Origin of the sequence: Pseudomonas sp. N040, assembly GCF_015637705.1 — a bacterium.
In the GTDB taxonomy this organism is placed as follows: domain Bacteria; phylum Pseudomonadota; class Gammaproteobacteria; order Pseudomonadales; family Pseudomonadaceae; genus Aquipseudomonas.
Map to the genome: position 1 here is coordinate 57,672 of NZ_JADOBE010000003.1, position 57,671 is coordinate 115,342.

Sequence of the window (57,671 nt, forward strand, 5' to 3'; positions counted from 1 at the left end):
CACGCAGGTTCAGTTGCAGCAGGCGCAGCAGCATGCAGGCTTCGGCCAGACCATCGCCCAGATAGAAACGCAGGCTGTCGGCTTTCCATTCCTCGGGTTTGGCAGCGGTAAAGGTGAAATCGAGCAGCAGGCTGCGCTCGGCGCCGGTACCACCCTCCCAGCGCACACCGTCGAGCTTGAGCGGTTCCAGATCGACCGCAAAGGTGCTGCGGAAACTCACGCGCTGGCCATCTACCGGTACCGAAGCCACTTCACAGCCGGCCGCTATGTGCAGCGAATCCTGCAGCGCGGCGCGCGGCTCAAACTGCAACAGGGTCATGCATGGCAGGGGTTGCAGGTAATGCGGGTAGAGCAGCTGGGCGATTTCCTGAATGAACTCGGGAAACTCGTCATCCAGCCGCTGGCGGACCATGCCGGTGAGGAAAGCGACGCCCTCCAGCAGGCGTTCGACATCCGGATCGCTCGCCGAGTCCGCGCCGAGCAGAGGTGCCAGTGCCGGATTGTTGCGGGCAAACTCGTCCGCCAGTCGGCGCAGTTGATTGAGCTCACTTTGATAGTGGTTGTTGAGCATGGGGTTATTGCATCGCCAGGGACACGCGGCCGTCGGAAGAAACCCGGGTCGCCAGGTGGATAGGGATGTCCCGGTCGTCAATGGCCACCAGACCCTCAAGGCTGAAACTCAGCGACAACACTTCCTGAGCGCCTTCGGCGATCTGGATGCGTGGCGATTTCAGCCGCGGCTCGTATCGGGCGATCATGCGGGTCATGTTGTCGATGATTTGCGAAGTCTCGCCGGTAGCAAAGGTACCGGCCAGATTGGTGAAGTCGGGTACACCGAAGTCGGTGTCAATCGGAACGCTGCCCTGACGCGTATTCAGGATGCGCTGCAGATGCTCGATGATCGAATTGGTCAGCACTTCCGCCTGGGTCAGACGCGAGCGACCGACTTCAGCTTGCAAGCCGATGATTCGTTCCAGCAGGCGCTTCTCTTTCAAGGAAAGGACTCACATTCGGAAAAAAAGCGCCGCCCTGCGAGCAGGGCGGCGGTGTTATCAGGCTTTCGGCGCCAACCAGGAATCTTCGGCTTCGATACCGTCGGGCAACCAGGTCCAGACAATCTTCTCGTAGGTCAGACCGAGGTCTTCCATGTGGCCCATTTGCTTGAACTCGGGGTTCAGCACGTTGGGCACCCAGGTCCTTGAAGAAACCAGCACCGCGTTGCTCAGGGTGATGGTGTAGTACTTCTCTTCAGTACCTTTGGGGGAGATCCGGTAGAACTCCAGGGTGACGGTTTTCAGTTGCTCGCCAGAGGTCAGGGCCTGATACAGCTTGGGCGATGACTTGTCGATTTCCTTGGTCAGGGTCATCCCCTGATGGACGCGCTTGCCAGCGGGAAGGCCGGTTTGCGGGTTCTTCGGGATGTCGACCAGGTGATCAACCGCCTGAACCAGGATCATTCCTTCGTGACCGCTGACCGCGCAGGAACCTTCGATTTTCCCTTGATTAACACCTTCAACGCTGAGGTAGCAGGGCATAGGCATGATGTGTATCTCCAGTTGAATTGCTTGAATTGGGTTAGAAGTCTTTCCGCCGGATTCAGGCCTGAACCTGTTTCGTTGCGCGGTGAGGTCATCTTAGGTGGCGGCTCAGGTGCCCACCCTCGGGTGAACACCTGAATCCGTCACTTTTTACGCTTAAGCTTTCGGCGCCAACCAGGAATCTTCGGCTTCGATGCCATCCGGCACCCAGGTCCAGACGATTTTCTCGTAGGTCAGACCAAGGTCTTCCATATGGCCCATTTGCTTGAACTCGGGGTTCAGCACGTTAGGCACCCAGGTCCGCGAAGAAACCAGCACCGCGTTGCTCAGGGTGATGGTGTAGTACTTCTCTTCGGTACCTTTGGGGGAGATCCGGTAGAACTCCAGAGTCACCGTTTTCAGTTGCTCGCCAGAGGTCAGGGCCTGATACAGCTTGGGCGATGACTTGTCGATTTCCTTGGTCAGGGTTATCCCCTGGTGGACACGCTTGCCAGCGGGAAGGCCGGTTTGTGGATTCTTCGGGATGTCGACCAGTGCATCGACCGCCTGAACCAGAATCATTCCTTCGTGACCGGTGACGGCGCAGGAACCTTCGATTTTCCCTTGGTTGACACCTTCAACGCTGAGGTAGCAGGGCATAGGCATGATGTGTATCTCCGTTTGCATAACTTGAGTTTGGTTAAAAGTCTTTCCGCTGGATTCAGGCTTCAGACCTGTTTCGTTGTGCGGTGAGCTCATCTTAGGCCGGTGACCTGGTGTTCACCCTCGGGTGAACACCTGAATCAGCCGTGCTTTATCGATGCATCAACTTTTCTCAAGCTTGCCAACCAGAGACAGGGTGAAGGACGCACCCATGTACTTGAAGTGCGGACGCACTTTCAGGCCTACGCTGTACCAGCCCGGATCGCCTGCCACATCGTTGACGGTGATTTCCGCCTGACGCAACGGACGACGGCTGCGCACGCCGGCGGCCGGGTTATCCATGTCGGCCACATACTGGCGAATCCAGGTGTTGAGTTCGGATTCCAGATCGCCGCGCTCTTTCCAGGTGCCGATGTTCTCGCGCTGGATCACCTTGATGTAATGCGCCAACCGGCTGACCACGAAGATGTAAGGCAGTTGCGTGCCCAGCTTGTAGTTGAGCTCGGCTTCCTTGCCTTCCTTGTCATTGCCGAAGTACTTCGGCTTCTGGCACGAGTTGGCGGAGAAAAAGGCGGCGTTGTCGGTATTCTTGCGCATGGTCAGGGCGATGAAGCCCTGCTCGGCCAGTTCGAATTCGCGACGTTCGGAAATCAGCACTTCGGTCGGAATCTTGGTCTGGGTCTCGCCCATCGCTTCGTAGTTGTAAACCGGCAGATCGCTGACCGTGCCACCGCCCTGCGGGCCGATTACGTTGGCGCACCAGCGGTATTGCGCAAAGCTGTCGGACAAGCGGCTGGCGAAGGCAAATGCAGCATTACCCCAGAGGAAGTCATCGTTGCCGCCGCTGACGTTCTCGTTGTAACGGAAGGTCTTGGCCGGCACGGTGTTTTCGCCGTAGGGGGTGCGCAGCAGGAAGTGCGGCAGAGTCAGGCCGACAAAGCGCGAGTCTTCCGTTTCGCGGAAGGCATTCCACTTGGTGAACTGCGGGCCTTCGAACACGGCTTTCAGGTCTTTCAGGTTGGGCAGCTCGGAAAAGCTGTCGACGCCGAAGAACTGTGGGCCGGCTGAGGCAATGAACGGCGTGTGCGACATGGCGGCTATCGATGCCACCGACTGCAACAGCTTGATGTCCTGTTGTCCCGGATTGAACTCGTAGTTGGCAATGATCGAACCAAAAGGCTGGCCGCCAAACTGCCCGTACTCGGCGGTATACACCGCTTTGTAGAGACCCGAACGGGTGACTTCGGGCGCATCCTCAAAGTCTTCGATCAGTTTTTCCTTGGAGACGTTGAGAATTTCCAGGCGGTTGTTTTCGCGGAAATCCGTGCGGTCGACCAGGAACTTCAATGAGCGCCAGGAGGACTCCAGCTTCTGGAAGCTTTCGTCGTGGATGATCGCGTCGACCTGACGGCAGAGTTTGGCGTCGAGACTGGCGATCATGTCGTCGATCAGGCCGGCGCTGACTTTTTCAGTCTCGCGCGCAGGCTCCAGCAGTTCGGTAACAAAGGCTTCCAGGCCCTGGCGGGTCACCGAGTAGGCTTCGTCGCCGGGTTTGACGCGGGCCGACTCGATCAGCTGGTCGAGCAGTGAAACGCTTTCAGCGGCCGCGGCGGCGCCGGCGACGGCCTGACTTTTTTCTTCACTCATGGAGTTACTCCTCGTCCTTAACGCCCAGTTCGGCCAGCAAGCGCTCGCGGGCCCCCGGGTCATTCATCAGTGCCTGCAGTTGCTTGCGAAACTCCGGCAGGTTGCCCATCGGTCCCTTCAATGCCTTGAGCGAGTCACGCAAGGCGATGAGCTGCTGCAGTTCCGGCACTTGGGCGACGATCGAGTCTGGTTCGAAATCGCGGATTGACTCGAATTTCAGGTTTACCGGGATCTGCTCGTCTTCCGGTGCGTTTTCCGCCAGACGATTGGGTACAGCCAGTTGCAAACTGAGGTTCTGACCCTTGAGCACATCGGTGAAGTTGTCCTTGTCGACCTTGATCGGCTTGACGTCTTCCAGCGGGGTATCGTCCTGGCGCAGGGTGAAGTCGCCAATAACCAGCTGCTTGAGGGGCAGTTCTACCTGCTCCTGGGCATCACCGGTGGCAGGCTTGTAAACGATATTGACGCGTTCTTTTGGGGCAACTGAGCCGTCGTCAGCCATGATGTGTACTCCTGTTTATCAGCGTATCCGCGGGTCGCGGCAATTGGTTTTTGGAAAATATCCGGGGTTTTCTTGCAGCGGTTATACAGTGGTGAATCGGTTATCCAGTGGCCGGTGAGTTCGCCAGGCGCAAGTAGGTTGGCAGGTCCATGGCGGCCAGTTGTTCGGCCCAGAGTGCCCTGGAGCCACCGTCGTCATGCACAACGGCCAGCTCGAGCAGTGGCAGGACCAAGTCCGGCTCCCAGCGCTCCAGCCCTTTTTCGCGGGCCTCGCGGAGCAACACATCCAGGGCAAAGCCCAATTGGGCACGCGGATCAAAGCGGTGCAGCAGTTCTATCTGGGCCCCGCGCAGGCGGAAGCGGTCGCGGGCGCTGTGCGCCTGTTCGGCACTGCCCTGCAGTTGCGCCAGGGCTTCCTTGAGCTTGCCCGCGGCAGCGGACATTCCGGCTTCTTCAATCAGCGTCTGGGTTGCATCACCGGCGCCAGTCACGCTGGCCGGCGGATTCAGGCCGTCCAGCCAGGTGCGGGTGCTGCCGTCGGCGAAGGGCTGCCCATCCGAAAAAGACAATTCGACCAGTGTAGGCAGCCGTTGCAGAAGGTGCCGGGTTTCACTGGCGACGGTTACCGCGGCTGCCGAGCCCGCATTGCCCAGCCGCGTCAGTGCGGCATGACTGGCGCGGTTGAGGTCGAGCCAGAACGGGTAGCTGGCCAGGTTGGCTTCACAAAAGCGCAGGATGTCGACGGGCTCGCCGGCCGTTTGCAGGCGGGCAAAGCTCGTCAGCAGGCTCTCTGCCGGAGGTGGCAGGCGGGTCTGGGTGCCGAGTGCCGGTGGTGCTTGCTCCAGCGTCATCCACGCCAGTTGGCGATTGAGGCGAAACAGCAACGGCAGGGTGGTGCGATGATCGAGGCAGAATCCAATCAGCGGCGTCAGGGTGGAAAACACGCTGGTCACGGTTTTCTCGATGGCGTCATCATTTTCCAGGTTGCCCACGGCAGCGGGCGCAACTGCTGGTGGCGGGGAGTAGTTCGGGGCCGGCACTGCGGCCGCTGCCGGCATGGCCTGGACTTGCGGTGCGACTGTGGGCGCGGGCGCTTCAACCGCTGGCGCGCTGGCCTCGACAGGCAGGTCAGCCAGGCGCCGGCGTAACCGGAAGAAGCTCGGCCCCTCGCTGTCCTGGCTGCTCCAGTAGCTGTCGAGCGCATCCCAGTCTTCCAGCAGGGCGCTGAGCAGATCGCCGGAAACCGCTTGCGGGGGGGTCTTGAGGCGGTCATCCAGCCATTCAAGCAGCCATTCGACCTGATTGCGCCGCGCGCGCAGGCGGGCTGGTGGCGGTGTCAGGTCACTCCAGTAGGTCTCGAGCAAATCACGCAGCACTTTCACGCCATTGGCCAGTCCCGGCACGCCGGAGAGCTCGGTCCAGGCGCAGAGCAGCCAGACAGCCGCATTGAGGTCTTTGCCTTCATCACGCAAAACAGCGGTGCAATGCTGCGCGACTTTGTTCCAGTCGATCGGCGAAGCCGCATGAATGCTGGTCAGCTTGTCCAATTCAGCCTGGGCCGCCAGATAGTTGGAGCCGTCCCGCGGGTTGTTGCCCGCAGGGCTTGCTTCACTGATAGCTACCTTGCCCAGTTCTGTCTCACTGCAACCCATCGAACTATTCCCTGAACGCTTATTATTTTGAACTACGTTGCTCGCTGCCGTTTTCCCGGATTAAAACAGGGCCTGATAGCTGCTGGCGGACAGCGTTTTGCTCTTCGGTCGGTGGCGCGAGGCATGGCCTCACAGCAAGGGAAATCGAACGCTACAAGCATTTGAAGAACCCTGTCAATTTTCGCCAGACGCTGTGGTAAGCCTATGGCAAGGCGGCATGCCTCAACATCAGCAAAACACCTTAGATCTTGTACTTTTGCAGTGGGGGGCTTGGTGGCCTTTTGCCTGGCAGGCTTGAGTCCTGCTCTAATCTGCGCGATTGAGCGTTATCGGCCTGTTTTCGCAGTTGTTTGGCCGGGATCCGCGCCGCCTCGCCGAGATGGTTACCTGTGGAATGGATCTCGTGCCGCTCTCGCGCACCTCGCGGGGCGTTCAGGTGTTCGCTGCAAGCCTGGATGCGGCGATTTATCCGGTGGGTTCAGCGGATAACAAGTTCAGGGAGTACCCTCCCAAGGCGTCAGCCCGAGCCTGCATGTCCGCGCTCCAGCACAAAGCGGCGGATCAGTTGCAGCAAGGCCTCCTCGATCTGCGGATAGGGCAGCTCGGTTTCATCGGCGGAGGCGGAGGCGCGCAGCACGCCGACAAATGACCATGTCAGGACGAAGGCTTCTGCTTTGGACAGGCGCCGGGGCTGGCCATCGTCGCCGGTCACCCCGCTGGAGCTGAGCACCCCGGCAACCAGGCGTGCGGTCTCGTCCATAAACCGGTGGTTGCCTTGTTTCAGCGCATGGTTGATCAGCTCGCGATGCACCTGTGAGCGCCCATCCAGCGCGCCAAAGGTGGTGCGAATGAGGATGCGCGCCTGCTCGTCGGTGGTGCCGGCGGACTGTTCCTGCAGGTTGCTGAGCAGTTTGCCGGTGACGTCGCGCAGCACCTGTTGACCGAGCTTGTCGAGGATCGCCTGCTTGTCGGCGAAGTACTGGTACAGCGTGCCGATGCTGATGCCGGCGGTTTCGGCAATGCGATTGGTGGTCAGCGCATCCAGTCCGTCCTTGTCGATCAGTCGGGTCGCGGCTTCCAATATGAGTTGAACCTTGAAGCGGGCGCGCTCCTGCAGCGGTTTTCTTCTGCTAACAGATTGATTTAAAAAGGTTTCATCCGCCATTTCGAGTGCCATCAAAAGCGAGTATCAAAAGCTGAGTCTAGCTCATATCCTTTCTTCGGCTTTAATCAGTCGGTTGCTGCTGGTGTCAGAAACGCAGCCCCTTCCCGGATACAACTCAAGCGGTGAACAGAGCAGACATGAGCGACTCCTACCTGAATTTTGCCAACTCTTCTTTCGGCGCCAAACTGACCAACCTGATCGGCTTGCCCAAGCCGTTGCTGCTGGCGCGTTACCGTGCCGATCAACCGGTGATCAATGGCAGCGTGCTGCTCGGCGGTTCTGCCGGTTCCGAGTTGCTGCAACCACTGGCCAGGGCCTTTGCGGCAATGGCGGTGCAAAGCGTGGCACACCATGCACTGCCGCAGTGGGTGGCGATTGCCAATCAGCAAGGCCTGATGACCGGACGCTGGGGCGTTGGGGACCAGCCGGGTGCCAAGGTCAAGGCGCTGGTATTTGATGCCAGCGGACTGACTGACAGCAGCCAGTCGGATGCCCTGTATCAATTCTTCCACGACGCGGCTCGCTCGCTGCTGACATGCGGTCGGGTAGTGGTGATCGGTCGGCCGCCAGAGTCGTGCAGCGCGCCGCGCCAGGCTACCGTGCAGCGTGCCCTGGAGGGGCTGACCCGCTCGCTGGGCAAGGAGCTCAAGCGGGCGATCACCAGTAACCTGGTCTATTGCGCCAACGGGGCCGAAGACCAGCTGGAATCTACCATGCGGTTTCTGCTGTCGCCGCGTTCGACCTACGTTTCGGGGCAGGTCATCCGCGTCGGCAAGCCAACCGCAGACGCCGCAGTGATCAACTGGGCGCAACCGCTGGCGGGCAAGAAAGTGCTGGTCACCGGCGCCTCGCGCGGGATCGGTGCGGCGATTGCCGAAGTGATGGCGCGTGAAGGCGCGCAGCTGATCTGTCTGGATGTACCGCAGGCCCAGACAGGGCTGGACGAGATTGCCGCACGTCTGGGCGGGCGTGCGCTGGCCATGGATATTTCCTCCACCGAAGCGCCGGCGCTGCTTACCGCAGCCGCGCTGGCGGATGGTGGCTGGGATGTGCTGGTGCATAACGCCGGGATTACCCGCGACAAGACCATCGCCAACATGAAGGAAGCGCTGTGGCAGTCGGTGGTCAACGTCAACCTGTCGACTCAGGAGCGCATCAACGAGGCGCTGGTCGAGGCCGGGGCGCTCAAGTCCGGTGGGCGGATTGTCTGCGTGTCGTCGATCTCCGGCATCGCCGGCAATCTCGGGCAGACCAACTACGCCTTCTCCAAGGCCGGGGTGATCGGCATGGTGCAAAGCATGGCGCCGGTACTCGCCGAGCGTGGCATCACCATCAACGCGGTAGCACCCGGCTTTATCGAAACGCAGATGACCGCCGCGATTCCCTTCACCATCCGCGAGGCCGGCCGGCGCATGAATTCGATGGGGCAGGGCGGCTTGCCGGTGGATGTGGCAGAAACCATCGCCTGGTTGGCCAGCCCCGCTTCGGCAGGACTCAATGGCAATGTCGTCCGCGTCTGCGGGCAAAGTCTGCTGGGCGCCTGAGGATGAAAACCATCGAGGTGCTGCAGGCGCCGGGCATGGCCGAGATGCTGCGCGGCGTGCTGGCGGGCCGGGCCAAGCGTCCCGGAGTGATCGACGCGCTGCCCGCGGTGACGCTGGTCAGCCCGGCGGTACAGCTGGATGCCGGGCACATTGCCCGTTACACCGCGCTGTGCGGTTTCAGCCCCGCCCAGGGCGTACCGCTGATCTACCCGCAGCTGCTGACCTTTCCCCTGGTGATGACCTATCTGAACTCGCCGGACTGCCCGTGGCCGGCGCTGGGCACCGTGCATCTGGCCAATCGCATTGAGCAGCGGCGCAGCCTGCAGGCCGGCGACCGGGTGCGCGTGGAGATGTCCACTGGCGCCCTGCAGGCCCACGCCAAAGGGCAGGTATTCAACCTCGATCTGCGCATATTGCGCGACGGTGAACTGGTCTGGAGCGCCACGCAAAGCCTGCTCAGACTCGGCGTCACGCCAGCCGCAGGGGCGCCTTTTGCGGCCGGTATCACAGCGGATGCGCCACTGTCCTGTCAGGCGGTGCTGCAGGCGCCGGCCAATATCGGCCGCCGTTATGGCGCTGTTTCCGGTGACCGCAACCCGATCCATCTGAGTGCGCTGTCGGCGCGACTGTTCGGTTTTCGCCGGGCGATTGCCCATGGCATGTGGACCAAGGCGCGTGCGCTGGCCTGCCTGTTGCCAATGCGGCCGTTGGAGCAGGCGCGCGTCGCGGTGGATTTCAAGGCGCCGCTGTTCCTGCCCGCTCAACCGACCTTGTGGACAGCACGTTCAACCGCTTCCGCTCTGTTTGAAGTGCGCGACAGCCAGGGCGTGAAGCCCCATCTGCGCGGCCAGCTGGATTACTGATAACCCCGTTTCCGTCCCTGAGAGGTAACCCCTGTGAGTACTGTTCGTCGCGTCGCCATCCTGGGCGGCAACCGCATTCCCTTCGCCCGTTCCAACACCGTGTATGCCAAGGCCTCCAATCAGGAGATGCTGACCGCCACCCTGCAGGGGCTGATTGATCGTTTCAACCTGCATGGCGAGCGGCTGGGCGATGTCGCTGCCGGTGCGGTGATGAAGCATTCGCGCGATTTCAATCTGGTGCGCGAGTGTGTGCTGTCGACCACCCTGTCGCCACAGACCCCGGCCTTCGACCTGCAGCAGGCCTGTGGTACAGGTCTGGAAGCGGTGATGCTGGTGGCCAACAAGATTGCCCTCGGGCATATCGACAGCGGCATTGCCGGTGGCGTGGACACCACCTCGGATGCGCCGATCGCGCTGAACGAGAAGCTGCGCAAGATCCTCCTCGAGGCCTCCCGCGCCAAGACCACCACCCAGCGCCTGGCCGCATTTGCCGCCTTCCGTCCGTCGATGCTGGTCAGCCCGTCGCTGCCGCGCAACGGCGAGCCGCGCACCGGCTTGTCGATGGGCGAGCATGCCGAGCAGATGGCGCAGCAATGGCATATCAGCCGTGAAGCGCAGGATGAGCTGGCGCTGAAGAGTCACCAGAATCTGGCCCGCGCCTACAACGATGGTTTCTTCACCGACTTGCTGACCCCGTTCAACGGCGTCAGCAAAGACAACAACCTGCGTGCCGATCTGACCATCGAAAAACTGCGCACCCTCAAGCCGGTGTTTGACAAGAAAGTCGCTCCCGGTCAGGGCACGCTGACCGCCGGCAACTCCACGCCGCTGACCGATGGTGCATCGGCCGTGCTGCTGGCCAGTGAAGAGTGGGCCAAGGCGCGCAACATTCCGGTGCTGGCCTACATCACCTTCAGCGAGGTCGCGGCCATCGATTTCTTCAATGAAAAGGAAGGCCTGCTGATGGCGCCGGCCTACGCCGTGCCGCGCATGCTCGAGCGCGCCGGGCTTAAGCTGCAGGACTTCGATTTCTACGAAATCCACGAAGCCTTCGCCGGGCAAGTGTTGTGCACCCTGGATGCCTGGCAGGACAAGACCTTCTGCAAGGAGCGTCTGGGCCTTTCCAAGCCGCTGGGCAAGATCGACCTGAGCAAACTGAATATCAATGGCAGCTCATTGGCCGCCGGTCACCCCTTCGCCGCCACCGGCGGGCGTATCGTCGCCACGCTGGCCAAGATGCTCGCGCAGAAAGGTTCGGGCCGTGGCCTGATCTCGATCTGCGCCGCTGGCGGTCAGGGCGTGGTCGCCATTCTCGAAAGGTAATTGCAAGGGAATGTCTTGGTTATGGGTTGAACAACGATTTCGTAGGTTGGGTTGAGCGTAGCGAAGCCCAACATTTCACCAAGGCCGGCAGCTTGGCCTCCTGTTGGGCTTCGCCGCCAAGCGGCTCAACCCAACCTACGGGTTGTGTCACTCCGTCAAAGCCCTCCCCCCAACCCTCTCCCGCTAGCGGGAGAGGGAGAGATTCATGCAGCACTGGAAAAAGGTAATTGAAATGCACGCGTACAAAGCTCCTCTGCGCGATATGCGCTTTCTGATCAATGAAGTGCTCGACTATCCGGCGCACTACAGTGGCTTGCCCAATGGTGCTGATGCCACTCCTGAGATGGTCGATGCGATTCTCGAAGGTGCTGCGGCGCTTTGCGAGGACGTGCTGGCGCCACTGAATGCCAGCGGGGATGCCGAAGGCTGTCATTTCAAGGATGGCGCGGTCACCACGCCGGCCGGTTTCAAGGACGCTTACCAGCAGTTCGTCGCCGGCGGCTGGCAGGGCGTGTCCTTCCCCGAGGAGTTCGGCGGCCAGGGCCTGCCGATGTCGCTCAATGTGTTCAAGTCGGAAATGATGGGCACGGCCAACTGGTCGTTCACCATGTACCCGGGCCTGAGCGTGGGCTGCATCAATACGCTGATGCAGTACGCCAGCGCCGCGCAGAAGGCCGCCTATCTGCCGCGGCTGGTTTCCGGTGAGTGGACCGGCACCATGTGCCTGACCGAGCCGCAGTGCGGCACCGATCTGGCGCAGGTGAAGACCCGCGCCGAACCGCAGGCCGACGGCAGTTTCCGGCTGACCGGGACGAAGATTTTCATCTCGGCCGGTGAACATGATCTGGCCGAAAACATCATCCACATCGTGCTGGCGCGTCTGCCGGATGCTCCCGCCGGAACACGCGGTATCTCGCTGTTTGTAGTGCCCAAGTTCAATCTGAATGCCGATCACTCGATAGGCCCGCGCAATCCGGTCAACTGTGGTTCCATCGAACACAAGATGGGCATCCGTGCCTCGGCCACCGCCACGCTGAACTTCGACGGTGCCACTGGCTACATGCTCAGCGAGCCGAACAAGGGACTGGAGGCGATGTTCACCTTCATGAACACGGCACGCATCGGCACCGCCATACAGGGCGTGTGCCATGCCGAGCTGTCGTTCCAGGGCGCCATGCCCTATGCGCTGGAGCGCCGTTCGATGCGCGCCCTGTCCGGCAAGAAGGAGCCCGATCAGGTGGCTGATGCGCTGGTCTGGCACCCGGATGTGCGACGCATGCTGCTGACCCAGAAGGCCATTGCCGAAGGCGGCCGGGCGATGATTTACAGCGCGGCGCAGATTGCCGACAAGATGTTCAGTGCGGTGCTGGCCGGTGATCAGAAACAGTACGAAGCCTACGACAGCGAGTTGGGTTTCTTCACGCCGATCCTCAAGGGCTTCATCACCGAAATGGGCCTGGAAGCCGCCAACCTGGGCATGCAGGTGTTTGGCGGGCATGGCTATATTCAGGATCATGGCATGGAGCAGATTGCCCGCGATGCGCGCATCGCTACCCTCTATGAAGGGACTACCGGGATTCAGGCGCTCGATCTGCTCGGGCGCAAAGTGTTGCTCGGCAGCAAGGGCAAATGTGTGCGGGATTTCACCGGCAGCATGTTGAGCCTGGCCAAGCCACATCTGCTCAGTCGCGGTCCGTTGGGCAGGATGGCGCGCAGCCTGGTTTATCGCGCGGGTCAATGGAATCTGCTGACCACGCGCCTGATGTTGCGGGCCATGCGCGACAAAGAGCAGGTGGGGGCGGCCAGCTACGACTTCCTGATGTACTCGGGCTTCTGCATGATGGGACATTTCTGGCTGCTGCAGGCAAGCAAGGCCAGCGAGTTGCTGGCCTCTGGCGGCGGCCAGGAGTCGGCGGAGTTCTATCAGGCGAAAATCGACACCGCCGGGTTCTACTTTGCCCGTCTGTTGCCGCGTGCCGGCGCCCACTATGTGTCGGCCCTGGCCTCTACGGCATCGCTGATGCAAACCGACAAGGCCAACCTGCGCATCGCCTGATGCGCGCCGGCGCCGCAGTCTGCGGCGCCGGCATACACATGAGAACCACTGGCGTCCGCCAGTCGTGAGGTACACATGAACGCCAAACGCATACTGGCCGTGCTTGCGGTCTGTGTGATGCTCTGCCTGCTGCTCGCCTGGCAGTGGCTGGTACGCACGCCACAGCCGCGCACATTTGCCACGCCGGCCGCACCCGGCTGGCAGCCCGTCGGCCAGCGCAAGGCTAACGCACAAGCCAGTGCGGTGCTGCCGCTCCCAGACAGCTTCCACACCATGCACGCCGATAGCGCTAACACCGACGAATTGTGGTCCGTCGTGGCGCCGGCCTTCGAACCGGACTGGTTGGCGGAAACCGGGCTGTACCTGCCCGAAGCGCCAACGTTCGACAACCGTGGGCAGCTGTATTTTTCGCCGACCAATGCCCGTGAAGATGTCTCGCTGGTGGCGCTGGATACCCGCACCGGCAAGCGCCTGTGGAGTGTGCCGGGGCGGGGCGCGGGCAATGGCTCGCCGCTGATCCTGAACAACCCGGACGTGCCCGGAGAGCAGCTGATCTATCACAGCACCTATGAAACCGCGATGGCACTGCGTCACGATGGTTCTCCCGTCTGGCAGGTTTCCACTGGTTTGCAATTGCCTGAACGGCAGCCGGGCAAGCGCTCGCAGACGCATATCTGGGGCATGAACTATCAGCCGCAGGCCGATGCGCTGTTGCTGGTCAGTATGGACGGCTGGGTGGTTGCACTGGACCGGCGCACTGGAAGAGCGTTGCTGTCGAAACCGTTTCAACTACCAGGCGCCCCGGCGCCGGTGCGCGAAGGGCGCATCGCCCGCTGGCTGACCGATAGGGCCAATGCAGAAACCGACGCTACCTTCGGCGCTACCACCGATGGTCTTGGCTTGTTCACATCGGTGCTGGATGTGATCTACGGCAACGGCGTCAACGTGGCCAACACCTATGCGGTGGATCCCAACAGCGGCAGCATCATCGTTGCGGCGACTGCGCCGGACGAGCAGGACGGCGCGGCCGATGGCGTCTCGCAAAACGGCGCGATTTACCGCCTGGAGCTGGCCGGCAATCCGGCCGACGGCTACCAGTTGAAGATTGCAGACCACTTCTACTTCGTCGGCGGTACCGGCTCATCACCCACGGTCAGGGCGGATGGTGCGCTGGTCGTGGTGTCTGACGAGAATGGCAATGTGATCGCGCTGGACAAGCATTTGCATGAGTTGTGGCGGATCAATGTCGGCCAGCAGGTCGCGGCGTCGGTAGCGGTCTCGGTAGAGGGCGGTGAAATGTATGTGGTCACCGCCGAGGATGTGATCAAGCTGCGTGATTTAAACGATCACGCCGAGATCGTCTGGCGCGCCAGGCTGGATGCCTACCCCGGCTTCGACAATGCCAATGCCCTGACCCCGACCATCACCGCCAATGGCATCCTGATCAGCGTCGGAGCAGGCCGCCTGTTGCAGAACAAACCCTTGCTGTCGAAATTCGGCATGGGCTTGCTGGATCGTGAAACCGGCGAGTTGCGCTGGTTTGCCGAAGGCCGCGAGGAGTCGATTGCCGCCAGCACGGCCGGCCCGGATGGGGCGATCTATGTGGCTCACTCGCCGATCCGTCGGGCCATTGTCCGCGGGCTGTTCGGTGACCGGGTACCGGCGCTGGTCGGCGGTATTCAGCGCCACAAACCGATCCAGCTGAACCTTATGGCGCGTGATGCCGTGTGTGCCGCTGGCGGTTACGCCCGGCGTATGGGCAAAACCACTGCCGCCGCATCTGCGTCGCTTCGCGATGACTGGGCGCAGATCAACCTGCTGCTGCGGCAAACTGCACAAGCGCTGGCGCAAGCCGAGCAGCGCAAGGAGCTCACGCTGCAGCGGACAACCGAGTGGGCGCAGGCCCTGCAGCAGGTGCAGGCAGATCTGGCCGCACAGCGCATCGATCTTGCGGCGGAGCAACTGGGCGGGTTGTGTGCTTCGGCTGAATGACGCAAGCCTGCTGGCGGTCGGCCGGAGCAGCCTGCAGCTGCCAATCTCCCAATGAACATCACCCACTGCCAGTAGCACACGAATCAGCTGGCCACTTGGTGGTGCATATCCAGCCTGCGCGCTTATGGGGCGTTATGTCCGCGCCCGCGCTGTGTTTATGCCTTCATGTAGCAAGACCCAAGGCCGATGCGCATCCAGGCGTGCCGGCAGGACAGGCGGGCAGTTCACTGCGCCTGGCGCGCATTCAGCCCAGTTCGAAGCTGGTGATGCCAAAAACCTTGTCCAGGGGCAGCGCCGGAAAGGTGCCGGTGTACATCCGCGCGGTTTCGAAGCAGGGCTGCATGCCGTTGCGCAGGGCCAGCTCGATGGCCCGGGAATTGGGTTCGGGGGTGTCCAGGTAAATCGCGCAGCCCGCTGGAACCCTGGCGGCCAGCGCGTCAAACAGTTCGCTGGCCAGCTCCGGGCTTTGCGCATTCAGCGGGCCGATCTTGTAGCCGCTGTGACAAGCGCGAATCACGCCGTAGCCGACCAGCCGGGCGTTGTCGACGATGCCCAGGGCATGCGCGTTGGGCTGGCTGATCCAGCGCTCGAGAAAGCGCTGCCGCTGTTCCGGAAAGAACTGTCGGTCGTAGCGGTGCAGCTCGTCCAGGGCGAGTGACGCCAGGCTGACCGCAGGTGTCGGGGTGGCCACCGCCGGCTTGGCCAGCCCGGCAAAGCGGATGTTTCGGTGCGCCAGGCGGAAGCCGGATTTCCGGTAGTTGTCCTGCTGGGCCAGCACACCGTCCAGCCCGACATTCCTGCCCCGCAGGTATGCCAGGGCCTTGTCCCACAGCTGCAGGCCATAGCCCTGTCCGCGGTAGGACGGTTGCGCGATGTACAAGCCGATGAAGCCGAAGGCGGCGCCATATTTCACCGCCGAGATGGTCGCGACCGGCTGAGTGCCGAGCTTGCCGATCAGGAAGCCGGCGGGGTCGGCCGCATAAAAGGCCGCAGCGTCATCCAGCCCCGGGTTCCAGCCCTCGGCCTGGGCCCAGTCCATGGCGATCTGCAGTTCGTCACGCGACATCACGGACATCTGGTAGGCGGCTTGCTGGGCAGTCATAAATCACCATGCGCTAAGGTTGTGCCGGGGCGGGACCTGGCTGCAAAGCAGGCGTTTGCCGGCGCGCTGTCCGGTTCGGCAGGGCCGCGCCTAGGCCGGCGGCAGGGCCGCTTCCCGGGACACGATCTGGTTGCGCCCGGCGTCCTTGCCGCGGTACAGGCGGCGGTCAACGCAGCGATACAGGTCGTCCACCGTGCGCCCGTCTAGCGGCCATTCGGCCACACCAAAGGTGGCGGAAAGCTCGATCAGCTGGTTGCCATATCTCAACGGGTTGTTGCTGATCTGGCTGCGCAGCTGCTCGACCAGCGGTTCGGCCCCGGCGCGATCGGTATTGCGCAGCAGCAGGCCGAACTCTTCGCCGCCCAGGCGCCCCAGCGTGTCGCTGATCCGCAGGCGTTGACTGAGACCCTGGCAGATATGGCACAGGGCCTTGTCGCCGGCGTCATGCCCCCAGCGGTCGTTGACCTTCTTGAAGTGATCGACGTCCAGAATCACCAGTACCAGCGGGTTATGGCTGCGTTCGGCCTCGAGGATGCTCTGCGCCAGGGCCTGTTCGAAGCTGCTGCGGCTGGCCACCCCGGTGAGCGCGTCGGTCTGCGCAATGCGCTGCAATTCGCGATGCGCTGCGGCGCGCCGACCCTCGTAGACATGCATGAAAAGGATGATCAGCAGGCCGCAGAGCGCGGCGTTGACCAGGTCGATCAACCCGGCGGCATCCAGCGCACCTTCGTATTTGTACAGAAAGAACACAATGGCCATGAGGGCAAAGGGAATGCTGAGCAGCCCGCCGCGTACCCGCCCGAGCAGTGGATAGGCCAGCACCGGCATGATGTAGGTCCAGGCAAAGGCGGTCTTCGAGGCACCCGGCATGACAATGATGTACAGCAGGAAGCTGAACATGCAGAGCAGGAACAGGTTGACCAGCAGCAATGGATTGCGCACTTCGGCAATTTTCCAGGCCCCCGTCAGCAGCAGCAGGCTGGCGAGCAGCTCGAAAGACGCGAACAGCAAGTTGCCAGCCAGCAGCTGCAGCACGCAGAACACCAGCAGATTGATCCCCGTGCCGACAAATACCATGCGCACCAGCGCCATCCAGCTTTGATCCTGCAGGCCGGTACTGTAGGAGCTGGAGTTGTGCCCGGGGCTGGCGGAAGGGATGCGTGTCATCAGCGTGTCCAGAGAGCAATGCCTGACAGAAGCAGTTTGGAGCATCGTGCGCGTGGCTTTCAACACTATGCCGTAATGGGGGCGAATGCTAGATGAGTGCTCTTCACCTCACCAGGCTGTTTGGCCGGGCGAAAAGCCTCACTGCACGCGCTTGCTCTCGACCCTGACCAGGCGGCCGCCTTCGAAGCGCAGGAACTGGTACATGCCGTTGCGCGGGCCGTAGCTCCACTCTTCGACCTGCAGTTCATAGCGTTCGCCATAGTGGCCGGTCTTGATGATGCTGCCCAGGCGGTCGCGGCTGATCGGCTTGCCGCACAGCTGGTGCACTTCCTCGGTGGTGCTGCCGGTGCTGACCAGCCCGCTGCCGCAGCGCAGGGTGGTGGACGAGGCCAGTGCCGCGGGTGTGCCCAGCAGCAGGAGGAGCATCAGGGAGGCGGGGGCGTGGCGCATGGAAACTCTCTGGATTCAGGCATGCCCGGCAGGGCGAAAGTGCTTTCTGCGCAGCTCAGGGGCCGCGGCGGAATTCGATATTGGTCAGCTTGCCGCCGACGAAGGTAAGGATGTAGTAGGCACGGTTGGGCGGGCCATACACCCATTCCTCGATCTGCATTTCGCGGTTGCCGTAATCGTCCGTGGTGTAGCCCACCAGTTGCTTGAGTTCGGGCGGGCCGCAGCGTTGCTGCACCTCGAAGGCACGGTCACCGGTGCTGACCAGCGCGCGGCCGCAGCGCCAGGTGTTGTCCGCGCCGGCCAGGGCAGGCAGGAGGCCGAGCAGGCCGAGGAATACTTTTCGCACGCGCAAAGCCTTATTCACTGTCGAGTTGCAACAGGGTGGGGACCTGTTGTTCGCCGGCATTGCCCGGCGCCGTGCGGACATCCAGCAGGTAGATCCGTTCATCGGCGAGCCCGCCCTGCTGCACCAGGTACTGCTTGACGCTGGCCCCACGCTCCTGCGCCAGCTTGCGCAGCAACAGATCGCTGCTGCCCCAGGAAGCCAGCACGGCGTCGCGCAGCTTGTCGGCGCGAACCTCGCTGTCCAGTTCGGCCCATTCTGCGGGTGGCTGCTGCTTCAGGCGCGCGCGGTAGATGCCTTCGAGCAGTACCGGCTTTTCGTCCTCGGGGACTTCGATGTCGGCGGCGCTGGCGGGTACCTCTTCGCCGGCCCGTTGCTCCATCTTGTACCAGGTGTTCTGGTATTCGCTGTGCAAGCGCTGCACGGCCAGCAGCGGGCCATCACTGCTGGCGGCGCTGCTGCCCTCGATCTCGAGGCGCAGTGCCGGCCGCTCCTTGAGTGCGGCGGCGAGGGTATCGAGGGTGGCCTGGGCACCCTTGTCCAGTTCGCTGCTGCCGGCGTTGAACGGCACCTGGCTGAGGTCGACATCGGCGCCGCCAGCGGCGAGTCCGGCGATGAAATTGAACGGCGCCTGCACGGCGCGCACAATCAGGTTGCGCAGGGTTTGCCAGAGGATCGGCACCACGCTGAATTGCGGATCGTTAAGGTTGCCGGAAATCGGCAGGTCGATGTCGATCTTGCCTTCGGGGTCCTTGAGCAGGGCAATCGCCAGGCGGATCGGCAGGTCCACGGCATCCGGGCTGTCGACCTGTTCGCCGAGCTGCAGCTGCTCCAGTACCAGCTTGTTCTCGGCATTCAGCTGACCGTTCTCGATGCGGTAATGCAGGTTGAGGTTGAGCCGGCCTTTCTTGATCCGGTAGCCGGCGAACTTGCCGGAGTAAGGGGTGATGGTGGTCAGCTCGACCCGCTTGAAGTCGACGGCGATATCCAGTTTGGCCAGCGGGTCGAAGGGGTTGAGGCTGCCCAGGATGCTCACCGGCGCATAGCGGTCGACCTTGCCCTTGATGTCGATCTTGGCCGGCTTCTGCCGCACACTGTCGATGCTGCCGATGCTGCCATTGATTTGCTGGATGGCGGTGGCGAAATCCGGCGTCAGGCTGAAATCGGCAAAGTTGGCCGAGCCGTCCTGTAGCGCAATGCCGCCGAGGTGGATCGCCAGCGGCGGGTTACTGCTCTTGGCTGGCGCAGCTGCCGGAGGGGTGTCGGCGGTTGCGGGCGGTTGCGGGATCAGCAGGTCGTTGACGTTGGTGGTGCGGTCTTCATTGATGATGAAGCGCGCATAGGGTTGGTTCAGGTGAATGCGCTTGATGCTCAGCTGCTGGCCATGCCGGTAGTCGAGGCCGTCCAGCTGCAGTTTTTCCCAGCGCACGAAGTCGCGCTGCTTGACCGTGTCGAGGGTGTGCAGCTGGTTGACCTGCAGGTTGCCGCTGACCTGCAGCTGCAGCGGATCGACGCTGGGCAGATCGACCTGCAGCTGGCTGTCGAGCAGGCCGCTGCGCAGTTCCAGGCGCATGAACGGTGAGATATAGGCCTGCGCCAGGCGCAGGTCGATATTCTCGCTGCTGACCTGCAGCCTGGCGCTGGGCGGGTTGAGCTGGACCGGGCCGGCGGCGCTGATCCGGCCCTGTTTGCCCAGCCCGCTATCCAGGCGAAGACTGAAGGGGGCTTGCGCCAGGCTGTCGAAATTCTCCACATCGAGGTTCAGCGGGCCGAGCTCCAGGGCAACCGGGGTGGCTGGCTGACGATCCGCCAGGTGCACCTGGTAGTCGCGCAGCTGGCCATCCTTGAGGATGATCTGCCAGGGCCTGGCTGGCTCGGTCGTCGCGCCCGGCGTGGCGCTGGCCGGCGGAGGCACCGGGGTGGTCGCGGCTGTGGCCGGGGCTATATCAATGGCGACTGGCGCGACAGGTGTTGCCGGAGTGGCGGCTGTGGGCGCTGTCGCCGGGGTGGCGAACAGCTTCTGCCAGTCGAGCTGGCCGTCCTGCTCGCGCGCCGCCCAGGTTTCCAGCTGCTGGCTGCGCAAGCGGCCGATGACGACTTGCCGGGCTGCCAGGTCCACCGAACTGTCACTGATCTGCAGGCTGGCCAGGCGCAGCAGCGGGCGCCGGTCCGGGGTCTGGACGGCGAACGGGGCCAGGCGGACATCCAGCTGGTCGAGGAACAGCTGGGTACCGCTGCTCAGGTCCAGGCGGTAGTCGGTGACCACTTGCACGACGCCACTTTCGAGTTCCAGCGGCACACTGTCGCGGACGTAGGGCCAGATGCCCTTGAGCTGGCCGTCCTGCAATTCCAGATGGCCGCTGGAACGCAGGGGAAGCAGGCTCACCTGGCCCTGCCAGTCGATCTGCCCGCCATGCGGCCCGCGCGCGACCAGTTGCAGCTCGGCATTGTCTTCGGGCAGGGTGCTGAGGTTTTTCAGGTTCAGGTTCAGCGAGTTGTAGACAAACTCGATGGGCGTACTCGGGCGCAGATCCTTGAAATGCAGGCCGCCCTCGACCAGTGCGATGCGCTCGATGCGCAGCGGGAAGAGCTCGCTGTCTGCTTCTGCGGCGGGTGCCGGTGCTGGCGGCAATTTGAACAGCTGGGCCAGGTTGGACTGGCCACTCTTGCCGAACAGCAGCTCGACCTGTGGCTGCTCCAGCTGGATCACCCGCAGGTGCAGGGCTCTGTTCCACAGGCTGTCCAGTTGCAGGTCGACCAGCAGACGGGCAAAACCGACCTGCGGCGCATCTGCCGCGCCGATGTGCAGGCCCCACAGGTTCAGTTCGAGGCTGAACGGATTGAACTCGATGCGTTCCAGGCGGGCCGGGACGGTGGCGTAGAGCGCCAGTTGCTGGTTGGCTACCCGCTGGGCAACCCCGGGGATGATCAGAAAGCCGAGCAGGCTGTACAGCCCGAGTCCGAGCAACAGGGCGCAGAGGGTACGCTGGAAGGCTTTTTTCATCGTGCAGGATCATCCTGGCTGCGGCGGATGGCCTGAGTATGGCACGTCAAAGTTGCAGTATCAGTGTCTTCAGTGGGGGACGATGGTCGAAGGACGGGAAGTCCTCGGCGGGTGTCAGCGTCTGGCAGTCATGTACCGTCCGCCCGAGTTTTCCGGCGCAGCGCAGCACCTGTTCGCGCCAGTCTTCCATGCTGACTTTTGCCAGGTTGTTGCAGCACACCAGCACGCCATTCTCGGCAGTGACTTGCAGCGCCGGCTTGAGCAGGCTCTGGTAGTCGCGCAGCAAATCGACGGTGCCGAAGGCGCTTTTCGCCCAGGCGGGCGGGTCGAGGAAGACCAGGTCGAATGGCTGCGCAGCCAGCCGTGGGTAGCTGGGCAGCTTCTGCCCGCGGCGCTGGGCGATCGGCAAACCGGCCAGCTGGCGGATCGCCGGGAAGTAGTCCGACTGGATGAATTGCATCGGCGGCAGTTGCGGGTTGAGTTGGGCGTTTTCCTTGCCGACGGCCAGGTTGCCTTCGGCGAAATCCACATTGCACACCGTCGTGGCGCCACCGGCAGCTGCTGCCAGCCCGACGCCGCAGGTGTAGGCAAACAGGTTGAGTACCGACTTGCCCTGACTGTTGGCCTTGACCCAGCCACGGGCGTTGCGCAGGTCGAGAAACAGCAGCGGATCCTGCCCCGGATGACGGCCGCGCACGCGGTAATTCAGTCCCCACTCGTGGCCGACCAGGTCCGCCAGTGCGGCGGGTTCGGCCTGATACACCGGGTCGCTGCGATCAATCCGCGAATGCCCGCCGGAGCGGTCGTTGTACACCAGCAGCAGGGTTTGCCCGAGGGTCTGGTTGCAGGTGTCCGCCAGTTCGAGCAATGCCTCGCGTTCAAGCGGCTGATGGAAACTCTGTACCAGGAGTTGCGCACCGTAGCGGTCGATGGTCATCCCCGGGATGCCTTCCTGAGTGCCGTGGAACAGCCGGTAGCAATCGGTGCCTTGCTCCTGCAGTTGGCTGAGCAGGGCGCTGCGGCGGGTGAGGGCGTCGCGCAGCGACTCAATCAGAGACATGGCAGAAAGCTCACAATCAGGGGGCTGCAGGATAACAGCCCGCCTGACTCATTGCTCAGCGGCTTCCCGCTCGGCAGTGGCCGGCGGCAGCGGCGCGATATAGCCGATGATCAGCAGCAGCAGGCCGACGCCGATGAACGAGACGATCCGTTCCAGCGTGCCGCTGTTACCCAGATCAACCAGGAACAGCTTGAGTACGGTCAGCCCGAGCAACACCGCGCCACCGATCCACAGCGGTCGTGAAGTGAAGCGGCGCGACAGTGCCATGCTCGATACACCACCCAGCGTCCACAGGATTGCCAGCGCGGTTTGCACCTTGTCACTGGCAAACAGCTGTGATGCATCCCAGGGCAGGTTCAGGTTGATCGCCAGCGTGCGCAGGGCAATCGCATTGAGCAGCAGGAAGGCCGCGCCGGCCGCGAGCAGATCGGCGCGGGTATGCAGGCGCTGGCGGGCCCAGTTCCAGAACACCAGCAGGGCAGTCAGTTGCGGCAGGTCCAGTGGGTTGAACAGCAGGTGCCAGGCAAACGGGCTGGCGCCCGGAGCCGGGAACAGCATGGCCAGCCAGAGCAGGCCGCCAAGGCCGCAGAGCAGCGCAGGCGTCCATTCGTGATAGGCGTTTTCGATGTTTTCGGCCAGTTGCAGGCGCGGCAGCAGCCGCACCAGTGCCGCCGCCAGCAGCAGTTGTGCTGCCAGATTCCAGTTCAGTTCGGCCGTCCAGTCGCCGATCCAGTAGTCCACTTGCACCGCCAGCACGGCCAGCCCCAGCCACAGGTTGAGTGCATGGCGCAGCGCCAGGTGATTGTCAGCGTCACGGCCAATGCGCAGCAGCAGACTGTTGCCAGCTATTGCCAGCAGCCATGCCAGCCAGCCCCAGCCTTCCAGTGGCGCGCCCTGAGTGGCGTTAACCGCCAGGCAGAAAGCCAATAGCAGGGGCAGGGCGAAACGGGCGAAAGCCAGTTTGCGCCAGTTCAGACGTGCTTCCAGCGCTGCCCAGGTAATGCCGGAGAGGGCCAGTGTGGTGACGACCGCCCACACCAGCGGGCGCTCCTCGAACAACCGCTCCACTTGCCACAGCCAGGCGCCGTACCAGAACAGCGCGGCCCAGCCCAGTAGCGGGCCTTCCAGCGCGCGCCAGCGCATGGGTGTCAGGCGCAAGCGCGCGGCGCTGAACAGGGCGCACAGCGCGAGAACCAGTGCGCTCCAGAATCGCGGATCGGACCAGTTGGCCGGGTGCGACGGGGTGTCGAACAGCAGCGACAAACCGGCGCCAAATTGCAGCAATAGAGCGATCAGCACGCTCCAGTGACGTTGCTGGCGCAACCCGAAGTGCAGCACCAGTGCGCCTTCTGCAGCCCAGCACACGGCGGTCCAGTCACCCGACAGCGCCAGCGGAATGGCCAGCGAACCGAGCACCAGCGCGGTGCCAGCCAGAGCATCCTTGAGCAGCAGCGGGGCGCGCTGGCGCAGCAGCCACCAGAGTACGGCATACACCCCGGCGGCAATTGCCGAGCTGATGGCCAGTCCGTATTCCCAGGGCGCCACCAGTGGTTGCTGCAGGCCGATAAACGCCAACGGGGTGCCAAACAGGATGGTGCTGTCGATGGCTGGCTGGCGGCCTTCCTGGTGCAGGGCAAAGCGCACGCCGATCATCAGGTACAGCGCACAGAACAACAGCAGGAACGGCTCGACACTGTGGAACAGCCCGGCATGGTAGCGGGTCACGCCCCAGATCACGCCGACCACAAAGGTAAAGGTGAAACCGAGCAGGTTCAGCTCGCGCCAGTTGCGGTGCCAGGCGATCAACGCCAACCCAACGTTGAGCAGGGCGTAGTAGCTGAACAGCTGGATATGGTTGCCCTCGCCGGTGGAGGCCAGTACCGGGGCGAGGAAGCCACCGGCCAGGCCGAAGCTGGCCAGCACGCGGGCATCCTGGCGCAGGGCGAGGAACGCCGAGAGTGCCGCCAGAGCAGCCAGCAGGATGAACGTTGGCGTCGGCTCAAGCAGATGAAACAGGCGCAACGCGGCAAAGGTGGTCATGTACAGGATGCCCAGTCCGCCGCCCTGCAGCAGCAGGCCATACAGGCGCTTGCGCGGCACGAACCACAGGCCCAGGCCGAGCAGTCCGGCAGCGGCCGCGGCGACGCCGTTCAGCCGCCAGACCAGCGATACGCTGATGTGCTCGCTGGCGTAGCGCAGCAGGAAGGCCACGCCGAAAAACAGCAGCAACAGGCCGATCTTGACCGCCGGATTGCCTTCGGTGAAGAAGCGGCTGACGGCCTGGATCAGGCGCGTGCTCCAGTCCGGCGCAGCTTCTGTGCGAGGGGCTGCCGGTAGCGGCGGGATCCATTGCGTTGCGGCTTTGGGCGGAACGGAAGCGCTCGCTGCGGCGGTGTTCAGCACCTCGTCGGGCAGGGTCCAGTCCAGTTCGGTGTCTGGCCCGGCAGGCGGAAGGCTGCCTGCTGCCTGTGTGACTGGCTGTGACACAGGCGCTGCCGGCACCGCCTTTGGCCTGGTTGCAGGCCGCGTGTTGCTGATCAGCAGGTCAAGGCGTTGCAGTTCTGCCGCCTGCCGGCGGGTTTCGGCAAACAGCCAGCCGAGCGCAGCACCAATCCCCAGCCCCAGGGCTTCTTCGCTGATGGCCAGGCCAACGACGGCGCCGAGCAGGGCAAGCAGCAGACGGCTATCCATGGGAAATCCTTTTATTTACGGGTCTTGCTGGTGGGCCCCACGTGCCTGCGTTCCCAGGCGGAGCGTGGGAACGATCAAAGTTTGTGTAGGAGCCAGCTTGCTGGCGATGCTCTTCGAACACCGAATCGCCAGCAAGCTGGCTCCTACAACAGTTGCGGGTTATACGCCTTAGCTGCGCTCGATGGCCAGCGCCACACCCTGACCGCCACCGATGCACAGGGTAGCCAGACCTTTTTTGGCATCGCGCTTGATCATCTCGTGTAGCAAGGTCACCAGCACGCGGCAACCGGATGCGCCGATCGGGTGGCCGAGGGCGATAGCCCCGCCGTTGACGTTGACCTTGGCGCTGTCCCAGCCCAGATCCTGGCCGACTGCCAGCGATTGTGCGGCAAAGGCTTCGTTGGCTTCGATCAGGTCGAGGTCGCCTACCTGCCAGCCGGCCTTGCCCAGGCAGCGCTGGGTGGCAGTGACCGGGCCGATGCCCATGATCGCCGGATCGACACCCGCGTTGGCGTAGGCGGCGATGCGCGCCAGTACCGGCAGGCCGAGGGCCTTGGCCTTGGCTTCGCTCATCAGCAGCACTGCCGCAGCGCCGTCATTCAGGCTGGAAGCATTGCCGGCGGTAACGCTGCCGTCCTTCTTGAAGGCGGGTTTGAGCTTGCCGAGGGATTCGGCCGTGGTGCCGGCGCGAGGTTGTTCGTCGGTGGCGAAGGCCAGTGGGTCGCCCTTGCGCTGCGGGATCAGGATCGGGGTGATTTCATCGGCAAAGCGCCCCGCTTCAATGGCGGCCACGGCCTTCTGTTGCGAGGCGGCGGCGAAGGCATCCTGCGCCTCACGGCTGATGGCGTACTTGTCGACCAGATTTTCGGCAGTGATGCCCATGTGGTAGTCGTTGAAGGCATCCCACAGGCCATCGCTGATCATGGTGTCGATCACCTTGCCATGGCCCATGCGCAGGCCGGTGCGCGCGCCGGGCATGACGTAGTTGGCCAGGCTCATGTTTTCCATGCCGCCGGCGATGATCACTTCAGCGTCGCCGCAGCGGATCGCCTGGGCGCCCAGATGCAGGGCCTTGAGGCCTGAGCCGCAGACCTTGTTCAGCGTCAGTGCCGGCACCGCGTGCGGCAGACCGGCATTTACAGCGGCTTGGCGGGCGGTGTTCTGCCCGGCGCCGGCCGTCAGTACATGGCCGAGGATGACTTCGTCGACCTGCGCAGGATCCAGTTTGGTCTGCGCGAGCAGTTGGCGGATCACCGCAGCACCCAGCTCCACGGCCGGGATATTGGCCAGTGCACCCTGGAAACTGCCAATGGCGGTACGGGTGGCGGCGACGATGACGACTTCTTGCATGGTGAATTTCCTCGGCAGTGACGGGGCGCAACTTCGCGCGGTGGGTGCTAATGGTCGCACAAGGGTAAAGCGCTGCGTAGGGTGGGCTTCAGCTCACCATTTGGTGCTGCCTGGTTTGGTGGGCTGAAGCCCACCCTACGGGTTATCAATCAGCGGTTGTGACGTTTGTCGATCAGGTCCTGGACTACGGAGGGGTCGGCGAGAGTCGAGATGTCGCCCATGTTCTCCAGTTCATTGCATGCGATCTTGCGCAGGATGCGCCGCATGATCTTGCCCGAGCGGGTTTTCGGCAGGCCGGGTGCCCACTGCATGATTTCCGGTTTGGCGAAGCTGCCGATTTCCTTGCTGACCATCGCCAGCAATTCCTTGGTCAGCGCCTCGCTCGGCTCGATGCCATTCATCAGGGTGACGAATACGTAAATGCCCTGGCCCTTGATGTCGTGCGGGTAACCGACGGCGGCGGCCTCGGCGACGGCATCATGCAGCACCAGTGCGCTTTCCACTTCGGCGGTGCCGATGCGGTGGCCGGAGACGTTGATCACGTCGTCCACGCGGCCGGTGATCCAGTAGTAGCCATCCTCGTCGCGGCGCGCGCCGTCGCCGGTGAAGTAGTAGCCGGGGTAGGGCTTGAAGTAGGTATCGATCATCCGTTGATGGTCGCCATACACGCTGCGGATCTGGCTCGGCCAGCTGGCCTTGATCGCCAGCACGCCGGAACCGGGGCCGTCGATGATCTGGCCCTTTTCATCCAGCAGCACCGGCTGTACGCCGAAGAACGGCCGCGTCGCCGAGCCGGGTTTGAGGTCGGTGGCGCCGGGCAGCGGGGTGATCAGGATCGAGCCGGTCTCGGTCTGCCACCAGGTGTCGACGATCGGGCAGCGCATTTCGCCGACCACGTGGTAATACCATTCCCAAGCTTCCGGGTTGATCGGTTCGCCCACCGAGCCGAGCAGGCGCAGGCTGCTGCGCGAGGTTTTCTGCACCGGCCCTTCGCCTTCGCGCATCAGTGCGCGCAGGGCGGTGGGGGCGGTGTAGAAAATGTTCACCTGATGCTTGTCGATCACCTGCCAGAAACGCGAGGCATCCGGGTAATTCGGCACGCCTTCGAACATCAGCGTGATCGCGCCGTTGGCCAGCGGGCCATAGACGATGTAGCTGTGGCCGGTGACCCAGCCGACGTCTGCGGTGCACCAGTAGATGTCGCCTTCGTGGTAGTCGAATACGTACTTGTGGGTCATCGCCGCGCCGAGCAGGTAGCCGCCGGTGCTGTGCAGCACGCCTTTGGGTTTGCCGGTACTGCCCGAAGTGTAGAGGATGAACAGCGGGTCTTCGGCGTCCATGGCTTCGGCCGGGCAGCTGGCGGGAACCTCGTCGATCGCCTCGTGGTACCAGAGGTCGCGCCCGGTTACCCAGTCGATATTGCCGCCGGTACGTTTGACCACCACCACGCTGGTCACTTGCGGGCAACTTTGCAGTGCCTTGTCGACGTTGACTTTCAATGCGATGGATTTGCCGCCACGTACGCCTTCGTCGGCAGTGATTACGGTGCGGCAGTCAGCATCGAGGATGCGGTCGCGCAGCGCGTCCGGCGAGAAGCCGCCGAACACCACCGAGTGCACCGCGCCAATCCGCGTGCAGGCGAGCATGGCGTAAGCGGCTTCCGGGATCATCGGCATATAGATGCACACGCGGTCACCTTTTTTCACACCACGCGCACGCAGCACGTTGGCCAGCCGGCAGACCTTGTCATGCAGTTCGTTGTAGGTGATGTACTTTGATTCGTGCGGATTGTCGCCTTCCCAGATCAGGGCCGTCTGCTCACCGCGGCTGGCCAGATGGCGGTCGATGCAGTTCTCGCTGACATTCAGTTGGCCGCCTTTGAACCACTCGGCCAGACCGCTGTGCATGTCGCTCTTGAGCACACAGTCCCACGGTTTCTTCCAGTCGAGGAAAGCCTTGGCCTGTTCGGCCCAGAAGGTCTCCGGCTGGTCGATCGACTGCTGGTACAGACGCAGATAGGCCTCGTTATCCAGCAGGGCATGCTGGCGCACGGCAGCGCTGACGGGATGGCGCTGAATTTCAAACATGGCGGCTCCTGGGGTTTCTCCGTGGAAGGAAACAGCACAAATCAAGTCTCTGCAGCGGCCGGCGGGGCTCGCCCTGCAGGCTGATGGTGATCGGTTGGCTAGAGCAATTCCAAGCCAAAACGACGGAGCAGCAGCGCAAACAGAGCAAAGCTGACCACGCTGATGATGACGCAGGCCAGCAGGGCTGGCCAGAAGCCCAGCTTTGGCAAGAGCAGGGGAAAGGCCAGAAACATCGGCAGGGTCGGCACGACATACCAGAAGGTGAACCAGGCATGGTTGGCGATCTTTTGCGCAGGTTGTTGCTCCAGGTGCAGCCAGATCAGCGTCAGCACGGTGACCAGCGGCAGGGCGGCAACCAGGCCACCGAGCTTGTCGCTGCGCTTGGCCAGTTCCGAGACCAGCACGACGACTGCGGCGGTGAGCAGGTATTTGGACACAATCCACAGCATGGGTGCACCTACGGTGTGGGTGGTTTGTGTCAGCCGCGATGGCGACCGCGGAAGAAGTCGATCAGGCCCTGGGTCGAGGCGTCCGCCGCCGGTGCCGGTTCCCAGTCGGTGAGGCCCTGGTAGACGCCCTTGCCGAGTTCCTTGCCGAGCTCCACGCCCCACTGGTCGAAGGCGTTGATGCCCCACAGCACGCTCTGTACATAGACCTTGTGCTCGTACATGGCGATCAGTGCACCGAGCCGGCGCGGGCTGATGCGTTCCATCACCAGAGTGTTGCTCGGCCGGTTGCCGGGCACCACCTTGTGCGGAGCCAGGCGCTGCACTTCGCTTTCCGCCAGGCCTTTGCCGCGCAACTCGGCCTCGGCCTCGGCGCGGCTCTTGCCGAGCATCAGTGCCTGGCTCTGCGACAGGCAGTTGGCGTACAGCCACTGGTGGTGATCGGCAACCGGGTTGTAGCTGCTCACCGGCACGATGAAGTCGGCCGGGATCAGCTGGCTGCCCTGGTGCAGCAACTGGTGATAGGCGTGCTGGCCGTTGCAGCCGACCCCGCCCCAGATCACCGGGCCGCTGCCGGCAGTGATCGGCGTGCCGTCCTGGCGCACGCTCTTGCCGTTGGACTCCATGTCCAGCTGCTGCAGGTGGTCGGTGATGTTCCGCAGGTAATAGTCATAAGGCAGGATCGCCTGGCTGCGCGCGCCCCAGAAGTCGCCGTACCAGACACCGAGCAGGCCCAGCAGTACCGGGATGTTGCGTTCAAAGGGCGCGGTGCGGAAATGCAGGTCCATGTTGTAGGCGCCGGACAGCAGTTCCTTGAAGTTGGAAATGCCGATCGACATGGCGATCGGCAGGCCGATGGCCGACCACAGCGAATAGCGCCCGCCGACCCAGTCCCACAGCGGCAGGATGTTCTCCTCGCTGATGCCGAACTCGGTGGCCGCCGCGATGTTGCTGGATACGGCGATGAAATGCCGGTGCAGCTCAGCTTCGCTGCCACCCTGGGCCAGGTACCAGGCGCGCGCGGCCTGGGCGTTCTTCAGGGTTTCCAGGGTGGCAAAGGACTTGCTGGAGACGATGAACAGCGTGGTTTCCGCCGACAGCTTGCTGACCAGTTCACGGAACTCGCTGCCGTCGACGTTGGCCAGGTAGTGGCAACGCAAGCCTTTCTGGGCGAAGGGCAGCAGGGCTTCGGAGACCAGCTGCGGGCCGAGGAAGGAGCCGCCGATGCCGATGTTCACCACGTCGGTGATGGGCTTTTCCGTGTAACCGCGCCACAGGCCGTTATGCAGCTTGGTCACCAGGGTGCTCATCTGCTGCAGCACACGGTGGACGTCGGGCATGACGTTGCGTCCGTTGACCAGCACCTTGTCGCCCAGCGGCCGGCGCAGGGCGGTGTGCAGCACCTGGCGTTGTTCCGAGGCATTGATGGTGGCGCCGCTGAACATCGCCTGGATGGCGTCGCCCAGCCGGGCTTCCTCGGCCAGTCCCACCAGCAGGGCAACGGTCTCTTCGCTGATCAGGTTCTTCGAGTAATCCAGCATCAGCCCGCAGGTCGACAGGCTGAAGCGCTCGAAACGCTGCGGGTCGCCGGCAAAGGCTTCGCGCATGCTGAATGGCTGCATGGCCTGGCGATGGGCGGTGAGGGCTTTCCAGCTGGCGAGTTGGGTGACATCAAGCGGGGTCAGGTGATGATCCATGGAGAACCTTGAGGCTGGGAGTCGGGCGCGCAGCGGCGAGTATTTTTCTGATTCTAGCGCTAATCGGCCACGCTTGTGACGCGGCCAGGCGGCGCACCCGGCCCGCCAGCGCGGCCTGGGTGGCGGGGCTGCCTCAGGCGTCGACAGCCAGGCTGAAGGCGAGGTTGTCGATCAGGCGGGTCTTGCCGATGAAGGCGGCGGCCAGGATGACCAGGTCCGGGTCGTCGGCAGTGGCGCTGCGCAGGCTGCTGGCTTCGCAGACTTCCAGGTAGTCGGGACGGAAGCCGGCCTTGCGCAGAGCGGTCTTGCCCTTGGCTGTCAGCTTGGCGAAGTCGCGTTCGCCCTGGCGAATGGCGCTGGCCATCTCGGTGAGGCAGGCATACAGCGCCGGTGCTGCGGCACGCTGGTTGGCGGTGAGGTAGTTGTTGCGTGATGACAGCGCCAGGCCATCTTCGGCGCGCACGGTCGGCTCGCCCATGATCTGGATCGACATGTTGAGGTCGCGCACCAGCTTGCGGATGACCGCCAGTTGCTGGAAATCCTTCTCGCCGAAGATCGCCAGATCCGGCTGCACCATGTTGAACAGCTTGCACACCACGGTTGCCACGCCATCGAAGTGGCCGGGGCGGCTGGCGCCACACAGGCCGGCGGAAACGCCCGGCACGTGGATGAGGGTTTGTCCCTGCATGCCGTCGGGGTAGACCTCGTCGACATCCGGAGTGAACAGCAGGTGACAGCCGGCATCGATCAGTTTTTCCTGATCCGCCGCCAGGCTGCGTGGGTACTTGTCCAGGTCTTCGGTCGGGCCGAACTGCAGCGGGTTGACGAAGATGCTGGTGACCACGAAATCGGCACGCTGGCCGGCTTTTTCCACCAGGGCCACATGGCCGCTGTGCAGGTTGCCCATGGTCGGCACGAAGGCGATGCGCTTGCCCTTGGAGCGCGCCCCGGCGATCGCGGCGCGCAGCTCGCGTACGGTCTTGACGGTATTCATGCGCTGAATCCGTGCTCGCTGCCCGGGAAGGTGCGCTGTTTGACGGCGGCCACATAGGCGGCCAGCGCGGCCTGGACCGAAGGCTGGCCTTCCATGAAATTCTTCACGAACTTGGGTGCGCGCCCGCTCAGGGACAGGCCGAGCATGTCGTGCAGGACCAGCACCTGGCCGTCGGTCTCCACGCCGGCACCAATACCGATCACCGGGATTTTTACCGACTGGCTGATTTCGGCCGCCAGCGCGCTGGGGACGCATTCCAGCAGCAGCATGGCCGCGCCGGCCTGCTCCAGGGCCATGGCGTCGGCGCGCAGCTGGCGAGCCTGGATGTCCTGGCGGCCCTGGACCTTGTAGCCGCCAAGCAGGTTGACCGATTGCGGCGTCAGGCCGAGGTGGGCACACACCGGCACGCCGCGTTCGGCCAGCAGGCGGGTCGGTTCGGCCAGCCAGGCGGCGCCTTCCAGCTTGACCATGTGCGCGCCGGCCTGCATCAGGGCGGCGCAGCTGGCAAAGGTCTGTTCCAGGGTGGCATAGGCCATGAACGGCAGGTCGCAGAGGATAAACGCGCCCTGATTGCCGCGCTTCACCGCAGCGGTGTGATAGGCCATGTCGGCGAGGCTGACCGGCAGGGTGCTGTCGTGACCTTGCAGCACCATGCCGAGCGAATCACCCACCAGCAATACATCCACCCCGGCCTGGCAGGCCGCGCGGGCGAAGGTGGCGTCATAACAGGTCAGCATGGCGATCTTCTCGCCATTCTGCTTGAAGCCTTGCAGGGTGGTCAGGGTAGTGTCGGGCATGGCAGACATCCTATATGTGGCCTGATCGGTACCGGTTTTCAGCGGGGCCGGGCAACGGGAGGCATATAGTCCTGATGAGGGCGCCCGAAGTCAATCGCGAGGTGTTACCGGCCTGTTACTGCGTTACCGTCGAATGTGGCCCCGGAAAGCCGCTGCAAGCCTTGCGGTGGGCAGTTCTGCAGCAGTTCGGCCAGCCTCCGGCCGTCCGGCAGTTGCAGGTCCGGGGCAATTTCGGCCAGCGGGTAGAGGACGAACGGCCGTGCCTGCATATGGTAGTGCGGCACCTGCAAGCGTGGCAGGTTGATGACCTGCTGGCCGAACAGCAGGATGTCCAGGTCAAGGGTACGTGGTCCCCAGCGTTCGGCCTTGCGTTGCCGGCCTTGCTGCTGCTCGATCTGTTGCAGCGCATCGAGCAGTTGCAGCGGTTCAAGTGCGGTGTCCAGCGCAGCGACGGCGTTGACGTAGTCAGGCTGGTCGGCCGGGCCGAGCGGCTGGCTGGCATACAGCGAGGAGACCGCGGCGAGCCGGCTGTCCGGTAGCGCTGCCAACGCAGCGAAGGCAGCATGCAGTTGGGCGACCGGCTGCGCCAGGTTGCTGCCCAGTCCCAGGTACACACGCTGCACGTTGATTACTCGCCGGCCGGGCTGGCGCCTTCGGTTTTAGGCCCGCGTTTGCGGCGGCTGCCGCCGCGCCGGCGCTTGCGTGGCGCATCGGGAGCATCATCCTTGGCGACCAGGTCGCGGATCATGCTGCGCCGCTCGCTGTCGTTGGCATCCTGGTAATCGGTCCACCAGTCACCGAGGCCATCCAGCTCTTCGCCGGCATCTTCGCGCAGCAGCAGGAAGTCATAGCCGGCGCGGAAGCGCGGGTTCTCCAGCAGCAGGTCGGCACGTTTGCCCTGGCGCCTTGGCAGGCGCTCCTGCATGTCCCAGATCTCGCGGATCGGCATGCTGAAGCGCTTGGGTATCGCGGTGCGCTGGCACTGTTCGGTGATCAGGCTCTGTGCCGCTTCCTGCATCGCCGGGATCGGCAGCATGCCGCGCTCCTGCAGTTGGGCGACCCGGGCCGGCAGGGCCGGCCAGAGCATGGCGGCAAACAGGAAGGCCGGCGTGACCGGACGGCCCTCGGCAATGCGCTTGTCGGTATTGGCCAGCGCCAGGCCGATCAGGTTTTCCGTGTATTCGGGGTCGCGCTTGAGTGCGGCGGCGCTGGCCGGGAACAGCGGTGCCAGCAGGTCGTATTCGACCAGCAGGTCGAAGGTGCGCTCGCCGTAGCCGCTGAGGAACAGCTTGAGCACTTCCTCGAACAGGCGCGCCGAAGGGATGTCGCGCAGCAGGTGGGCCAGGTGGTGAATCGGCTCGGCGCTATGTTTTTCGATGCTGAAACCGAGCTTGGCGGCAAAGCGTACCGCGCGCAGCATGCGCACCGGGTCTTCCTGGTAGCGCTGGGTGGGGTCGCCGATCAGGCGGATCTGCTGGTTGTCGATGTCCTTTACACCCTGGGCGTAATCCAGCACGCGCTCGGTGGCGGGGTCATAGTAGAGCGCATTGATGGTCAGGTCGCGGCGCTGGGCATCGTCTTCCAGGCTGCCGTATACGTTGTCGCGCAGGATGCGGCCGCTTTCATTGCGCGAGGCTTGGTTGCTGTCCTCGTCGTCGTCACCTTGCGGGTGGTTGGCGCGAAAGGTGGCAACCTCGATGATTTCACGGCCGAAGTGCACATGGACCAGCTTGAAGCGCCGGCCGATCACGCGGGCGTTGCGGAATTCGGCGCGCACCTGTTCCGGCGTGGCGCTGGTGGCAACGTCGAAGTCCTTGGGTTCCAGGCCCAGCAGCAGGTCGCGTACGCAGCCACCGACCAGATAGGCCTGATAGCCGGCTTTTTGCAGGCGCTCCACGACATTGATGGCGTTGCGGCTGATTTGCGTGCGGCGCATGGCGTGCTGGCTGTTGCCGAGAATTTCCGGAGTGCTGCGGGGGTGCTTGCTGCGGCGCAGGGGCGAGCGGAGTGACTGGATAAACTTCTTCAGCATGAGGGGCACTGTCTGGCGGAATGGGCAGCCGGCATGGCTAATGGCCGCAGGATGGAGGCGCATTCTAGCACTGGCTGGGGGATATGTTGATCGCGGATGACGGGAACGGCAAAAGCCACTGGGGGAGCCGAAGCTCCCCCTAAATTATGTGCGCTTGATTTTTTATTATTGTGTCGGGCTTTTTTGGCTTTTATGACACCCGTTCCGTGAAGCCAGGCTTCCGGAAGAACTCCCAAGATGGGAGAGAAGAGCAAACGGATTTCTTTGGACGCTGACGGCGCCTTCTACCACCCCATGTTGCAACCAGGCTCCCAGCCACTTGTCGTGGTCTTGTTGTCTGACTGGTTACGGAGCGCGCCTCGAAGGCAGTTCTTCTCCAAAAGAATCGGTTAGCTACGCCTCCGCGTTGTTGTTTTTTTTGTGCTGGAGTCGGTACGTATTGTTTTTATTGGATTTGTGCAGCTTTTTATTTTTGTTGTGCGAAATAGACAGCACAAGGTGTGCCATGTTTTGGAAGTTGTTTTAAATCAACAGGTTAAAAATTTAGGTGGGATTTTCTAGGAAAAGAGTAAGTCAGATCGTTACCGCCGGTTCCGCTATTTGTTACTAAGTGTTTGGGGTGGGTAACAGAACGGGGTGTTGCAGCGGACGGCACAACCGCCCGGGTGGGCTGCATTGCTCAGGGGCTGGGTGCGCCGCTTTTGCGTCGCGGGATGCCCAGGCGCTGGCGTCTCTCCCACAGGCATTTGCGACTGATGCCGAGCTTGCGCGCCAGTTCGGTCTCGGTCATGTGCTCCTGGTGTTCGAGCACGAAGTGCTGGAAGTAGTCCTCCAGGGACAGGTCTTCGGCCGGATCACTGTTGACGCTGGCGCCGAGCGGCAGTTCGGTCGCCGCTGCCGGGGTGTCATCGTGCTCATCCAGGGCAATGTCAATCCCCAGCAGGTCGGCAGTGATTTCATTGCCCTCGCAGAGGATCACGGCCCGCTCGATGGCGTTTTCCAGTTCGCGCACATTGCCTGGCCAGTTGTAGAGGCGAATGGCCTTTTCGGCGCTGGCGGCAAAGCGCAGTTCGGGGCGCTCCATGGCGACGCTCTGGCGGGCCAGGAAGGCCTGGGCAATTTCCGCCACATCCTCGCCACGCTCGCGCAGGGCGGGCAGGTGCAGGGAAATCACATGCAGTCGGTAATACAGGTCTTCGCGGAACTGGCCAACCTTGGCCAGGCTTTTCAGGTCGCGATGGGTAGCCGCGATCAGGCGTACATCCACGCGTTGCGACTGCACGGCGCCAACCCGGCGAATCTCGCCATCCTGCAGCACGCGCAGCAGGCGGGCCTGCGCTTCCAGCGGCAGTTCGCCGATTTCGTCGAGGAACAGGGTGCCGCCGTCGGCGGCTTCGACCAGCCCGGCACGTCCGGCGCTGGCGCCGGTGAACGCGCCCTTTTCATGGCCGAACAGCTCGGACTCGATCAGTGACTCGGGGATCGCCGCGCAGTTCACCGAGATCAGTGGTGCGCGCGCGCGTTTCGACAGGTTGTGCAGCGCTCGTGCCACCAGTTCCTTGCCCGTGCCCGATTCGCCCTGGATCAGCACGTTGGAGCTGGTCGGGGCGACCTTGCGAATCTTGCTGTAGAGCGCCTGCATGCTGGGGCAGCTGCCGATGATGCCGATCTCGCCGTTACTGTCGGCGGCTGGCGCGGCACCGCGCTGCTGGGTGCCGCTGGCTGGCTGGTGGGCAACCTTCTGCTGATGTTCGCGGAGGATGCGCGCCACGGCCTGGAGCATTTCATCATGGTCGAAGGGTTTGGCGATGTAGTCCACCGCGCCCATCTTCATCGAGTCGACCGCCGAGCGCAGGCTGGCGTAGCTGGTCATGATCAGTACCGGCTTGCCTTGTGCCAGCTGGATCATCTCGGTGCCGGGCGCGCCGGGCAGGCGCAGGTCGCTGATCACCAGGTCAAACTCGGCAACCGTGAAGCGCTCGCGCGCTTCCTGGACCGAACCGGCCTCGCTGATCTGATACTGGTTGCGCTCGAGCAGGCGCCGCAGGGCCGACCGGATAATGGTTTCGTCTTCGACGATCAGGATGTGTGGCATTAATTCAGTTCTCTCGACGGTCTGTCTGACGTCCCAATCTTTTACGCGCATGGTTGCAGTATGTCAGTCCGGGTCGGCTGGTAACCCGGGGCCAGCATGCCTGGGCAGGGTCACGCGAACGCGCGTGCCGCGTTGCTTTAGAGCGTCTGCCGGGCTGTCGATGGCAATCTGGCCATAATGCTCTTCCACAATCGAATAGACCAGAGCGAGACCCAGGCCGGTGCCCTTGCCCGGATCCTTGGTGGTGAAAAACGGTTCGAACAGGCGCCCGGCAATGGCTTTGGGGATGCCGCTGCCTTCGTCTTCCACGCTCAGCTCGATCTGGTGCTCCAGCGCCCGGGTGCTGACGCGGATCGCTCCGCCGGCAAAGGAGGCATCGCGGGCATTGCTCAGCAGGTTGATGAGGATCTGCGCGATACGCTGCGGGTCACCCTTGACTAGGTGGCCGGGATCGCACAGGTTGAAGAACTCGACATCCACCCCTTCACGATTCAGCGACAGCAGGGCAATCGCATCGCGGGCGACATCCGCCAGGCAGACCGGCTCGAATACCTGCTGCTGCGGGCCGGCATGGGCGAAACTCATCAGCGACTGCACGATCCGCGAGATGCGCTTGGTCTGCTCGATGATCTGGCTGCTGATGTCGGTCACTTCGGCATCTTCCTCATGCTCATAGCGCAGGTTCTGCGCCAGGCAGGCGATACCGGTGACCGGGTTGCCGATCTCGTGGGCCACGCCGGCGGCCAGGCGGCCGATCGAGGCCAGGCGTTCGGAGTGCACCAGCTTGTCTTCGAGCAGCTGGGTATCGGTGAGGTCTTCGAGGAGGATCACCAGGCCGCTGTTGTCCGGCGCCAGCGGTTCGTTGATCGCCGCCTTGCGCAGGTTCAGCCAGCGAATCTGCCCGTGCATCTCCAGGCGCTGCTTGTGCAGGTGTTCGACCCGCAGCTCGACGAAGCACTGCAGCAGGCTGCGCCAGGGTTCGGCGATGGTGTCCAGGCGCGAGCCGACCACGCTGCGCGCCGGAATCTGCGTGAGCTCCTCCATGGCGCGGTTCCACATGAGGATTTCCTGGTCGCGGGCCAGCGAGCAGACGCCCAGCGGGAGCTCCTGCAGGGTCTGGCGGTGATAGCGGCGCAGGGCGTCCAGCTCGGCGGCCAGGCCGGTCAGGCGGGAACGGTAGTCCTCCAGGCGGTTCTCGATGAACTGGATGTCTTCGCTGGCGGAGCCTTCGCTGCCGCTCTTGTAGGGCAGGAAGGTCTTGATCATGTCCTGGGCCACGCTGGGACCCATCAGCCCGGAAAGATTGGCCTCAAGGCGGTCGCGCAGCCGGCGCAGGGCATAGGGTCGGCTCTCGTCGAAAGGCAGGTGCAGGTCGCGCAGGGCCTGCTCGACTTCGCGTTGCGCGGTGATCGCGCCGAGCGGCTTGGCCAGTTCGGTGGCGAACTCCTGGGGGGTCATGGCCTGCAGTTCACGTCGTTGCGGCCGGCTGACATTGTTCACGGTGCAGGCTGCCGCGGCACTGACCTCTTCCGGACTGGTTTTGCTGAACAGCGAGACCAGACTGAAGACCAGCACGTTGGCCAGCAGCGAGCCAATGGCGGCCAGATGCCAGTTGTCATCGTTGAGGGTCGGCTGGACATCGATCAGGGCCAGCCAGAGGTTGTCGAACTGGCCGAACAGCGGCAGCAGATTGCCGGCCAGCCAGATGCCCATGCCGGTCAGCAGGCCGCTGATGAAGCCACGGCAGTTGGCAGCCTGCCAGTAGAGGACGGCCAGCGCGCCGGGGAGGAACTGCAGGGTGGCGATGAATGCGGTCAGGCCCAGCGCGCTGAGGGCCTGCTGGTTGTTGAACAGCAGGTAGAACGCATAGCTGGCCAGGATGATGGCGATGATCAGCGAGCGGCGAATCCATTTCAGCCAGCGGTAGATGTTGCCATCGGCCGGGGGTTGGTACAGCGGCAGGACCAGGTGGTTGAGGGCCATGCCGGAGAGGGCCAGGGTGGTGACGATGATCAGCCCGCTGGCTGCGGACAGGCCGCCGACATAGGCGAGCAGGGTCAGCAGCTTGCTCTGCGAGGCCATGCTGATGCCGAGAGCGAAATATTCCGGGGTGGTGTCCACCTGCAGGTGCAGGCCGGCCCAGAGGATCGGCGGGACCGCCAGAGCCATCAGCAGCAGAAACAGCGGCAACCCCCAGCTGGCGGTGGCCAGCGCGCGCGGGTTGAGGTTCTCGCTGAAGCTCATGTGGTACATGTGCGGCATGACGATGGCGGAGGCGAAGAACACCAGCAGCAGTGTGCGCCAGGGACCCTCCTCGAGCGGCGTGCGCAGGTTGTTCAGCGCGCTGGAGTTGATTTCCAGCCAGACCTCGAGTTGCTGTGGGCTGCCGAAAACGCCGTAGATGGCATACAAGGCAATGGCACCGATAGCGATCAGCTTGACCACTGATTCGAAGGCAATCGCGAACACCAGCCCGGTATGTTTTTCTCGCGCGGCAATGTGGCGGGCGCCAAACAGAATGGTGAACAGCGCGATCAACGCGCAGAAGGCCAGCGCAACCTGGTGTTGCACCGGCTCCAGGGTAAGGATGCCGATGCTGTCGGCGACCGCCTTGATCTGCAGGGCAAGCAGCGGCAGTACCCCGATCAGGGTGAACAGGGTGGTCAGCGCGCCGGCCCAGGTGCTGCGGAAGCGAAAGGCGAACAGGTCGGCCAGCGATGACAGCTGGTAGGTACGGGTGATGCGCAGGATCGGCTGCAAGAGTACCGGCGCCAGCATGAAGGCACCGGCAATACCCAGGTAATAGGCAAGAAAGCCATAGCCATACTGATGGGCCAGCCCGACCGTGCCGTAAAACGCCCAGGCGCTGGCGTAGACACCCAGTGACAGGGTGTAGATGGCCGGATGCTGCACGAGCTTTTGCGGCACGAAGCCGCGCTCGCTGAGCCAGGCCACGCCGAACAGCACGAGCAGGTAACTGACACTCACCAGCAGCAGCTGGCTGAAGCTAAAGCTCATCGGCATCTTTCTGGCTCTGCAGCAGGAAGGTCACCAGGATCAGGATCAGCCATAGCACATAGGGGCGATACCAGACGCTCTCGGTGTTTACCCACCAGGCCATGATGGCCGGGGAAAACAGATAGATCCCCACTACCAGTAGCAGTACCAGTCGGTAGATTTGCATGGAGGGTCTCGAATGGGTGGTAGGTCGATGGTAGCGGAGGGGCAGGGCACAAGCCAGAAGCGCACCGCCTGGCCGGGGGCCTCAGGGCAGCTGGCTTTCCAGCAGGCTGCGGCAGCGCGGTATGGCCTCTGCCTGCCAGTGCGCGCAGCCCCAGTCGAGTACTGCGCGGGGGGTTGCTGCCTGCAGTGCAACCGGTGGTTGCTGGCCGAGAGCGCGCAAGGCCCGGCATAGCTGGCGGCTGGCCTGGTCGGCGGGGAGTGCCGGGGAGCGGTAGGACTTGCCCAGCTTGCTGCCATCTGCCTGCACGATCAGCGGCACATGCAGGTAGCGCGGTTGCGGCAATCCCAGCAGTTCCTGCAGGTAGAGCTGGCGCGGGGTCGAGTCGAGCAGGTCGGCGCCGCGCACCACGTCGGTAATGCCCTGCCAGGCATCGTCGAGCACCACCGCCAGCTGATAGGCGAACAATCCGTCGCGCCGGCGAATCACGAAATCGCCCACCTCACGCCCGAGGTGCTGGAGGAACTCGCCCTGCACGCGATCGACAAAGCGGTATTCCAGCTGCGGCACGCGGATGCGGATGGCGGCGTCGCGGGTTGGGTGCAGGGCATTGCGGCAGGTGCCCGGATAGATGCCGCCATAGGCTTCCAGTTGCTTGCGCGAGCAGGTGCACGCGTAAGCCAGCCCTTGTGCCAGCAGGCGCTCGACGACTTGCGCGTAGGCTTCGTGACGCTCGCTCTGGCGGATCACCGGGCCATCCCAGGCGAAGCCGTAGGCTTCCAGGCTGCGCAGGATTTCTGCCTGGGCGCCGGGAATCTCGCGCGGCGGATCGAGGTCCTCCATGCGCAGCAGCCAGCGCCCGCCGGCGCTGCGCGCGTCCAGGTAGGAGGCGAGGGCCGCCACCAGCGAACCGAAGTGCAGATAGCCGCTGGGGGTGGGGGCGAAGCGGCCGATATAAGGGGGCTGGGTCATGGACGAAGGCGCCCCTGCTCCATGTGTTTTGTGCGCAGGATCATTATTGGTTGTGTCAGGCAGTCAAGGTTTCGCCCTGCTGGGCGCCTTACTTTTCTTTGTTTGCGCAAAGAGAAAGTAAGCAAAGAGAAAGTGAGGCGCCGTGCAAGGCGCAACCGGTAGCCGGGTGCCGAGCAGAGCAAAACGCATTTGCACGACAGCTTGGGCCTGATCACGGAATCAAACTGGCAAGGCATATTCATCGGGCATGCCCATAAACAAAACGGGGCGCCGAAGCGCCCCGTGGGTGGGTCAGGAACCCAGCTGTTTCTCTTTGATTTCCGCCAGCGTCTTGCAGTCGATGCACATGGTCGCGGTCGGGCGGGCTTCCAGCCGGCGGATGCCGATCTCGACACCGCAGGAATCACACCAGCCGTATTCGTTGTCTTCCACCAGTTGCAGGGTCTGGTCGATCTTCTTGATCAGCTTGCGCTCGCGGTCGCGGGCCCGCAGTTCCAGGCTGAATTCTTCTTCCTGGCTGGCGCGGTCGGCCGGATCGGGGAAGTTGGCGGCTTCGTCCTGCATGTGATGCACGGTGCGGTCAACTTCCTGCATCAGCTCAAGCTTCCATTTCTGCAGGATGTCAGTGAAATGCGCACGCATTTCTTCACTCATGTACTCCTCGCCCTTTTTCTCTTTGTAGGGCTGGAAACCGGGTGTCAGGTGAGTGCTTTTGGGTTTTGCTTTGGTGGGCATGGATAACCGCCTCTGACTTTTTCTATTCCACTGCGCAGGATTTTCCCCAAGAACCATTGAGGGGCCTGCGTTTGCAAGCGCGCGAAATTAGCAGATCGAATCGCTTAGCGCCACTCCCGGCTGTCGTGCTTGCTGTCGTGCCGCAGCGGCTTGGGTAGAATCGGCGCCTGAATCTTTCAAGGATAGGCCAATGTCGCGTCAATACAGTGCCCGCAGCCGTGCCATCGAGCCGTTTCATGTCATGGCCCTGCTGGCCCGCGCCAACGAACTGCAGGCCGCCGGGCATGATCTGATCCATCTGGAAATCGGCGAGCCGGACTTCAGCACCGCGCCGCCGATCATTGCTGCCGGCCAGGCTGCGCTGGCCGCCGGGCATACCCGTTACACCGCGGCGCGCGGCTTGCCGCAACTGCGTGAGGCGCTGGCCGGCTTCTATGCCGAGCGCTACCGGTTGACGATCGATCCCGCGCGCATCCTGATCACCCCCGGCGGATCCGGCGCCTTGCTGCTGGCCTGCAGCCTGCTGGTCGATCCGGGCAAGCAATGGCTGATGGCCGATCCGGGCTACCCGTGCAACCGTCACTTCCTGCGCCTGGTCGAGGCTTCGGCGCAGCTGGTGCCGGTGGGGGCGGCGGAGCGCTACCAGCTCACCCCGGAGAAGATCGCGCAGTGCTGGAACGCCGACAGCGTCGGCGCGCTGGTGGCCTCGCCGGCCAACCCGACCGGCACCCTGCTCGGCCGCGCGGAGCTGGCCGCGCTGTCGGCGGCGCTGCAACAGCGCGGCGGGCATCTGGTGGTGGACGAGATCTACCACGGCCTGACCTATGGCTGCGATGCCGCCAGCGTGCTGGAAGTGGATGACAACGCCTTCGTGCTCAACAGTTTCTCCAAGTACTTCGGCATGACCGGCTGGCGCCTGGGCTGGCTGGTGGCGCCGGAGGATGCCGTGGCGGATCTGGAAAAGCTCGCGCAGAACCTCTACATCAGCGCGCCGAGCATGGCCCAGCATGCCGCCCTGGCCTGCTTCGAGCCGGCCACGCTGGCCATCCTTGAGCAGCGCCGGGAGGAATTTGCCGCGCGCCGGGATTACCTGCTGCCGGCGTTGCGCGAGCTCGGCTTCCGGATTGCCGTCGAGCCGCAGGGGGCCTTCTATTTATATGCCGACATCTCCGCCTTTGGCGGCGATGCCCAGGCGTTCTGCCGGCACTTCCTGGAAACCGAGTACGTCGCCTTCACCCCGGGGCTGGATTTCGGCGAGTACCTGGCCGCCCGACATGTGCGCTTTGCCTATACCCAGAGCCTGCCGCGCCTGGAGGAGGCGGTGGCGCGGATTGCCCGCGGCCTGCGCAGCTGGCGGCCCGATGCAGTTTGATCCGCCCCTGGAAGAGGCGCGCCTGCTGCAGCGCTACAAGCGCTTCCTCGCCGATGTCGAAACCGCGGCCGGTGAGCGGCTGACCCTTCACTGCCCCAACACCGGTTCGATGCTCAACTGCATGAGTCCGGGCGGGCGCATCTGGTTCAGTCGCTCCAGCAACCCGCAGCGCAAGCTGCCCGGCACCTGGGAACTGGCGCAGACGCCGCAGGGGCGGCTGGCCTGCATCAATACCGCGCGCGCCAATCCGCTGGTCGAGGAAGCGCTGCTGGCCGGGGTGATCGGCGAGTTGGCCGGGTTCACCGCGCTGCGCCGCGAGGTGCGTTTTGGCGAGGAGAACAGCCGGATCGACTTCGTCCTCGAGTTTCCTGCCGGGCCGGTGTTTGTCGAGGTCAAGAGCGTCACCCTGGGTTTTGCCGACTCGCCGGTGGCGGCCTTTCCCGATGCGCGCAGCGAACGCGCCAGCAAGCACCTGCGCGAGCTGACCCGCCTGGCGCGCAACGGGGTACGCGCGGTGCAGTTGTATTGCGTCAACCTGAGCGGCGTCGAAGCGGTGCGCGCGGCGGCGGAAATCGACCCGCAGTATGCCCGGGCGCTGGCCGAAGCCCGCCAGGCCGGGGTGCAGGTGCTGGCCTATGCCGTCCAGCTGTCGGTCAACAGCCTGCACCTGAGCCATGCGCTGCCGGTGTTGGCCGCGCACTGAGCCGGCGGCTGCGGCACTGTCGGCAAACAAATCCCGCGTGCTAGGCTGCGTCACTTCTGTTCGCAAGAGCCTCTCCAATGCCCATTCAATTTCTTCGTCGCCTGAGCCTGATGGCCGGCCTCTGTGCCACTGCCGCCATTGCCCAGGCCGAAACCTGGCCCGCCGCCGACTGGGAGCGCGCTGCGACGCCTGCCGGTGCCGCTGTCGAAGCCTTCGAGGCGTACAGCTTTCCGCCCCGCGATGACCAGACCCAGGCCGGTATCCGCACCGATGCGGTGGTGGTGATTCGCGACGGCCAGCTGGTCTACGAACGCTACGCCGGGCCGACCAAGGCCGGCACGCCGCACCTGACCTGGTCGGTGAGCAAGAGCCTGATGTCGGCGATCATGGGCGTGGCCTATGGTGAAGGGCGCTTCCAGCTGAGCGACCCGGTGGCCAAATACTACCCGCCGTTCGCCGCGCATCCGCAGACCAAGCTCGGCCACCTGTTCAACTGGGCCTCCGGCCTGGACTGGCAGGAAGACTACGAACTGGCGCCGCTGCGCTCCTCGGTGGTGGCCATGCTGTATACCCGTGGCCACGCGGACATGGGCGCCTTTACCGCCGCGCACAAGCAGGGCGCCGCCCCCGGTACGCGCTTCCGCTACTCCAGCGGTGACAGCACCGTGCTGGCTGCCGCGCTGAAAGGCATGGTCGGCGCCGAAGCGTACAAGGACTATCCGTGGACCGCCCTGTTCCAGCCGCTGGGGATTACTTCGGCGGTCTGGGAAAGCGATCCGCAGGGCACCTATGTCGGCTCTTCCTATGCCTACATGAGCGCTCGCGACCTGGCCCGCGTCGGCCTGCTGATGCAGCGCGGCGGGCGCTGGCAGGACCGCCAGCTGCTACCCAAGCCGTGGGTGGATTTCAGCCTGACGCCGTTCGCCGACTTCAAGGCGGAGAAGCCCGATGACGCCGTGCCGGCCGGGCAGTGGTGGCTCAACCTGTCCTTCGAGGGGGCGCCCAAGCCGTGGCCGGATGTCCCGCCCACCGCCTTTGCCGCGCTCGGGCACTGGGGCCAGTCCCTGTATGTGTTGCCTGAACAGAACCTGGTGATCGTGCGCTATGCCGATGACCGCGACCACAGCTACCAGCACAATGAATTCCTCAAGCGGGCGCTGGCCGCCTTTGCCGGCGAGGTACAACCATGAAACGCCATCACCTGCTCACCCTGCTGATCATCATCCTGGTCCTGCTGTTTGGCCTGGCCTGGCCGAACCGGGCGCACCTGGCTGCCTTCCCGGACATCATCAGCGCCTACACGGCCAAGGAGTACTGCTCCTGCCGCTACGTGATGGACAACCCGGCCGACTATTGCGTGAGCTACGCGAAACAGTACGTTCCGCTCAGCGGCTTTTTCGACGACCAGGCGCACAAGCGGGTAACTGCCAGCGGCCTGGGGCGCAGCAATACCGCTGCCTGGCTGGGCCCGCGGGAAGGCTGCCGCCTGCTCGATCAGGCCGATGCGTTGCCGCAGTGAAGGACGGCGGCCGTGCCGCTCGGCCGGCCTGCATGGCCGGCTTGGCAGCGGTAGTCCTCAGGTCGCGGCGGGCTGCTCCGCTCAGGGCAGCGGATTGGCAAAGCGAACCAGCCCCCGGTGTTCCCTGGCAAACGGCGTGACATAGATCTGCCCGTCTGGCCCGGGGATCGCCGAGGCGATATGCACCGCCTTCGGGCCTTCGTACCAGGCACTGTAGAGGGGGGTGGCGGCATCGGCCGACAGGGCGAGCACGCCGGTCTCCTTTGGCTGGTCCATCCAGTTCAGCGGCAGGCGCAGCAGGATGTGCTTGAGCCAGGGGTGCTCGTGCAGCCAGCTGATCAGTGCGCTGCGCTTGGCGTACATGCCGCACCAGATGCGCCCCCTGGCATCGCGGTCCATGCCGTCGCACATGCCGGGCATGCCATCCAGCACCACTTCGTCCGTTCCGGCCCGCGGCCCGGCGACGAACAGGCGGGTGATCCTGAAGCCGGCCGTCTGGCTGGTGAGGATCGAGGTTTCGCGCGGCTGTCCGGGGTGCAGGTCATAGAGGATGCCGTCCGGGAAGAAATAGCCCGCGGCCACCAGCCGGGTTTCGCCGGTCGCCAGGTCGTGGAGCCAGATCCGCCCGTTGCCCTGGTAGGCCAGTACCTCAGGCACCGTCCCGCCGCCCATCGAGGCGCCGTCGTAGGCGAACGGCTCGCTGAAATAGATGCGCTGGCCATCCGCGCTGATCTCGAGGTCGTTGCAGAAGGCCAGCGGGCGCTTGTGTGCCTCCGGGCTGCCCGGCGTCAGGCGCGGCGCGCTGGCGTCGTCCAGCGGCCAGACCTTCGCCGGGCCGATGTCGCTGCCGGTGTCGGGCACATCGAGCACCACCGGGGTCAGTGCCCGGGTCGAGAGCTTGAGCCGGTACAGGCCGACCCGCTCGGTGGCCGGGTAGTGGTCACCCCACAGATGGGAGGCGCAGAAGTAGAGGGTGTCCGGGTCGCCTAGCGATTCGTGTAGGCCGGCCGCCATCAGCGGCGTGTCGAGGAACACTGCGGCCTGCCCGCGCTTGAAATCGTAGCGCCACAGCTTGCCGTCCATGCCGGAGGCCAGCGCCTGCTGCCCGCCATGCAGGAATACCACATCATCATGCCCCGGCATGTCCGACGGCAGCACCTGCAGCGCGCGGGCGAAGTCCGTCGAGTGGTCAACTGCGGCGGTTTCGGTCGTCAGGCGGTTGTCGAAGCGGATGACGTCAGGCACGCGATGGTGCGCGGGCGGGGTCGCCATCCACCACCACCCAGCGACCAGCAGCAGTGTACCCAGCGCCGTCAGATTTCCGAGCTTCATGTGTGTGGTTTCCTTGCTGGTGTGACTGAGAGCGGACCTGCAGGCGCTTCGCGAGCCTGCGGCAGCCAGTGTATTTCAAGGCCAGGGGCGCAGGCGGATCAGGTTGCCATCGGCGTCCGTGAGCAACAATGCACCATCCGCCGCGCTTTGCGCCAACGCCCCCCTTTGTCTGCACAATCCGGCTGGCCAGCTGGCCGGCCTGCCCGCGCTGCACCGGTTGCTGCGCCGCGGCAGGCTTTGCAAAGCGGGCGGGGGAGGCTAAGGTTGTGCCGGCGCGTGGCCGTGGCCCGCCGCCGCTGTATACCTTCCCAGGATCCTCGCCGAACGGTTTACCCATGCACAGGTTGATTCTTCTTCTGCTCGGAGTGTTGCTCGCCCGGCCGCTGCTTGCCGAGTGGCGCGTCGACGCCGAATCCTCGCGGATTTCCTTCATTGCGACCAAGGACGCACGGCAGGCCGAGGTCGGCCGGTTTTTCGGCCTGCAGGGCATTGTCGACGAGCAGGGCGCCGTGCGCCTGCAAGTCGAGCTGGACTCCATGCGCACCGGGGTGCTGGTGCAGGACCAGCGCCTGCACCAGGAGCTGTTCGAGGTGTCGCGCTTTGCCTTCGCCGAAGTGACGGCCCAGCTCGACCTGCAACCGATCACCAACCTGGCCCCCGGTGCGCAGATGGAAATCCAGCTGCCGGCCATCCTCAGCCTGCATGGGGTGGAACAGGCCTTCAGCAGCGACCTGCTGGTCACCCGCCTGGATGAACACCGCTTCCAGATTGTCACGCTGACCCCGGCGCTCATCGATGCCGCCGACTTCGGCCTGGCCCCGGCGCTGGAAGGCCTGCGCCAGAGCGCCGGACTGGAAAGCGTCAGCCTGTCGGTGCCGGTCAGTGCCGTACTGATCCTGCGCCAGCGCTGATGTACGAAATCTACCCCTGGCGCACCGGCAACCAGTTTGCCTTGCTGGTCGACGGGCCGGAATTTTTCCCGCGCATGCTGCGCGCCATTGCTGAGGCCAGCCTGCGGGTTGACCTGGAGTTGTACCTGGTCAGCAGCGGCGCCTGCGCCACCGCGCTGCTCGATGGCCTGGTCGGTGCTGCCGCACGGGGTGTGCAGGTGCGCTGCCTGTTCGACGACTTCGGCAGCCAGGCGCTGAGTCTGAGTGACCGGCAGCGCCTGCTGCAGGCCGGCATCAGCCTGGCCTTTTACAACCCGCTGAGCTGGCGCGCCGGCCTGCGCAACCTGTATCGCGATCACCGCAAGCTGCTGTTGGTCGATGGCCGGCTGGCCTATACCGGGGGTGCCGGCGCCACCGACGAATTCTGGCAACCGGGTGAGTCGCAGAGCCTCTGGCACGAGGTGATGGTCGAGCAGCGCGGGCCGCTGCTGGCGGACTGGCAGCTGCTGTTCGACCTGCAGTGGCAGGCCTGCACCGCGCCCAAAGCCTGGAAGATCCCTACTGCGCCGACCGGGCAGCAGTTGCCGGCGTTGCCGCGGCAGGGGTCCGGCTGGGGGCGGGTGGCCTATGCCAGCGCCCGCGAGCACCGCGACATCCTGCAGTCGCTGCTGCGCGCGCTGAAGGCCGGCCGCCAGCGCATCTGGCTGGCCACGCCGTATTTCCTGCCGACCTGGAAAGTGCGTCGCGCCTTGCGCAAGGCGGCGTCGCGCGGGGTGGACGTGCGCCTGCTGCTGACCAGCCAGCACACCGACAACCATCCGGTACGCTATGCCGGGCGCCGCTTCTACCCGGCCCTGCTGCGCGCCGGGGTGCGCATCTTCGAGTACCAGCCGCGCTTTACCCACCTGAAGCTGGTGCTGGTGGACGACTGGGTAAGCCTGGGCTCGTGCAACTTCGATCACTGGAACCTGCGCTTCAACCTCGACGCCAACCTGGAAACCCGCGATGCGCAGTTCAGCGCGGCAGTCGCGGCGCATTTCACTACCGACTTCGCCGCCAGTGCGGAGACCAGCCTGCAGCAGTGGCGCGACCTGCCGCTGCGCGAACGCCTGCAGCAGCGCCTGTGGGGCTGGCTGGACAGCCTGGTGATCAAGTTCTTCAAGCAGCGCCAGTAGGCAGCCTTCATTCACCGGCAGGGCCGCGGTGGCTGCGGGTGCCTGGTGATTAGGCTATGTACGCGTTATCGGTTGCAGAGCACTTGTCGCAGGAGCGGCGTAGGGTGGGCTTCAGCCCACCGAAACAACGTGTCTGGCATTGGTGGGCTGAAGCCCACCCTACGCCCACCCTACGCCCCACCGGGCGGCGCAAACCAGGTCCCGGGTGCTGTTCCGGCAGGCCGGCTTACCGATGCGGTAACTGGACAGGGTGCGGGTGTTTCTGTTCCAGGCAGTCCAGGGTGGTTTGCGGGGCGAGCGTCTTCAGGGCCTGGTACTGGCTGATGAATACCTGTCCGCCAAAGCGCTGGAGGAAGTCCGAACGCCTGAGCTGGTCCATGACCGGTCCCTTGACCTCCGACAGGTGCAACTGCACTCCGGAGGTTTGCAGGCGTTCGACGATGGCCTCCAGCGAGTCCAGGGCGCTGGCATCGATCAGGTTCACGCCCGGGCACATCAGCACCAGATGGCGTACTTGCGGCCTGGCCGCGATCAGTTCGCTGATGCGTTCCTCGAGAAAGCGTGCATTGGGGAAGTACAGGCTCTCGTCGACCCGCAGCGACAGCACGGCGGGGCTTTCGACCACGGCAAAGCGTTCGACATTGCGAAAATGCTCGCTGCCGGGTACCTGTCCGACCACCGCCATGTGCGGGCGGCTGGTACGCCAGAGGAACAGCAGCAGCGACAGGCCGACACCCAGGAGGATGCCGACTTCCACGCCGATCAGCAGTACGCCGAGCAGGGTGGCCAGTTGCGCCGCGCCATCCTGGCGCGAATAGCGCCAGGTGCGGCCCAGCGAGCCGAGATCGACCAGGCTGAGCACCGCGATGATGATGGTGGCAGCCAGCACCGCCTGCGGCAGGTTGTGCAGCAGCGGCGTCAGCAGCAGCACGCTGAGGCCGATGCCGACGGCGGTGAACACGCCGGCCATCGGCGTCTGCGCGCCGGCGTCGTAGTTGACCACCGAGCGGGCAAAGCCGCCGGTAACCGGGAAGCCGCCGCTGAACGCCGCACTCAGGTTGGCCGCGCCGAGGCCCAGCAGTTCGCTGTCCGGTTCGATGCGCTGGCGGCGCTTGGCGGCCAGGGTCTGGCCCACCGATACCGATTCGACGAACCCCACCAGGCTGATCAGCAGGGCGGCCGGCAGCAACTGCAGCGCCAGTTGCAGATCCAGGGTAGGCAGGCTCAGCCCCGGCAACCCCTGGGGAATGATGCCGACCACTTTGACCCCCGCCTGTTCCAGCTGCAGCCACGACACGGCGAGGATGGCAACGATGATCGCCAGCACCGGCCCGGCCTTGGCCAGGTTGCCGGCCGCCGCAGCGGACAGGCCCAGGCGCTGCAGCAGCGGCTTCAGGCGGGCGCGCGCCCACCAGAGCCAGAGCAGGCTGAGCAGGCCGATCAACAGGGTGCTGCCATGCACCTGTGGCAGCCCGCGCCACAGCGCCGGGAGCAGCTGCAGCAGATTCTCGCCGCCGGCCTGGATGCCGAGAACATGCTTGAGCTGGCCGACGGCGATGAGCAGCCCGGAGGCACTGATGAAGCCGGAAATCACCGGGTGGCTGAGGAAGTTGGCGAGGAATCCCAGGCGCAACAGCGCCATGCCGGTGAGGATCAGCCCGGAAAGCAGGGCCAGCAGCATGGCGGCCCCGACATAGGCCGCGCCACCCTCGGGAAACAAGGGCCCCAGCGCCGCCGCAGTCATCAGCGAGACCACTGCCACCGGTCCGACCGCCAGTGCCCGACTGGAGCCGAACAGGGCGTAGGCCAGCAGGGGCAGGATGCTGGCATACAGCCCGGTCACCGGCGGCAGGCCGGCGAGCATGGCATAGGCCAGGCTCTGCGGGATCAGCATCAGGGTGACAATCACGGCCGCCAGGCCATCCTGGCTGGCGGTTGCCCGGTTATAGCGGCTGCCCCAGTCCAGGCAGGGCAACCAGTGGCGCAGCTTCATGGGTTCGGTTCCTTGCCAAAGTCGCAGGCTGGCGGGGCTTCGACTGGCAGCGGCTCATGCGGCAGGCGCTTGGGCTTGGCCAGCCACTCATGGCCGCGCAGCATCATGTCGAAGTAGATGCTCGGCATCAGCTTCACCTTGAGTTCCCAGGCCAGGCGCCGCGGAATGGCCGGATCGAGCGGGAAGCTGGGCAGCAATTTGCCGCCGTAGCCGAATTCCGCCAGCACCACCTTGCCGCGCTCCACGGTCAGCGGGCAGGAGCCGTAACCGTCGTACAGCGCCCGTGGACCCTTGCCGGCCAGCACGGCGATGACGTTCTCGGCCACCACCGGTGCCTGCTTGCGCACGGCCGCCGCGGTCTTGGCGTTCGGCGCGGCGCACACATCGCCGAGACTGAAGATGTTGCCAAAGCGCGGATGGCGCAGGGTTTCGTGATCGGCCTCGATCCAGCCCTCGGCATTGGCCAGTGGGCTCTGCCGGATAAATTCCGGGGCCTGCTGGGGCGGCACGGCATGCAGGAAGTCGAAGGATTTCTCCACTGTCTGCGTGTTGCCCTGGGCGTCGACCTGCTTGAACCAGGCCTTGCGTGCCGGGCCATCAACCGCAGTCAGGCTGGTATTGAAGTTGAGCTGCGCGCCATAGCGTTCGACGTAGCGCATCAGCGGCGGGACGAAGGTCGGCACGCCAAACAGCACGGCACCCGCCGAGCAGAACTCCACGTCGATATCCGGCAGCACCCCTTGCTGCCGCCACCAGTCGCAGGACAGGTACATGGCCTTCTGCGGCGCGCCGGCACACTTGATCGGCATCGCGGGCTGGGTGAACAGGGCGCGGCCACGGCGCAGGCTCTGCACCTGCTGCCAGGTGTAGGGGGCCAGCTCGAACTGATAGTTGGAGGTCACGCCATGCTTGCCCAGGGTCTCCCCGAGGCCTTCGACGGCATCCCAGTTCAGGCTCAGTCCGGGGCAGACGATCAGGCTGCGATAGCCGAGGCGATTGCCGTCTTCCAGCACGATCCGTTGTTGCTCGGGCTCGAATCCGGCGACCGCCGCATGTATCCATTGCGCCCCCTTGGGAATGCAGCGCGCCATCGGCCGCTCGGTACGCGCACGATCGAAGATGCCGGCGCCGACCAGGGTCCAGCCCGGCTGGTAGTAATGCTGTTCGCGCGGTTCGATGACGGCAATCCGCAGGTGCGGATCGCGCCGCAACAGGCTGGCGGTTACCGCACAGCCGGCTGCACCGCCCCCCACGACCAGCACGTCGTAGCGCTGGGTCGGGGCCGCACTGGCGGGCGCCTGCAGCTGCGGGGTCTGCTGCCAGCGCTGCTGCAGGCGCGCGGCCAGCCCGGCCAGGTCATAGCCGGCTGCGCGGGCAGTGTCGAGCAGCACCTGAGGGTCAAGGTGATGCGCCTCGCTGAGCGCCCACAGGCTGGAAGAGCGCGTGCCGCTGCGGCAGAAGGCCAGGACCGGCCCGCGCACGCGGCCGAGCAGTTCGGCAAAGGCGCTGACATCGCCATCGGTTATCTGCCCGGAGATTACCGGCAGATAGTAGTAGTCCAGGCCGCTGGCCTGCGCCGCCGCCTGCATCTGGGCCGAGCCGGGCTGCCCCTCACCCTCGCCATCCGGACGGTTGTTGATCACGCTGCGATACCCGGCCGCGGCCAGGGTGCCCATGTCCGCAGGTTGCAATTGGGCCGCGACCGCGATGAACGGGGTCAGGCGCTTGAGCGAGTCCATGGTGATTGCCTCAGAGCACGTCGAGAGGGATTTTCAGGTAGCGGGTGCCGTTGTCTTCGGCGGGCGGCATTTGCCCGGCGCGCATGTTCACCTGCACGGACGGCAGGATCAGCATCGGCATGCCGAGGGTGGCATCGCGCGCACTGCGCATGGCCACAAAATCCGCTTCGCTGATGCCCTCGTGCACATGCACATTGTGCGCACGCTCCTCGGCCACGCTGGTCTGGTAGCGGTAGTCGTCGCGTCCCGGCGCCTTGTAGTCATGACACATGAACAGCCGGGTATCCCCGGGCAGGGCGAACAACTTGCGAATCGACTGGAACAGGATCCGCGCATCACCGCCCGGGAAGTCACAGCGGGCAGTGCCGTAGTCGGGCATGAACAGGGTGTCGCCGACGAAGCCGGCATCGCCGATCAGGTAGGTCATGCAGGCCGGAGTATGGCCCGGGGTGTGCAGCGCCCGCGCCTCGATAGAGCCGACCATGAACGTGTCGCCATCCTTGAGCAGGCGGTCGAACTGGCGGCCGTCGGTGGCGAATTCGCTGCCGGCATTGAACAGCTTGCCGAAGGTATCCTGCACCACGGTGATGTTCTCGCCGATGGCCAGTTGCCCGCCCAGTTCACGCTTCAGGTAGGGCGCCGCAGACAGGTGATCGGCGTGCACATGGGTTTCCAGCAGCCAGTCGACCTGCAGGCCCTGTTCGCGGACATAGGCGATCAGGCGGTCGGCGTTCTTCACCGACGTGCGTCCGGATGCCGCCTCATAGTCGAGTACCGAGTCGATAATCGCGCAGTGCCGGGTCGACGGATCGCTGACCACATAGCTGTAGGTGTAGGTGGCGGGATCGAAAAAGGCTTCAACGTGTGGCTGCATGGCGGGACTCCTCGCGTGGATACCCCGGAGGGTAATCGATTAAGAGGAATCGTAACTATTTTTACGTTCTATGCTTAGAATTATTTTGCATATGCAACCGGCGACTCCTTTCCGAGCCTGATAAAGTAACGTAATAGACTGATCTATAAGTCTATTTTCTGAAATCTAACGCAAGCCGCTGGTCGGGCTGGAGCCTGCCGCTGGAAAAAAATCTGCAGCAGCGCCTGCGTGCCGGCTGCTCAAACGGTTCAAACCGCCAGCGTGACACTGTGTCGCGGCGCAAAACGGCCGGCGCTGTGCGAGTCCGGCAAGGGCATTTGTTAAACTCCGCGGCCTTTTTCGGCCTGCCGTCCTGGCTGGTGCCATCCCGATGTTGCGGAGCAGGGGGGTTCGATGTCGTTGCACCTGATGGTTTCCCAGGCACTGAGCGATTCGGCGCAGCGCCTGAATGTGCTGGCGCTGTTTTTTGCCGTGGCTGGCAGCTGGCTGCTGCTGGCGACCCGCTGGCGCGAGCAGGAGGCCCGCCTGCGGCTGGCTTGCGGTACAGCAGCGGACTCCGGCGCGGATGCAGCAAGCCTGCCCGGCGAGCCGACCCGGCGCATCAACCGTTTCTTCTACCAGTTCGGCTTCACCTGCCTGACTGTGGCCCTGAGCCTGTCCTGGTCGAGCACCTGGATCTGAAGCGGCAGACCCGCTGAATGCACAACGGCAACCCGCGGGTCGCCGTTGTGCAGGGCCGGATGGCCCGACCGGCTCAGTGCGCCGCCGCCACCATTGCCTCACACGCCTGCCCCGGATCGCCGGTGCGCTCGTAGGCCTTTATCCAGGCCGGGTAGTTGTGCACGACCGGGATGTCGTCGGGGTGAAAGCCCGGCTTCATGTAGGCCAGGATCTGCGCGCTGAAAGAGCCGAATACGCCGTTGCGACCATACATCCAGCCGAGATGGTTCAGCAGCAGGCGTTTGCGCTGCCACCAGCTGAAGCCGTCGGCCTTGAGCAGGATGTCGGTGGTGCGGTAGGTCTCCCAGCTGATGTCCAGGGTGGCATAGATCATCGCCGCGCAGCGCTTGAGGTGGCTGACCTTGGCCACCGTGGTCATCACATTGAAGACCACCGACTTGTGTTCCATTTCCTCAACCGCATGCCAGGCGACCAGCGCCTTTACACGCGGGTCGGCGCCGGCCATCACCGCCTTGCGGGCGAAGAAGCCTTCGGCGAGCAGGGCGGTGAAGTGTTCGAAGGCGGCCGTCAGCGCCAAGTTGAAACCCGGGGAAAAGTGTTTCAGCCAGAAGCTGTTGCGCTTTTTCTGCATGGCCAGCAGCTCGTCCACCGGCAGGCCCTGCTCCCTGAGCAGGTTGTTGAAGCGGGTATGGGCGATACCGTGCTGGCCTTCCTGACGGGTGAAATCCTTGACGTGCTTGATCAGAACCGGGTCGCTGATCTGCTCGCGGTAATGCCGCACGCAGGTGATGAAGTAGCGCTCACCATCGGGGAAGTACAACTGCATGCCGTCCATCAGGCGGCTCTTGTACGGGTCGTTGTCGTACCAGTAGCGCGGAATGCTGCTGTCGAGCTTGAAGTCGATGTTCTCGCGCGGCTGGATGCGGTCCGGGTTGGTGATGCGGTTGATCATGCTGTGCTCCTTGTTGTGAAGGTCAGCGCGGTGGCGATATCCACGCGGCTGCTGGATAAGGGCGGCTGCGTTTACGGCGCCTTGCGCCGCGCCACGCTGTACAGTTTGGGATCAAGCATGCCCTTGAGCATGGCGTAGAGCAGGCGATTGCGCCGCTCCAGTGACACCCCCCAGGACATCAGCCAGAGCGGCAGGGACTGGTAGCCGAGGACCAGGCGCTGCTTGCCGGAACGGATGCACTCGATCACCTCCCGTGCCACATCGTCGGGATCAGTCTTCAGGTACTTGCGGGTGAATTCCTCACCGTTCGGCGAGTCCTTGGCGATGTTGGTATTGATGCCGCCCGGATGCACCAGATGCACGCTGATCGGGCTTTCCTGCAGTTCCACCATCAGCGATTCGGTAAAGCCCCGCACGGCAAACTTGGAGGCGCAGTAGTCCGAGGCATTCGGTGTGCCGACCAGACCGAACACACTCGATACGTTGACTATCGCGCCCTCGCCGTTGGCCAGCAGTTGCGGCAGGAAGGCGCGGGTACCGTAGACCACGCCGAAGAAGTTGATTTGCAGGGTGCGCTCGTAGCTCTGGTCTTCCATCGCCCAAACTGGCATTCCACCGCCGCCCACGCCGGCGTTGTTGATGATGACGTGGGCATTGCCCAGTTCGGCCTGTACCTCGGCGGCAAAAGTGTTCATCGCGGCCTTGTCCCCGACATCAAAGACCTGGCTGAACACGCCCCGGGCCGGCGTGCCCTTGAGCAGGGCAACCGTCTCGGCCAGGCCGGCCGGATCGAAGTCATTAAGCGCCAGCCGGGCGCCCAGTCTGGCGAACTCCAGCGCGTAGGCGCGGCCCATGCCGGAGCCGGCTCCGGTGATGACGATGGTCTTGTCCTTGAAGTCTTTCATTGTGGTTTTCCTGACCAGGGTTGGCTGAGTTCATGCGGCGCGCAGGGGGTTATTGGTTGCCGTGTTTTTGTAGGGTGGGTTAGCCGCGCAGCGGCGTAACCCACCATCGATGCCAACGGCATCGTGCTTACCGGCCTTGCGGCCGGATGGTGGGTTACGGCCGGTGGCCTGACCCATCCTGCAAATCGGTGCTTCCTGACTAATTCAGGGCCTCGCGTTTGGCGGCTGGTCAGTTCCAGACAGGTTGTCATGCCGGTACTGCCAGACGCGTCGTGGGCAGGCTCTGTCCGGTTTGCTGGGCGGCGGTGGTGAACTGCAAGTTGGCATCCGCCACCGGGCCCTCGCGCATCAGCCGGACATCCTCCAGGTAGTTCATCGACATCAGCCAGGGCGCGCCCGGCCCCTGCCGTGGCAGCGAGTTGATCGCGCGTTGCACGTAACCGGCGCCGAAATCCAGCAGTGGCCGGGTCGGCATGTCGGCCGCCGGCAACTGCGCGGAGCAGCTGCTGTAGCCATGCTGGTCCATGTAGGCGAGCAGGCGGCAGAAATGTTCACACAGCAGGCCGACCTTGAGCGTCCACGAGGAGTTGGTATAGCCGACGCTGAAGGCGAAGTTGGGGATGCCGTCGAGCATCATGCCCTTGAAGGCCACCTTGTGTGACAAGTCCGGCACCTGGCCGTCGACCGACAGTTGTACCCCGCCGAACAACTGCAGGTTCAAGCCGGTGGCGGTGACGATGATGTCGGCTTCCAGTTCGCGCCCGGAGCGCAGGCTGACCCCCTTGGCGGTGAAAGTCCGGATGTGGTCGGTGACGATCGACGCGCTGCCGTCGCTAATGGCCTTGAACAGGTCGCCATCAGGCACCGCACACAGGCGCTGTTCCCACGGGTTGTACGGCGGATTGAAATGCTCGTCGACCGGATAGCCCTCGGGCAGCGCCTTCTTGTTGAAGTGGCGGATCAGCCGGCGCGCAACGTTCGGGTATTTCTGGCACAGCAGCCAGATCCCGCGCGAGATCAGCACGTTCTTGCGCCGGGTCAGCGCATAGGCGCGTTCGGTTGGCAGCAAGCGGCGCAGCAGCCGGGCGATCGGGTCTTCGGCGGGGACATTCAGCACATAGCTGGGCGTGCGTTGCAGCATGGTCACGTGCGCGGCCTTGTCGGTCAGCGCCGGCACCAGCGTCACCGCGGTAGCGCCGCTGCCGATCACCAGCACCCGCTTGCCGCGGTAGTCCAGGTTTTCCGGCCAGTGCTGGGGATGGATCAACTGGCCCTGGAACTGCTCGACCCCTTCGAAGTGCGGGGTGAAACCCGCGTCGTAGCGGTAGTAGCCGGCGGCCGAGAACAGCCAGTTGCAGGTCATGCGCTGGCACTCGCCGGTATCCAGTCGCTCGACCTCCAGCGTCCAGCGCGCCTCGGCGCTCGACCAGGCCGCACTGCGCACCCTGTGCTGGAAGCGAATGTGCTGGTCGATGGCGTACTCGGCCACGGTCTCGTGCAGGTACTCGAGGATCGAGTCGGCGCTGGCGATGGCCTTGGGATTGAGCCAGGGCTTGAATTCATAACCGAAGGTGTACAGGTCCGAGTCGGAGCGGATGCCCGGGTAGCGGAACAGGTCCCAGGTTCCGCCCAGCGCTTCGCGGCCCTCCAGGATCACGTAGGATTTGCCGGGCAGATCCCGTTGCAGGTAATAGGCGGCGCCGATGCCGGAAATCCCGGCACCGATGATCAGCACATCGATGTGCTCGGTGGATGGCTGCTGCTGGACTGACAAGGGCTGCTCCTGAACTCAACGCTGTGGCGAGATGTCGCAGCAGTGTTGTTGACAACCCGCCAGGCGGGCAAGGTATAAACTGCACTGAATCCTATTTAATATGGTGCATATTGAACCATCTTTGGGAGCTGATGCCGTTGAGCCTGCCTTACTCGAACCTGCCCCTGGCCAAATGGCCGCTGCCGTCGCCGCGGGTGCGCGAATTGCTCCGCCAGGGTGCCGATCGTGTGCTCAACGCGCCGGCGGAATGGCTGGAAGAGATCGACCTGGCCAGCCTCTCGCCAGCGAGCATGAAATCCCTGGCCGACGATCCGGTACTGATGGCCGCCTCACGGCGGGCCACCCGCTCCAGTCTGATCCACTGGGCGGCGGCGAATATCGAGAGTCCGGGTGCGCCGGTTGCGCCCTATGTACCGGGCGACATGCTGAGCAATGCGCGCGAACTGATCCGCCGTGGCGAAACCGACCTGATGTTCAACGCCTCACGAGCGGCGCAAGGCACGGCGTGGCAGCAATGGATGGTGATCGCCTTCGAGTTGACATCCGACCCGCAGGAACTGCGCGAATTGCTCGACGTATCGGCCCGCTCGATCGCCGCCTTTATCGACGGCAACATGGAAGCGCTGGCCGCCTTCA

Annotated in this window: 48 protein-coding genes (2 of these 48 cut by a window edge); 13 read left to right on the plus strand and 35 right to left on the minus strand. The window is 64.0% G+C overall.

Going from position 1 to position 57,671, the window contains the following annotated elements; translation table 11 throughout:
- From tssF to ISX93_RS05740, 8 genes are all read right to left on the minus strand, one after another.
- Positions 1-571, minus strand: the beginning of a protein-coding gene (gene tssF, locus ISX93_RS05705; protein ID WP_195777752.1) for a type VI secretion system baseplate subunit TssF. Its footprint begins 1,145 nt before the window's first position; 571 of the gene's 1,716 nt are visible here — the first part of the coding sequence; the start codon lies at positions 569-571; the stop codon falls past the left edge of the window.
- A gap of 4 nt (positions 572-575) precedes the next feature.
- Positions 576-995 (minus strand): type VI secretion system baseplate subunit TssE, encoded by a 420-nt coding sequence (gene tssE / locus ISX93_RS05710; protein ID WP_229732077.1) that lies wholly within the window; start codon positions 993-995, stop codon positions 576-578.
- A 57-nt stretch (positions 996-1,052) separates the two neighbouring features.
- Complete coding sequence (locus ISX93_RS05715) at positions 1,053-1,541, minus strand: Hcp family type VI secretion system effector (protein WP_195777753.1); 489 nt, start codon at positions 1,539-1,541, stop codon at positions 1,053-1,055.
- 153 nt (positions 1,542-1,694) lie between these two features.
- On the minus strand, positions 1,695-2,183 hold the full coding sequence (locus ISX93_RS05720; RefSeq protein ID WP_195777754.1) for an Hcp family type VI secretion system effector: 489 nt from the start codon (positions 2,181-2,183) through the stop codon (positions 1,695-1,697).
- Positions 2,184-2,342: 159 nt separating this feature from the next.
- Positions 2,343-3,827 carry a type VI secretion system contractile sheath large subunit gene (tssC, locus tag ISX93_RS05725; RefSeq protein WP_195777755.1) on the minus strand — a complete coding sequence of 495 codons (1,485 nt, stop codon included), beginning with the start codon at positions 3,825-3,827 and terminating at the stop codon, positions 2,343-2,345.
- Between the two features lie 4 nt (positions 3,828-3,831).
- The gene (gene tssB / locus ISX93_RS05730) at positions 3,832-4,329 is read right to left on the minus strand and encodes a type VI secretion system contractile sheath small subunit (protein WP_195777756.1); all 498 of its coding nucleotides are present in this window, start codon (positions 4,327-4,329) and stop codon (positions 3,832-3,834) included.
- Between the two features lie 100 nt (positions 4,330-4,429).
- Positions 4,430-5,980, minus strand: coding sequence for a type VI secretion system protein TssA (tssA, locus tag ISX93_RS05735; RefSeq protein ID WP_195777757.1), 1,551 nt, complete (start codon positions 5,978-5,980; stop codon positions 4,430-4,432).
- A gap of 517 nt (positions 5,981-6,497) precedes the next feature.
- Positions 6,498-7,061 carry a TetR/AcrR family transcriptional regulator gene (locus tag ISX93_RS05740; protein ID WP_195777758.1) on the minus strand — a complete coding sequence of 188 codons (564 nt, stop codon included), beginning with the start codon at positions 7,059-7,061 and terminating at the stop codon, positions 6,498-6,500.
- Between the two features lie 221 nt (positions 7,062-7,282).
- Here ISX93_RS05740 and ISX93_RS05745 point away from each other — a divergent pair, with 221 nt between their 5' ends.
- From ISX93_RS05745 to ISX93_RS05765, 5 genes are all read left to right on the plus strand, one after another.
- On the plus strand, positions 7,283-8,689 hold the full coding sequence (locus ISX93_RS05745) for a 3-oxoacyl-ACP reductase (protein WP_195777759.1): 1,407 nt from the start codon (positions 7,283-7,285) through the stop codon (positions 8,687-8,689).
- 2 nt (positions 8,690-8,691) lie between these two features.
- A complete protein-coding gene (locus ISX93_RS05750) occupies positions 8,692-9,552 on the plus strand; it encodes a MaoC family dehydratase (RefSeq protein ID WP_195777760.1) in 861 nt (286 codons plus the stop codon).
- A gap of 33 nt (positions 9,553-9,585) precedes the next feature.
- Positions 9,586-10,875: an acetyl-CoA C-acetyltransferase gene (locus tag ISX93_RS05755; protein WP_195777761.1), complete on the plus strand. Its 1,290-nt coding sequence runs from the start codon at positions 9,586-9,588 to the stop codon at positions 10,873-10,875.
- Between the two features lie 232 nt (positions 10,876-11,107).
- Positions 11,108-12,931 carry an acyl-CoA dehydrogenase C-terminal domain-containing protein gene (locus ISX93_RS05760; protein ID WP_195777762.1) on the plus strand — a complete coding sequence of 608 codons (1,824 nt, stop codon included), beginning with the start codon at positions 11,108-11,110 and terminating at the stop codon, positions 12,929-12,931.
- Between the two features lie 75 nt (positions 12,932-13,006).
- Positions 13,007-14,923, plus strand: coding sequence for an outer membrane protein assembly factor BamB family protein (locus tag ISX93_RS05765; RefSeq protein ID WP_195777763.1), 1,917 nt, complete (start codon positions 13,007-13,009; stop codon positions 14,921-14,923).
- Between the two features lie 244 nt (positions 14,924-15,167).
- On the opposite strand, the gene ISX93_RS05770 is transcribed toward ISX93_RS05765, so the two are convergent.
- From ISX93_RS05770 to dksA, 20 genes are all read right to left on the minus strand, one after another.
- Positions 15,168-16,025, minus strand: a complete 858-nt coding sequence (locus ISX93_RS05770) for a GNAT family N-acetyltransferase (RefSeq protein ID WP_195777764.1) — start codon at positions 16,023-16,025, stop codon at positions 15,168-15,170.
- A gap of 90 nt (positions 16,026-16,115) precedes the next feature.
- Positions 16,116-17,192: a GGDEF domain-containing protein gene (locus ISX93_RS05775; protein WP_195777765.1), complete on the minus strand. Its 1,077-nt coding sequence runs from the start codon at positions 17,190-17,192 to the stop codon at positions 16,116-16,118.
- Between the two features lie 138 nt (positions 17,193-17,330).
- Positions 17,331-17,642: a DUF2845 domain-containing protein gene (locus ISX93_RS05780; RefSeq protein WP_195777766.1), complete on the minus strand. Its 312-nt coding sequence runs from the start codon at positions 17,640-17,642 to the stop codon at positions 17,331-17,333.
- Between the two features lie 55 nt (positions 17,643-17,697).
- Positions 17,698-17,988 (minus strand): DUF2845 domain-containing protein, encoded by a 291-nt coding sequence (locus tag ISX93_RS05785; RefSeq protein WP_308705304.1) that lies wholly within the window; start codon positions 17,986-17,988, stop codon positions 17,698-17,700.
- A 10-nt stretch (positions 17,989-17,998) separates the two neighbouring features.
- Positions 17,999-20,989 carry a DUF748 domain-containing protein gene (locus ISX93_RS05790; RefSeq protein WP_195777768.1) on the minus strand — a complete coding sequence of 997 codons (2,991 nt, stop codon included), beginning with the start codon at positions 20,987-20,989 and terminating at the stop codon, positions 17,999-18,001.
- 46 nt (positions 20,990-21,035) lie between these two features.
- A complete protein-coding gene (locus ISX93_RS05795) occupies positions 21,036-22,049 on the minus strand; it encodes a class I SAM-dependent rRNA methyltransferase (protein ID WP_195777769.1) in 1,014 nt (337 codons plus the stop codon).
- Positions 22,050-22,097: 48 nt separating this feature from the next.
- The gene (locus ISX93_RS05800) at positions 22,098-24,740 is read right to left on the minus strand and encodes a DUF2339 domain-containing protein (protein ID WP_195777770.1); all 2,643 of its coding nucleotides are present in this window, start codon (positions 24,738-24,740) and stop codon (positions 22,098-22,100) included.
- Positions 24,741-24,908: 168 nt separating this feature from the next.
- Positions 24,909-26,090 carry an acetyl-CoA C-acetyltransferase gene (locus tag ISX93_RS05805; RefSeq protein WP_195777771.1) on the minus strand — a complete coding sequence of 394 codons (1,182 nt, stop codon included), beginning with the start codon at positions 26,088-26,090 and terminating at the stop codon, positions 24,909-24,911.
- A 149-nt stretch (positions 26,091-26,239) separates the two neighbouring features.
- Positions 26,240-28,177, minus strand: a complete 1,938-nt coding sequence (gene acs / locus ISX93_RS05810; RefSeq protein WP_195777772.1) for an acetate--CoA ligase — start codon at positions 28,175-28,177, stop codon at positions 26,240-26,242.
- 98 nt (positions 28,178-28,275) lie between these two features.
- The gene (locus ISX93_RS05815; protein WP_195777773.1) at positions 28,276-28,626 is read right to left on the minus strand and encodes a DUF3147 family protein; all 351 of its coding nucleotides are present in this window, start codon (positions 28,624-28,626) and stop codon (positions 28,276-28,278) included.
- Positions 28,627-28,655: 29 nt separating this feature from the next.
- Positions 28,656-30,320 carry a glucose-6-phosphate isomerase gene (gene pgi / locus ISX93_RS05820; protein ID WP_195777774.1) on the minus strand — a complete coding sequence of 555 codons (1,665 nt, stop codon included), beginning with the start codon at positions 30,318-30,320 and terminating at the stop codon, positions 28,656-28,658.
- Between the two features lie 133 nt (positions 30,321-30,453).
- Positions 30,454-31,314 (minus strand): pantoate--beta-alanine ligase, encoded by an 861-nt coding sequence (gene panC / locus ISX93_RS05825; protein ID WP_195777775.1) that lies wholly within the window; start codon positions 31,312-31,314, stop codon positions 30,454-30,456.
- Positions 31,311-32,111: a 3-methyl-2-oxobutanoate hydroxymethyltransferase gene (panB, locus tag ISX93_RS05830; protein WP_195777776.1), complete on the minus strand. Its 801-nt coding sequence runs from the start codon at positions 32,109-32,111 to the stop codon at positions 31,311-31,313. The genes panC and panB overlap by 4 nt, the downstream gene beginning before the upstream one ends.
- 104 nt (positions 32,112-32,215) lie before the next feature.
- Entirely contained in the window at positions 32,216-32,734 is a 519-nt protein-coding gene (gene folK / locus ISX93_RS05835; protein WP_195777777.1) for a 2-amino-4-hydroxy-6-hydroxymethyldihydropteridine diphosphokinase, read from the minus strand.
- Positions 32,735-32,739: 5 nt separating this feature from the next.
- Entirely contained in the window at positions 32,740-34,143 is a 1,404-nt protein-coding gene (locus tag ISX93_RS05840; RefSeq protein ID WP_195777778.1) for a polynucleotide adenylyltransferase PcnB, read from the minus strand.
- Positions 34,144-34,822: 679 nt separating this feature from the next.
- Positions 34,823-36,238, minus strand: a complete 1,416-nt coding sequence (locus tag ISX93_RS05845; protein WP_195777779.1) for a sigma-54-dependent transcriptional regulator — start codon at positions 36,236-36,238, stop codon at positions 34,823-34,825.
- A gap of 63 nt (positions 36,239-36,301) precedes the next feature.
- Positions 36,302-39,262, minus strand: a complete 2,961-nt coding sequence (locus ISX93_RS05850) for a sensor histidine kinase (RefSeq protein WP_195777780.1) — start codon at positions 39,260-39,262, stop codon at positions 36,302-36,304.
- Positions 39,246-39,422 carry a hypothetical protein gene (locus tag ISX93_RS05855; RefSeq protein ID WP_195777781.1) on the minus strand — a complete coding sequence of 59 codons (177 nt, stop codon included), beginning with the start codon at positions 39,420-39,422 and terminating at the stop codon, positions 39,246-39,248. The genes ISX93_RS05850 and ISX93_RS05855 overlap by 17 nt, the downstream gene beginning before the upstream one ends.
- Before the next feature lie 81 nt (positions 39,423-39,503).
- Positions 39,504-40,391: a tRNA glutamyl-Q(34) synthetase GluQRS gene (gene gluQRS, locus ISX93_RS05860; RefSeq protein WP_195777782.1), complete on the minus strand. Its 888-nt coding sequence runs from the start codon at positions 40,389-40,391 to the stop codon at positions 39,504-39,506.
- 291 nt (positions 40,392-40,682) lie between these two features.
- Positions 40,683-41,126 carry an RNA polymerase-binding protein DksA gene (dksA, locus tag ISX93_RS05865; RefSeq protein WP_195777783.1) on the minus strand — a complete coding sequence of 148 codons (444 nt, stop codon included), beginning with the start codon at positions 41,124-41,126 and terminating at the stop codon, positions 40,683-40,685.
- Between the two features lie 190 nt (positions 41,127-41,316).
- Between dksA and ISX93_RS05870 the strand changes: the two genes are divergently transcribed.
- From ISX93_RS05870 to ISX93_RS05885, 4 genes are all read left to right on the plus strand, one after another.
- Positions 41,317-42,498: a pyridoxal phosphate-dependent aminotransferase gene (locus ISX93_RS05870; protein WP_195777784.1), complete on the plus strand. Its 1,182-nt coding sequence runs from the start codon at positions 41,317-41,319 to the stop codon at positions 42,496-42,498.
- Positions 42,488-43,201, plus strand: coding sequence for a DNA/RNA nuclease SfsA (sfsA, locus tag ISX93_RS05875; protein WP_195777785.1), 714 nt, complete (start codon positions 42,488-42,490; stop codon positions 43,199-43,201). The genes ISX93_RS05870 and sfsA overlap by 11 nt, the downstream gene beginning before the upstream one ends.
- A gap of 77 nt (positions 43,202-43,278) precedes the next feature.
- Positions 43,279-44,391 carry a serine hydrolase domain-containing protein gene (locus ISX93_RS05880; protein WP_195777786.1) on the plus strand — a complete coding sequence of 371 codons (1,113 nt, stop codon included), beginning with the start codon at positions 43,279-43,281 and terminating at the stop codon, positions 44,389-44,391.
- A complete protein-coding gene (locus ISX93_RS05885) occupies positions 44,388-44,720 on the plus strand; it encodes an amidase (protein WP_195777787.1) in 333 nt (110 codons plus the stop codon). The genes ISX93_RS05880 and ISX93_RS05885 overlap by 4 nt, the downstream gene beginning before the upstream one ends.
- An 81-nt stretch (positions 44,721-44,801) precedes the next feature.
- Here ISX93_RS05885 and ISX93_RS05890 read toward each other — a convergent pair whose 3' ends face one another.
- On the minus strand, positions 44,802-46,052 hold the full coding sequence (locus ISX93_RS05890) for an SMP-30/gluconolactonase/LRE family protein (RefSeq protein WP_195777788.1): 1,251 nt from the start codon (positions 46,050-46,052) through the stop codon (positions 44,802-44,804).
- A 335-nt stretch (positions 46,053-46,387) separates the two neighbouring features.
- Here ISX93_RS05890 and ISX93_RS05895 point away from each other — a divergent pair, with 335 nt between their 5' ends.
- Positions 46,388-46,963, plus strand: a complete 576-nt coding sequence (locus ISX93_RS05895) for a YceI family protein (protein WP_195777789.1) — start codon at positions 46,388-46,390, stop codon at positions 46,961-46,963.
- A complete protein-coding gene (locus tag ISX93_RS05900) occupies positions 46,963-48,117 on the plus strand; it encodes a phospholipase D-like domain-containing protein (RefSeq protein WP_374987652.1) in 1,155 nt (384 codons plus the stop codon). The genes ISX93_RS05895 and ISX93_RS05900 overlap by 1 nt, the downstream gene beginning before the upstream one ends.
- A 226-nt stretch (positions 48,118-48,343) precedes the next feature.
- Here the strand turns inward: ISX93_RS05900 and ISX93_RS05905 are convergent, their stop codons facing one another.
- From ISX93_RS05905 to ISX93_RS05915, 3 genes are read right to left on the minus strand one after another with little or no spacing between them, the layout of a single operon-like run.
- Positions 48,344-50,110 carry a SulP family inorganic anion transporter gene (locus ISX93_RS05905; protein ID WP_195777790.1) on the minus strand — a complete coding sequence of 589 codons (1,767 nt, stop codon included), beginning with the start codon at positions 50,108-50,110 and terminating at the stop codon, positions 48,344-48,346.
- Complete coding sequence (locus ISX93_RS05910; RefSeq protein ID WP_195777791.1) at positions 50,107-51,849, minus strand: bifunctional protein tyrosine phosphatase family protein/NAD(P)/FAD-dependent oxidoreductase; 1,743 nt, start codon at positions 51,847-51,849, stop codon at positions 50,107-50,109. Before ISX93_RS05910 ends, ISX93_RS05905 begins: the two co-directional genes overlap by 4 nt.
- A gap of 10 nt (positions 51,850-51,859) precedes the next feature.
- Complete coding sequence (locus ISX93_RS05915; RefSeq protein WP_195777792.1) at positions 51,860-52,723, minus strand: MBL fold metallo-hydrolase; 864 nt, start codon at positions 52,721-52,723, stop codon at positions 51,860-51,862.
- A gap of 393 nt (positions 52,724-53,116) precedes the next feature.
- Between ISX93_RS05915 and ISX93_RS05920 the strand changes: the two genes are divergently transcribed.
- Complete coding sequence (locus tag ISX93_RS05920; RefSeq protein ID WP_195777793.1) at positions 53,117-53,404, plus strand: hypothetical protein; 288 nt, start codon at positions 53,117-53,119, stop codon at positions 53,402-53,404.
- Positions 53,405-53,477: 73 nt separating this feature from the next.
- Here the strand turns inward: ISX93_RS05920 and ISX93_RS05925 are convergent, their stop codons facing one another.
- The 3 genes from ISX93_RS05925 to ISX93_RS05935 form a co-directional block, all read right to left on the minus strand.
- Positions 53,478-54,356, minus strand: coding sequence for a metal-dependent hydrolase (locus ISX93_RS05925; protein WP_195777794.1), 879 nt, complete (start codon positions 54,354-54,356; stop codon positions 53,478-53,480).
- Between the two features lie 71 nt (positions 54,357-54,427).
- Positions 54,428-55,261 (minus strand): SDR family NAD(P)-dependent oxidoreductase, encoded by an 834-nt coding sequence (locus ISX93_RS05930; RefSeq protein WP_195777795.1) that lies wholly within the window; start codon positions 55,259-55,261, stop codon positions 54,428-54,430.
- A gap of 247 nt (positions 55,262-55,508) precedes the next feature.
- Positions 55,509-57,035: a flavin-containing monooxygenase gene (locus tag ISX93_RS05935; RefSeq protein WP_195777796.1), complete on the minus strand. Its 1,527-nt coding sequence runs from the start codon at positions 57,033-57,035 to the stop codon at positions 55,509-55,511.
- A 110-nt stretch (positions 57,036-57,145) separates the two neighbouring features.
- On the opposite strand from ISX93_RS05935, the gene ISX93_RS05940 reads away from it, so the two are divergent.
- Positions 57,146-57,671, plus strand: partial view of a PucR family transcriptional regulator gene (locus tag ISX93_RS05940; RefSeq protein ID WP_219840993.1) — the start only. The gene runs 761 nt beyond the window's last position; the window shows 526 of its 1,287 coding nt (coding positions 1-526); its start codon is at positions 57,146-57,148; its stop codon lies off the right edge, out of view.

Coding starts and splice junctions, on each gene's coding strand:
- ISX93_RS05770 (WP_195777764.1), bottom strand. CDS start 16,025: ATGACTGCCCAGCAAGCCGCCTACCAGATGTCCGTGATGTCGCGTGAC.
- ISX93_RS05715 (WP_195777753.1), bottom strand. CDS start 1,541: ATGCCTATGCCCTGCTACCTCAGCGTTGAAGGTGTTAATCAAGGGAAA.
- ISX93_RS05870 (WP_195777784.1), top strand. CDS start 41,317: ATGTCGCGTCAATACAGTGCCCGCAGCCGTGCCATCGAGCCGTTTCAT.
- ISX93_RS05855 (WP_195777781.1), bottom strand. CDS start 39,422: ATGCAAATCTACCGACTGGTACTGCTACTGGTAGTGGGGATCTATCTG.
- sfsA (WP_195777785.1), top strand. CDS start 42,488: ATGCAGTTTGATCCGCCCCTGGAAGAGGCGCGCCTGCTGCAGCGCTAC.
- ISX93_RS05880 (WP_195777786.1), top strand. CDS start 43,279: ATGCCCATTCAATTTCTTCGTCGCCTGAGCCTGATGGCCGGCCTCTGT.
- tssA (WP_195777757.1), bottom strand. CDS start 5,980: ATGGGTTGCAGTGAGACAGAACTGGGCAAGGTAGCTATCAGTGAAGCA.
- pgi (WP_195777774.1), bottom strand. CDS start 30,320: ATGGATCATCACCTGACCCCGCTTGATGTCACCCAACTCGCCAGCTGG.
- ISX93_RS05795 (WP_195777769.1), bottom strand. CDS start 22,049: ATGTCTCTGATTGAGTCGCTGCGCGACGCCCTCACCCGCCGCAGCGCC.
- ISX93_RS05745 (WP_195777759.1), top strand. CDS start 7,283: ATGAGCGACTCCTACCTGAATTTTGCCAACTCTTCTTTCGGCGCCAAA.
- ISX93_RS05850 (WP_195777780.1), bottom strand. CDS start 39,262: ATGCCGATGAGCTTTAGCTTCAGCCAGCTGCTGCTGGTGAGTGTCAGT.
- ISX93_RS05920 (WP_195777793.1), top strand. CDS start 53,117: ATGTCGTTGCACCTGATGGTTTCCCAGGCACTGAGCGATTCGGCGCAG.
- panB (WP_195777776.1), bottom strand. CDS start 32,111: ATGCCCGACACTACCCTGACCACCCTGCAAGGCTTCAAGCAGAATGGC.
- ISX93_RS05790 (WP_195777768.1), bottom strand. CDS start 20,989: ATGAAAAAAGCCTTCCAGCGTACCCTCTGCGCCCTGTTGCTCGGACTC.
- ISX93_RS05720 (WP_195777754.1), bottom strand. CDS start 2,183: ATGCCTATGCCCTGCTACCTCAGCGTTGAAGGTGTCAACCAAGGGAAA.
- ISX93_RS05800 (WP_195777770.1), bottom strand. CDS start 24,740: ATGGATAGCCGTCTGCTGCTTGCCCTGCTCGGCGCCGTCGTTGGCCTG.
- ISX93_RS05750 (WP_195777760.1), top strand. CDS start 8,692: ATGAAAACCATCGAGGTGCTGCAGGCGCCGGGCATGGCCGAGATGCTG.
- ISX93_RS05910 (WP_195777791.1), bottom strand. CDS start 51,849: ATGGACTCGCTCAAGCGCCTGACCCCGTTCATCGCGGTCGCGGCCCAA.
- tssC (WP_195777755.1), bottom strand. CDS start 3,827: ATGAGTGAAGAAAAAAGTCAGGCCGTCGCCGGCGCCGCCGCGGCCGCT.
- ISX93_RS05775 (WP_195777765.1), bottom strand. CDS start 17,192: ATGACACGCATCCCTTCCGCCAGCCCCGGGCACAACTCCAGCTCCTAC.
- ISX93_RS05885 (WP_195777787.1), top strand. CDS start 44,388: ATGAAACGCCATCACCTGCTCACCCTGCTGATCATCATCCTGGTCCTG.
- ISX93_RS05890 (WP_195777788.1), bottom strand. CDS start 46,052: ATGAAGCTCGGAAATCTGACGGCGCTGGGTACACTGCTGCTGGTCGCT.
- ISX93_RS05895 (WP_195777789.1), top strand. CDS start 46,388: ATGCACAGGTTGATTCTTCTTCTGCTCGGAGTGTTGCTCGCCCGGCCG.
- tssB (WP_195777756.1), bottom strand. CDS start 4,329: ATGGCTGACGACGGCTCAGTTGCCCCAAAAGAACGCGTCAATATCGTT.
- dksA (WP_195777783.1), bottom strand. CDS start 41,126: ATGCCCACCAAAGCAAAACCCAAAAGCACTCACCTGACACCCGGTTTC.
- ISX93_RS05925 (WP_195777794.1), bottom strand. CDS start 54,356: ATGATCAACCGCATCACCAACCCGGACCGCATCCAGCCGCGCGAGAAC.
- ISX93_RS05805 (WP_195777771.1), bottom strand. CDS start 26,090: ATGCAAGAAGTCGTCATCGTCGCCGCCACCCGTACCGCCATTGGCAGT.
- ISX93_RS05930 (WP_195777795.1), bottom strand. CDS start 55,261: ATGAAAGACTTCAAGGACAAGACCATCGTCATCACCGGAGCCGGCTCC.
- ISX93_RS05845 (WP_195777779.1), bottom strand. CDS start 36,238: ATGCCACACATCCTGATCGTCGAAGACGAAACCATTATCCGGTCGGCC.
- ISX93_RS05905 (WP_195777790.1), bottom strand. CDS start 50,110: ATGAAGCTGCGCCACTGGTTGCCCTGCCTGGACTGGGGCAGCCGCTAT.
- ISX93_RS05915 (WP_195777792.1), bottom strand. CDS start 52,723: ATGCAGCCACACGTTGAAGCCTTTTTCGATCCCGCCACCTACACCTAC.
- ISX93_RS05760 (WP_195777762.1), top strand. CDS start 11,108: ATGCACGCGTACAAAGCTCCTCTGCGCGATATGCGCTTTCTGATCAAT.
- ISX93_RS05900 (WP_374987652.1), top strand. CDS start 46,963: ATGTACGAAATCTACCCCTGGCGCACCGGCAACCAGTTTGCCTTGCTG.
- ISX93_RS05815 (WP_195777773.1), bottom strand. CDS start 28,626: ATGCTGTGGATTGTGTCCAAATACCTGCTCACCGCCGCAGTCGTCGTG.
- gluQRS (WP_195777782.1), bottom strand. CDS start 40,391: ATGACCCAGCCCCCTTATATCGGCCGCTTCGCCCCCACCCCCAGCGGC.
- acs (WP_195777772.1), bottom strand. CDS start 28,177: ATGTTTGAAATTCAGCGCCATCCCGTCAGCGCTGCCGTGCGCCAGCAT.
- ISX93_RS05840 (WP_195777778.1), bottom strand. CDS start 34,143: ATGCTGAAGAAGTTTATCCAGTCACTCCGCTCGCCCCTGCGCCGCAGC.
- panC (WP_195777775.1), bottom strand. CDS start 31,314: ATGAATACCGTCAAGACCGTACGCGAGCTGCGCGCCGCGATCGCCGGG.
- ISX93_RS05780 (WP_195777766.1), bottom strand. CDS start 17,642: ATGCGCCACGCCCCCGCCTCCCTGATGCTCCTCCTGCTGCTGGGCACA.
- ISX93_RS05765 (WP_195777763.1), top strand. CDS start 13,007: ATGAACGCCAAACGCATACTGGCCGTGCTTGCGGTCTGTGTGATGCTC.